Genomic DNA, 57,671 nt, shown 5'->3' with positions numbered 1-57,671 from the left:
CCGTATTTTGAGCGGTACGGAATTCGCTGTGAAATTCAGTCTCACCCCTATGATTTTTGTGAATTGAATAATGAAACGTGCGATATAGTGAAATCCTATCGTTCGGCGCATCTGAAATATGTTTATTCTGCTCCGCACGGATTTTTCTATGACAAGGGAAAAGGGGATGTGCGAGCGATGTTGGAATATGCGGGCGAAGACCTTTCACACGTGTTATTTGCTGATACTTACAATCAAAGTTTGGATTGCCGCTATATTGTTAATCCGCCGCAGACCGATGCGGTTGTTCACCAACATTTGCCGATGGGTGAAGGGGATGTGGATTTTGATGGTATTTTCGAAAGTCTTAGAAAAATGAAATTTTCAGACCGCACTTATTCGGTTGGCGGTGAATCTATTGCCTGTGTCTCAATGTTCGGATTTGCCGAGAAAATGGCAATAGAAGCGCCGAAAGCCAGAGAGCGGATCGAAAAGGAATTATCAGCCAGATAATTTTTTGTCCGTATTCAATCATTAATATAATGATCTGCCTTGGAAAAGTCGGAAATAAACCGACTTTTTAGGGCAAATTGAGTGTAATTTATATCAGTTTTTATATTATTTGCTGCCCTATCATTTAACTGTTAACCGGATCACAAAACGCTTAAATTCTTCTTTTTCTCATTGACAACAGAGAATCATCAAAATATATTTTTTTTGAAACAAAAATATCATAAAATTTAATATATAAAATATATTTTCCGAATACTGTTTTCTTAAAATTAACTACATCGATATATTTGGAGGATAACATGACTTTTACGGCATTCAGTATTCCTAATAAAGTGGTACATGGCGCGGATGCACTTAACTATTTGTCCACTCTACAAGGGAAGCGGGCAACTTTAGTGACTGGCGGTAGTTCAATGAAACGTTTCGGTTTTCTGGATGAAGCGCGTTCATTGCTTGAAACAGCCGGTTTTGAGGTACAGATTATTGATGGCGTAGAACCGGATCCGTCCATTGCAACCTGTATTCGGGGCGGACATAAAATGGCCGAATTTAATCCTGATTGGATTATTGCCATCGGCGGCGGTTCACCCATGGATGCAGCTAAGATCATGTGGGTATATTATGAATATCCCGATTATGATTTTAATGAATTAATCAAGTTTAATTTTCCTAAATTACGCCGCAAAGCTAAACTGATTTGTATTCCTTCAACCAGCGGTACCGCATCAGAAATTACCGCTTTCAGCGTAATTACAGACACTCAAAATGCCGTGAAGTATCCACTTGTCAGTCCAGATATTGTGCCTGATATTGCAATTTTGGATACCCGGCTCCCGGCTAAAATGCCGCCGCTAATTACTGCGCAAACCGGGATGGATGTGTTGACGCATGCAATTGAAGCTTATGTATCCACCGCTTCGGATGATTTTACGGACCCTTATGCGCTGGCAGCGATCCGCTTGGTGTTCAATTATCTGGAACGTGCAGTATGCGAGCCAGATAATATGCAGGCAAGAGAAAAAATGCATACCGCCTCAACTATTGCTGGTATGGCATTTAGTAACTGCTCGCTTGGTATTGTGCACAGCATGGCACATAAAATAGGCGGTCAATTCCATTTAACGCACGGTGAAGCGAATGCATTAATTTTGCCTTATGTCATACACTTCAATCGCAAAGCAACAGATAAATATGCGCGTTTGGAAACATGGTTGCAGATTGATAATCTTGAACAGGCAATCCTGCAATTAAACCGGCGAGTCGGTCTTTCCGCTTCAATCAGAGAAGGAAAAAATACAATGATTACTGAAACGGATTTTCTTGCGGCACTCGATCGCATGAGCCGGCTTGCGGTTGATGACGCCTGTACTTTAACTAACCCGCGCAAGCCGACAGTTGAGGAAATCAAAGCAATTTATAAATCGGCTTATTATGGCTATGAACTAACTGTATAACCCAGGTTTTGCCTGTTTTGATCAATATCCTGACAGGTTGTCATTATGATCAAGTCAAACGAAAGTACGGTGTTTCACCGTACTTTTTGTCTTAACAGAGTGTAACCCGTTTTTTAAACAATATATTTTGCAACAGATATTGATTGAAAATTTGATCCTTGCCACAAAAATGAAATTTATTTTTCATTTATATTTTATTCGGAATAAAAATGTGATTATATAGTTTAAAAATTAAATTGTCCGTTATCAGGAGATGAATATGAAAACGATCAGACTTACAGTCGCACAGGCACTGGTTAAATTTCTGGATAATCAATATGTAGAATTTGATGGCAAAATAACTAAATTTGTTGCTGGTGTGTTCGGCATCTTCGGCCACGGTAATGTATTGGGATTAGGTCAGGCGCTGGAACAGGATAGCGGTGATCTTATCGTTCGTCAGGGTCGCAATGAGCAGGGAATGGCACATGTTGCAACCGGTTTTGCCAAACAAAAACTGCGTAAGCAGATTTATGCCTGTACTTCTTCCGTTGGTCCCGGGGCTGCTAATATGATCACCGCAGCGGCAACGGCATCGGCAAACCGAATTCCGCTGCTTTTGCTGCCGGGCGATGTATTTGCAACACGTCAGCCGGATCCCGTATTGCAGCAAATTGAGCAGTCTTATGATCTGAGTATCAGTACTAATGACGCCTTTCGTGCGGTAAGCAAATATTGGGATCGTGTCAGCCGTCCTGAACAATTAATGACAGCTTGTATTAATGCCATGCGGGTGTTGACCGATCCGGCTGAAACCGGTGCCGTAACGATCGCATTACCGCAGGATGTTCAAGCGGAAGCTTATGATTTTCCAGTTCATTTCCTGCAAAAACGCATTCATCGAATTGAGCGAACTCCGCCTACAGAACCGATGTTGCTTGATGCACTGACATTGCTTCAAAGCAAGAAAAAACCATTAATTATATGCGGCGGAGGTGTGCGTTATTCACAAGCGGCTGAACAATTAAAGGCGTTTGCCGAAACTTACAATATTCCGTTTGCTGAAACGCAGGCCGGCAAAAGTGCGGTCGTTTCTGAGCATTATTTAAATGTCGGCGGGGTCGGTGAAACGGGCTGTTTAGCGGCGAACTTGCTGGCGAAAGAAGCGGATTTGGTTATCGGCATAGGTACCCGATATACCGATTTTACTACATCATCGAAATGGATCTTCCAGAACCCGGAAGTCAGTTATTTAAATATTAATATTGCACGTTTTGATGTCTATAAGCTTGATGGTGTGCAGGTCACAGCCGATGCGAAAGAAACGCTAGAAAAACTGACCGCACTTTTAGCGCCGAGCGGTTATCAGGCACAATGGGGTGATCGGATTGCCGATGTTAAACAACAATTTGCTGCGGAATTGGAACGGGTGTACAACTTGACTTATACCGGTGCCGATTTTATTCCGGAAGTCGCGGATCGCCTCAATACCGATGCGGTATTTGCCGAATTTATCGAAATAACCAAATCGGCACTGACTCAAAGCCGGGTGCTGGGCATTTTAAATGAAAGCCTGCAAGAAAATGATGTTATCGTCGGGGCCGCAGGTAGTTTACCGGGTGATGTACAGCGCTGTTGGCAATCCAAAGGCGAAAATACCTATCATCTGGAATACGGTTATTCCTGTATGGGCTATGAAATAAACGCCGCACTTGGAGTAAAACTCGCACAACCCGACAGTGAAGTTTATGCCTTAGTCGGTGATGGTTCTTACATGATGCTGCATTCGGAGCTAGTCACGTCTATTCAGGAACACAAGAAAATTAATGTGGTGCTTTTTGACAACATGACCAATGGTTGTATTAATAATTTGCAGCTAGGGCATGGTATGGATAGTTTCGGTACCGAATTCCGTTTCAGAAACGAGCAAACTGCGCAGTTGGATGGTGGTTTTGTACCGGTCGATTTTGCAATGAACGCAGCTTCTTATGGTTGTAAAACGTATAAAGTAACCACTGAGGAGCAATTACGCGCGGCGTTAGCGGATGCACAAAAACAAACGGTTTCGACGTTAATTGATATTAAAGTATTACCGAAAACAATGGTTCACGGTTATGGCAGCTGGTGGCATGTGGGGGTTCCGGCCGTATCGGATAAAGCCACCGTACATGAAGCTTATGAACATTCACTACAGCGTATTAGTGAGGCCAGACGCTATTAAGCCGGGTTTCTTGTTTGAGGACGAAGACAATCAGGCAACGGAATAATTCAATCATTCTTTGTAGAAGGAAAAATTATGAAAGCTGAAAATGTTAAATTAGGTATCGCGCCTATCGGTTGGACAAATGACGATATGCCGGATCTCGGCAAAGAAAATACATTTGAACAATGTATCAGTGAAATGGCATTGGCGGGATTTACCGGCAGCGAAGTGGGAAATAAATACCCGCGGGATGTCGAAATACTAAAACATAAATTAGCAGTACGCGGTATTCAAATTTGTAACGCTTGGTTCAGTACGTTTTTTGTGGACGGAAAACGGGAACAAACCCTGAAAGATTTTATTCAACACCGCGACTTTTTACATGCGATGGGGGCAAAGGTTATTGGTTGTTCCGAGCAAAGCCGCAGTATTCAGGGGACAACTAAAGCCGTATTCAAAGAAAAAACCGTATTTACCGACAGTGAATGGAAATTATTAGCCGAAGGTTATAACGAATTGGCGAAACTGGCGGCGGAAAAAGGAATGCGCGTATGCTTACATCATCACATGGGAACCGGTATTCAGACACCGGCAGAAATTGATCGCTACATGGCGGAAGTTAATGATGATGTCTATTTGTTATTCGATTCAGGTCATATTTACTATTCTGAAGGCTCACAGCAAGCTATGCTGCAAGTGTTGGAAAAATATATTGATCGTATCATTCACGTACATTTAAAAGATGTTCGTGATGAGGTAGTGGCTGAAGTAAAAGCGCATGATCTGAGTTTTCTAGAGGGCGTGCGTAAAGGCACTTTTACGGTTCCGGGAGATGGTGTTATCGATTTCAAACCGATCTTCGACATTTTGGAAAAACATGATTACAAAGGCTGGATGGTTGTGGAAGCCGAACAGGATCCGGCAATTGCAAATCCGTTTGAGTATGCAGTAAAAGGACGTAAATATATTAAAGAAGTTGCGGGGATTTAATGATGATTAAAGTAGGTATTATTGGTGCTGGCCGTATTGGTCGCGTACATTCAGAAAGTATTACGAAATACGTAAAAGGGGCGGAAATTAAAGCAATTTCGGATGTTCGAGTAACGGAAGAATTGCACAACTGGGCAAAAGAAATGGGCATCGCTCATGTCTATGCGGATTACAGACAAATTCTACAAGATCCGGAAATTGATGCTGTATTGGTTTGTTCTTCCACTAATACTCATGCCTCCATTTCCATTGAAGCAGCTCGAGCAGGCAAACATATTTTCTGTGAAAAACCGATTGATGCGGATATTTCCCGCATTCGAGAGGTATTGGCAGAAGTCGAGAAAGCCGGGGTAAAATTTCAGGTAGGTTTTAACCGTCGGTTTGATCATAACTTTAAAGCTATCAAACAACACATCATTGCCGGCAATATCGGAGAGCCGCATATTATTCGCGTTACTTCTCGGGATCCGGATGCGCCGCCGATTGAATATGTCAAAGTCTCCGGCGGTATGTTTTTTGATATGACGATTCATGATTTTGATATGATACGTTACTTATCCGGCAGTGAGGTCACAGAAGTTTATGCTGCCGGCGGTGTGCTAGTGAATCCGGATATTGGTAAAGCCGGTGATATTGATACAGCGGTGATTACCTTAAAACTGGCTAACGGTGCGATCGGCGTGATCGATAACAGTCGCAAAGCCGTATATGGCTATGATCAGCGCGCGGAAGTATTCGGTTCTAAAGGTGCAGTACAGACCGGCAACGACGCGGACTCCACCGCAGTTTATTCCTGTGAGGCGGGTGTTATTGCTGAAAAACCGAAATATTTCTTTTTACAACGCTACATGCAGTCCTTTGCCGACGAAATGATGTGTTTTGTCGATTCGGTGGTTCACGATAAACCGACGTTAGTTAACGGTAACGACGGTTTACAGCCGGTGCTAATTGCGATTGCCGCAAAAAAATCACTGGACGAGGGGCGTCCGGTAAAACTGAGTGAAATCAACTAACGGCTACCGGTTTAGCCTGACACCTCCAACCTAAAGGCGAATACCAACAACAGCGGTATTCGTCTTTTGTCGTTAAATAGCCTGTCTGATTACCCTCTACACCAAAATCAACTCAACGTTCATTTCATGGATGGCGTCTTGTATATGTGTTAAGAGATCTTTATCGCAAATGATGCAGTCGAAGATATTTAACGGGCAGATGTGGAAGGTTGCGCGTTTGCCGTATTTGGAAGAGTCCGAAACCAATACATTTTTTTGGCTGGATTGGATTATCGCGCGTTTGACTGGTAATTTGCTTTCGTCTGGGGTCGTTAGACCCTTCAGGTTCCAAGAAGAGGTGGAAACAAAGGCAATATCAATGGAAATTTGGCGCAGCAGCTGGGCTGCTAGCTCTCCTACTGAGGAGTAGTTCGCTTTGTTTATCGTACCGCCGGTGTGCAGCAGTTCGCATTTTCCGTTCATCATCAGGAAATTTGCGATCATAAAATCATTAGTGACCACCAACAGATCATCGCGATCCAAAATACGGTGTGCAATTTCAAGGGTGGTGGTTCCCGCATCCAGATATATCGTGGTATTTTGTGGGATCATCTGGGCTGCCTGCATACCGATATTTTCTTTCTGTAAGGTGGACAGCAAGGACTTATCCTGATGCGTCGGCTCCATAAATAAATGTTCCAGCAGCTTTACTCCGCCGGACACCGATACTACTTTTCCTTCCTGTTCCAGTTTTTGTATGTCGCGGCGCACTGTCATATGGGAGACACCGAGGATGTCAACCAAACTGGCGATGCTGATAATATTATTCTGACTGATTAAATTGAGTAATTGCTTTTGTCGTTCTGCGGGGATCATGGGCGATATCCGAATAGCTTTTTTCCTGATTATAACCATTTCTGATAAAAAATCATTGTTTTTTATTTCACAAAAATTAACATTGAAAGTTAAATTTTGTGATCTGCATCGCGGTTTTTACAGTAAAAAAGTGCCACAATCATTGTCGACATAGTATTTCACATTATTTTATTTTCAGGAGAAACATATTATGGCTAATCAATATTCAGTTGCGGTCATTGGTCTTGGCGCCATGGGTATGGGGGCGGCAAAATCCTGTATTAATGCGGGGTTAACCACTTACGGGGTTGATCTTAACCCGGTTGCATTGGAATCCTTAAAAGCCTTTGGGGCAAAAGATGTCAGTAAAAGTGCGGTCGATTTTGCGCAAGAATTGGACGCTGTCATGCTACTGGTAGTGAATGCACAACAAGTCAACGCGGTATTGTTCGGCGCAAACGGGTTGGCAAAACAATTACGCGCCGGCACCGCCGTTATGGTTTCCTCAACGATCTCTGCGCAAGATGCTGAAGGGATTTCACAAAAATTAACAGAATTAGGCTTGATGATGCTGGATGCCCCGGTTTCCGGTGGCGCGGCGAAAGCGGCGGCAGGTGAGATGACCGTAATGGCTTCCGGGTCGGCGCAGGCGTTTGCCAAATTACAGCCGGTTTTAGATGCGGTGGCGGGCAAAGTTTACCGCATCGGGGAAAAAATCGGTCTGGGTGCTACGGTAAAAATCATTCATCAATTGCTTGCTGGCGTACATATTGCCGCCGCTGCGGAAGCCATGGCATTGGCAGCAAAAGCGGGGATTCCGCTGAATTTAATGTATGACGTGGTGACCAACGCGGCGGGTAATTCGTGGATGTTTGAAAACCGCATGAAACATGTGGTGGACGGCGACTATAGCCCGCTTTCCATGGTGGATATTTTTGTTAAAGACTTAGGTCTGGTAAACGATACCGCCAAATCTCTTCATTTCCCGCTGCATTTAGCCAACACCGCCTATTCTATGTTCACTGAAGCCAGTAATGCGGGTTACGGTAAGGAAGATGACAGTGCCGTGATTAAAATTTTCAGCGGCATCGAACTGCCGAAAAAAGGAGGACATTAAGATGTTGGGCGTTATTGCAGACGATTTCACCGGCGCAAGTGATATTGCCAGCTTTTTGGTCGAAAACGGCTTAAGTGCGGTGCAAATGAACGGTGTTCCGCGCGAACCGCTAGCAGAGCAGGTGGATGCTATTGTCATTAGTTTGAAATCCCGCTCCAATCCAGCGGATGAAGCCGTCGCACAGTCGTTACAGGCGCTGCGCTGGTTGCAGCAAAACGGTTGCGATCAGTTCTATTTTAAATATTGCTCCACCTTTGACAGCACTGCGAAAGGTAATATCGGACCGGTCACCGATGCGTTGTTGGATGCGTTGCACGCCGATTTTACCGTGGTAACACCGGCGTTGCCGATTAATGGACGCACAATTTTTAATGGCTATTTGTTCGTCGGCGATGTGTTATTAAACGAGTCCGGTATGCGTAATCACCCGCTCACTCCAATGACAGACGCCAGTCTATTGCGCCTTATGGATGTGCAATCACGCGGCAAAACCGGTCTGGTCGCTTATGCTGATGTAATCTTGGGCGCACAACGGGTGAAAGAACGCTTTGCCGAGCTAAAAGCGCAAGGCTGTCGCTATGCGGTGGTGGATGCCGTAGATAATGCCCAACTGGCAGTGCTGGCGGAAGCGGTTGCCGATTTCAAATTAGTGACCGGCGGCTCAGGGTTGGGCGCCTATATGGCGGCGCGGTTGAGCGGCGGACAAAAAGGCAGCGATGCGTTCACGCTGACACAAGGTAAAACGGTGATATTGTCCGGTTCCTGCTCGGTGATGACCAACTGTCAAGTTAATGCGTACAAAGCCAAAGCGCCAAGTCGCTGGCTGGAGGCGGAACAGGCATTAAACAATCCGCATTATGCCGATGAACTGTATCAATGGGTCTTGCAGAATGCGGCACAACCGCTGGCACCAATGGTTTATGCCACCGTTTCGTCGGAACAATTGAAAGAGATTCAGGCAAAATTCGGCGCGAAAAAGGCAAGCGCCGCCATTGAAAAAATTTTTGCCAAATTGGCCGCACTTTTAAAAGCGGCGGGCTTTACCAATTTCATTATCGCCGGCGGCGAGACTTCCAGCATTGTGGTACAGCAACTGGGCTTTTGCGGTTTTTATATCGGCAAGCAAATCGCACCGGGCGTGCCTTGGCTTAAAGCGGTGGAAGAACCGGTTTATCTCGCCTTGAAATCAGGCAATTTCGGCAAAGAGGATTTTTTTGAATTCGCACAAGGAATGTTTGTATGACGGAATCAAGACAAAAACAACAAATGGTATGTCTTGCCAAATCCCTGTTTGAACGCGGTTACAGCGTGGGTGGCGCGGGCAATTTATCCGTACGCTTGGATGAAAACCGGATTTTAGTGACGCCGACGGGTTCTTCGTTAGGTCGTTTGGAAGCGGAGCGTCTTTCTGTGCTGGATATGCAGGGCAATCTGCTGTCCGGTGACAAACCATCCAAAGAATCGGTGTTTCATCTGGCAATGTACCAAAAAAATCCGGATTGCCGGGCGATTGTACACCTGCATTCTACTTATCTGACCGCACTTTCCTGCCTTGAAGGCATTGATATGCAAAACGCAATGAAAGCTTTTACACCTTACTATGTTATGCGAGTCGGAAAGTTGCAGGTTATTCCCTATTATCGCCCGGGCGATCGCAACATTGCGCGTGAATTAAGCGAACGTGCGCTCAGCGGCAAGGCTTTCCTGCTTGCCAATCACGGCGTTGTGGTTACCGGTTCCGACTTATTGGATGCGGTGGATAATACGGAAGAACTGGAAGAAACCGCCAAGCTGTATTTTATCCTACAGGGGCACAACATCCGCTATCTCACCGATAGCGAAGTCAACGATCTTGCACACAGAGGAAAATAACTATGCCTAAATTTGCAGCCAATCTCACTATGATGTTTAACGAAGTCCCGTTTTTAGACCGTTTTGAAGCGGCGGCGAAGGCCGGTTTTAAGTATGTGGAATTTCTCTGGCCTTATGATTATCCGCCAGCGGAATTAAACGCCAAACTGGATCAATATGGGCTAAAACTGGTTCTGTTCAATACCCCGGCAGGCAATGTGGCGCAAGGCGAATGGGGGGTATCCGCCATTCCGGGACGGGAGCGGGAAAGTCATCAGCATATTGATATTGCGCTGGAATACGCGCTTGCGCTTGGCTGCCCGAATGTGCATGTTATGGCCGCGGTCGTTCCGGAAGACGCAGATCGCACCACCTACCGACAAACCTTTATCCAAAACGTACGCGATGCGGCGGATAAGTTCAAACCGCATGGCATTAACGTATTACTTGAAGCGTTAAGCCCAGCGGTAAAACCGCATTATCTGCTGAAAAGCCAACAGGATGCGCTGGAAATCGTAGAAGCGGTGCAACGTGATAATGTGTTTGTGCAGCTGGATTATTTTCATGCACAAAATGTGGACGGCAACCTATCACGCTTAACGGACAAACTGAACGGCAAATTCGCCCATGTTCAGATTGCCTCCGTACCGGAACGCCATGAACCAGACGAAGGCGAAATCAACTATCAATATATTTTCGACAAACTCGATCAACTCGGCTACGACGGCTATGTCGGCTGTGAATATAAACCGCGCGCACAAACCGTTGCAGGTCTGGATTGGTTTGAGAAATATAAATAAAACTGACCGCACTTTTATAAGTTAAGCACACGATTAACGAACAAAAACCTTATATAAAGGAGAATCCAATGAAGATTATCATCACAGGTGGACAAGGGTTTCTCGGACAACGCTTGGCAAAGACCTTATTAGCACAAACCGCGGTTACAATTGATGAATTGACTTTAATTGATGTTATTAGACCTGCCGCACCTAACAATGACCTTAGAGTGCGCTGTATTGAAATGGATTTACGCAATCCAAACGGACTTGCTGAAATTATCACAAAAGATACAAGTGCAATTTTTCACTTAGCTGCGATTGTCAGTAGCCACGCTGAGCAAGATCCTGATTTAGGCTATGAAATTAATTTTTTGGCGACAAGAAATTTATTGGAAATCTGCCGTGAAAAGAATCCCACCATTCGTTTTATCTTCTCTAGTTCTCTTGCCGTTTTTGGCGGTAAATTGCCGGATGTCATTAATGATGATACTGCGGTTACACCCCAATCTACTTATGGTACGCAAAAAGCGATGTGTGAGCTGTTAATCAATGACTACACCAGAAAAGGTTTTGTAGATGGTATAGCTGTTCGTTTGCCCACCATTTGCATCAGACCGGGTAAGCCGAACAAAGCAGCTTCATCATTTGTCAGCGGTATCATTCGCGAACCGCTACATGCTGAAAATGCAATTTGTCCTGTCTCGGAAGATCTGACGTTATGGCTGTCTAGCCCGAATACTGTCATAAATAATTTTATTCACGCTTTACAGTTGCCACCATTACCGTTACGTAGCTGGCATGTAATCAACTTACCCGGTTTCAGTGTTAGCGTGAAACAAATGTTAGCCGATCTGGCTCAGGTAAAAGGAGAACAAATTCTAGAATATATCAAATTTGAATTCGATGAAAATATAAACGATATAGTCGCAAGTTGGCCAGCTGAAATTAACAATACTAATGCTCTAACATTAGGATTTAAAGCTGATAAAAATTTCAAAGATGTTATTCAACAATTCATTCAAGATGATATGTAGAGGTGAATACTATGTTTGGATTACCTGTTCCTATAATCGGTTTGTTAATTGCTGTCTTTGTTCTCGTTTATCTTGTGCTTAAAACTCGAGTTCATGCCTTTATCGCTATGTTAATTGCGTCTGCAATAGCTGGTTTGATCGGTGGAATGTCAGTTAATGACACCTTAGCGGCAATCACGAAAGGATTCGGCGGTACTTTAGGTGGCATCGGTGTTGTAATAGGTCTCGGTGTGATGATGGGAAGTATTCTTGAAGTATCGGGCGCGGCTGAAAAAATGGCATATAGCTTTATAAAGATGCTTGGCAGAAAAAAAGAAGAATGGGCACTGGCAATCACGGGTTATATTGTTAGCATTCCTATTTTTGTTGATTCTGCTTTTGTTATTTTATATCCGGTCGCTAAGGCATTAGCAAAAAATGGCAAACGATCTTTATTAACCCTTGGCGTAGCGTTAGCTGGTGGATTGGTAGTTACACATCATACCGTACCGCCAACACCGGGTCCACTTGGTGTCGCCGGACTGTTTAATGTAGATATCGGCGCCATGTTACTGGCCGGTATGGCAATGGCAGTATTACCTGTAATAGGAATCGTATTTTATGCGAAGTGGTTAGATAAGAAATATCCGGAATTTAATCAAGAAGCCTTTACGCAGGACGAAATTAAACAAAAATACGATGATTATGTGCAAAGTCGTGAAAAAAAAGATTTGCCTAGTTTAAGTCTTTCATTGTTGCCGATTGTATTACCGATTGTGCTTATCTTCATTAAAGCAATTTTAGATTTAGTCGCAAAAAGTAATAGTGGGTTATCAGAAAGCCTTATTTACCAAGCTGCTGCATTCTTAGGACATCCGATCATTGCTTTAGCAATCAGTGTATTAATTTCTGTCTATGCTTTGTTACCGGGAGCAGATAAAAATACCACAGCACTCTATCTTGAAGAAGGTGTTAAAACGGCAGGTATCATCTTATTAGTAACCGGTGCAGGTGGTGCGTTAGGTGCAGTATTACGCGAGAGTGGGGCTGGCGCGCAACTTGCCGAACAAGTAGCTAATCTGCCGATTTCACCAATCTTAATTCCATTTATAGTATCAACCTTAGTCCGTTTCATTCAAGGTTCAGGTACGGTTGCGATGATTACTGCGGCATCTATTTCAGCTCCGATACTTGCTCAGATTCCGGGAGTAAATATGTTATTGGCCGCTTTAGCTGCAACTATGGGATCATTATTCTTCGGCTATTTCAATGACAGCTTATTCTGGGTTGTCAATCGAATGATGGGCATCAGCGATGTAAGAAAACAAATGATAGTCTGGTCTGTGCCTACGACAATAGCCTGGGCCATTGGCGGTATGACAGTTATTTTAGCCAACTTGATCTGGGGGAATGATGGTTCAGTATTTGATTTGCTACTTCCGTTGGGAATATTGGTCGCAATTTTGGTATATGTAACTATACAAAATAAAAGCATTAAATAGATATTAACATTGTAGGCTGTGCGAATCGTATGGCCTATTTTTCTGTAATGAAAGAGGACTAAAAATGAAAAAATATTTATTTATATTATGTGTTTTTTTACTCCCTTTTAGTCATATAGCTGGTGCAGGAGACCAACCACAGTCACCAAAATCACTTCCTAATGTTACTCTATTAGCCGAAATTACCGCTAAAGGACAAAAAATTAATGCTGTTGCTCTAGAATATGAAGATAATATTTTTTCAGGCAGTGATCTGACTTTACTCTATCAAGTAGAAACGCAGCTGGATCAGCAAACGCCGGAAAAACGTACCATCCAACGGGCCTATGTGAATGATAGCCCGCAGCTCAGTCATCAATCAAAGCCCGGAAAATTCGTCATCATTGAATTGGATATTCGAGACAAAAATGCTGCGCTTTACAGCCTACGTAAAGAAAATACCCAACCGATGATTTTTCGTAGCAAGAAGAATGGCAAAGTGACAACGGTTGAAAAAATTCAAGCCAATTCCGTTCCAGACTATTATAATGCGCGTCTGATTTACCACATCAGTCAGCAGGGTAATCTTAAACTGACTAACGGCAAAACCTTGAGCCGCATGGATATTAAACAAAGTGCGGTGCAAAATCAGATAAAAACTGCATATCTGGATCAGTTTGAATCTGATCAAATCAGCTTGCATACTCCAGCCAACCACTTGTACTACCGCTTATATCGCCCACATTCTGTCAACGGAAAAAAATACCCGTTAACGATTTTCTTACATGGCTCAGGTCAGGTGGGGAAAGACAATCTTGCTCACTTGCTTTCTAGCAAAGGTGCAATTTCTACATTACAGTACGAAGATGGCTTTGTATTGGCACCACAATACGACAGCGTGTTTGATCCTTTCGATGATGTGAATAAAGGGCAGCGTGGTGGTATTCACTGGCAAACGGAAAATCGTCAGCAGTTGTTATTGCGATTAATTGATAGCACCTTAGCGCAATATCCGACAATCGATCCAGCCCGGATTTATCTGGTCGGCCTATCACGCGGTGCGGAAGGTGCGTTAAATCTCTTATTAAAACGACCGCACTTTTTTGCCGCGGCGCTGCTTATGAGTGGACGGGAGGCTTATTCTATAGAATGGATAGATGGCAATGCGACGAAAGAGAATTTGGCACCTTTAGCAAATACACCGATTTGGTTTTTTCACAGTAAGGAGGATTCGGTTTCTCCGGTAAAAGGTTCACGTATTAATTACGATATTTTGCATAGCCAATTGAATGCGCCATTTGTGCGTTATACAGAGTTCAGTACTGAAAAGGTCGGTGATAACGGCATTATTAATGACAATCCACATAATACTTGGGATGCGGTATTTAACAGCCCGGAAGCTATTTACTGGCTGTTACGGCAAAAACGTCATATAAATTAAGGAGTTAATATGGGTTATCAATATTTATCTTATCCTCTTGATATTAATGATCCCGGCTTTCCCGGGGAGCCGACGCTTAGTCTAGAAACCTGTACCAGCATTGCACGTGGTGATATTTATAACAGTAGTAAAATTCATTTATTCAACCATTTCGGTACACATTTTGACGCTCCTTGGCATTTTAATCCGAATGGATTAACTATTACCGAATTACCATTGGATCAATTTATTTACAATCATCCTTTATTACTGGACATTGCCAAATGTCAGGGTGAAATAATTGAACTGTCTGATTTACAACCGCACTTAATGCAAATTTTGCAGGCGGATTTACTTCTTATCCGTACTGGTCTGGAAAAAGTGCGGTCGGAAAATCCACAGGAATATGCGGCTAACGGATGTGCAGTTAGTATTCAGGCGGCACAATATCTGATTGATTATGCACCAAATCTCAAAGCTGTCGGTTTTGATTTTATTTCTCTCGCCTCACCAGCACATCCGGAGCACGGTGTAAAGGCACATCAGATTATGTTGGGCACGTTCAGCGCCAACTTTATCTGCATTATTGAAGATATGCAACTTGCCGGACTAAGTAGTACCGGATTAAAACGTATTTTTGCTCTGCCATTGCGTATTAATGGAATTGATAGCGCTCAGGTTACGGTCCTTGCGGAGATTGAATCATGAAAACACGTAATATCAATGGGTTATATTCAATTATTTTTCTTATTCTTTGTCTAGCTAGCGCCTATTTGGCCGCTTTGTTTGAACAGGATTTCGGGCGTATTGAGGTTACTACTGTGAGTTTTATGACGGCAGAACAGCAACCCATGATCGCTAAATTATATCGCCCCATCAGTGCTACTGCTGACAACCCAAAACCGGCATTATTGGCGTTACACGGTTATCAGAGCGACAAAGAGGCTACTAGTACCTTCGGTGCACTGGAACTGGCTAAACGCGGTTTTGTAGTACTGGCTATTGATCATTTTGGACATGGCTATTCTACCAAATTGCCAGCTGCCAATAGCAATATGAGTGGTGCCAATAATGGTTACCAATATTTAAAGGAATTACCATTTGTCGATCGAACTCGCCTTGGCATTTTCGGTCATTCTACCGGCGCATTAAACGCAATTCGGGTTGCTAAATTGAATCCGGATCACAAAGCGGTTAACGGACAAAGCAGTAACGGCGGTGAACCGAAATTACATAACTATCTGTTAACGCAGGGATTATTTGAAGAAATTGGTGGTTATCGGGAAAAATCTTTCCCCGTGAAAGCACTGATTAGAAATAAAGCCCGTCTTAATGCTTTTTCTTTACCGGAAAACAACATTTTACAATGGGATCACACTTATGGCACTTTTACCGACGGCACTGCTCGCCGCGCCGCCTTAGTAAAGGGGACGCACCTAGGGGTGATGATCGCATCGCAAACTAATAAAGAAGCTATTTTATGGTTCAATCAGGCTCTACAAAATGGCGAACAGGATGATGACTGGATTGATCCGGATGATCAAACTTATTGGTACAAAGAATTTGCTGGGCTTTTCGCACTATTCAGTGCCATACTATCTGCGCTTTTTCTTGCTAATGGATTACTTAAACAGCCTTACTTTTTAAGAATGACTCAGGCGGTACCAGCAGAAACGGCAATATCCAACAAACAATGGCAATTATTTGCAATAGTCAATATTATACTGACAATATTTTTATATCCTATGTTTACACAATGGGGTGGAGCGAATGAACCTATTGCAGCGAAACTGAGTTTTATGCCGTTGGAAATGGGTAATGGCATCATTACTTGGTTAGTTGTAAGTGCGGTAATAAATTTCATATTTTTTGTATTATGGAAACGCTCCACATCTATTTCATTAGCTAGATTCGGTGTTATAAGTAATATTTCTGAATTGACTACCAGTAAACTTATTTTACGTGCATTATGCTTGAGTACCATTTTGGTGGGCTATTTATATGTTCTGGCAACACTTATACATCATGTATGGGGTGTAGAACTTCGCTTTTTATGGCCTTTGCTGAAGCCTCTCACGATTGAACGTTTCGAATTATTTTTTATTTACTGGTTACCTATTTTTATTTTTTTCTTTTCATTTAACGGATTACTTGTATCTGTACAAATGAAGCAGAAATTAAGCGGCTCCTTTACAAGAACATTAATCATCTGGTCGATAAAAACTGTTTTATTTGCCGTCGGTGGGTTGGTTATCTTGTGGTTATTCCACTTTATTCCTGATTTTATGCAGATAGGACCGGGATTTGATCTTATCGGATTACCACAATTTGGTGGACGCTGGATGATGATGCTTGCCGTTATTATTCCACAATTTATTGTATTGACTATATTGAATCATTGGTGTTATTTAAAAACCGGCTATATCTGGTTTGGGGTATTTTTTACTTCTATGCTAATGACTTGGATTATGGTCGGTGGACAGGTAATTGGACGATTTCTCGCTTGATTGTAATATAAAACGGCGTTGTGCCCATAAATTTGGATAGTTTAAATATTGAGCCTCGTATTGTGCAGGGCTCAAATTTTTTTAAGTAACCTGTTGATTTAATAGCTCTCTTTCAGGGGAACAGAGCAAAGTGCGGTTAAAATTACCGCACTTTAGGTTAGAAAATAAATATCTGCTACATATTCCCCACAATATCCCGGGCGAATTCGGAGGTGGTGCGTAATTTGGCACCGTTGAGCATTTCTGCGAAGTCAAAGGTGACGGTTTTATCGGCGATGGTTTTTGATACGGCTTTTACCACCAAATCCGCAGCTTCCTGCCAGCCTAAATGGCGCAGCATCATTTCGCCGCTGAGAATCAATGAACCTGGGTTGCCTTTGTTCTGACCGGCTATTTTCGGCGCGGTGCCATGTGTTGCTTCAAAGATAGCCGCTTGCGCGCCGATGTTGGCGCCCGGAGAAATACCGATACCGCCGACCTGTGCGGCTAAGGCGTCGGAAATGTAGTCGCCGTTTAAATTCAAGGTGGCGATGACATCATATTCCGTCGGATGCAGCAGCACTTCTTGTAAAAATGCGTCGGCAATGCTGTCTTTAATGATGATTTGTCGGCCGGATTTCGGGTTGGTTAATTGCATCCAAGGACCGCCGTCGATAAGTTGGGCGCCGAACTCTTGCGCGACTTCATACCCCCATTCTTTAAACGCGCCTTCGGTAAATTTCATGATATTGCCTTTATGCACCAGCGTGAGAGAACGGCGGTCGTTGTCAATCACATATTGCAGTGCGGCGCGCACCAGACGTTGCGTACCTTGCTTGGACACTGGTTTAATGCCGATGCCGCAATCTTGCGTAAAGCGGATTTTGGTCACGCCCATTTCTTGTTGCAGGAATGTAATCACCTTGTCCGCTTCCGGCGAGCCGGCTTTCCATTCCACACCGGCATAAATATCTTCGGAGTTTTCACGGAATATCACCATATTCACCAATTCTGGGTGTTTTACTGGGCTTGGTGTTCCCTCGTAGTAACGAATCGGACGTAAGCAGTTATATAAATCCAATCCTTGCCGCATCGCGACATTCAGAGAGCGGATACCGCCGCCGACCGGAGTCATCAGCGGACCTTTAATCGCTACATGATAATCGCGAATAAACGCCAGCGTTTCCTCCGGCAACCAAGTATTTGCGCCGTAGAGCTGATTGGCTTTACCACCGGCATAGATTTCCATCCAAGCGATTTTACGCCGACCGTCATAGGCTTTCTGCACGGCGGCATCGATCACTGTGCGCATTGCCGGCGTCACATCAACACCGATACCGTCGCCCTCGATAAACGGAATAATCGGATTATCGGGAACAAGCAAGGCGCCGTTATCGTCTAAGCGGATTTTTTCGCCCGCGGGAATAATCACTTTTGATTGTGTTGTTTGCATAGCTGCTTTCTTCCTCATTTTGCCGTATGTGAGTATAATTACTGGTCTTAATTCCGAATACACGGTAATCACTAACATATATGAAGCCTAAAATTGTTTCAAGCGGCAATAAATCAAAATCGGTCAATTCACGCAAAAAAAGTGCGGTGCAAACTTTAAGCAAAAAACCGACCGCACCGAATTTTGTCCGAACCGACGTCGTTTTATTTAATAAACCCTTTGATGTACTGACGCAGTTTACCGATGCGCAAGGGCGGCGCAGTCTGAAAGATTTTATTCCGATTGCCGGTGTTTATCCCGCCGGGCGGCTGGATCGCGACAGTGAAGGGCTGGTGTTGTTAACCAATAACGGACGCCTTCAGCACCGATTGGCGGATCCGCAATATAAAACGGAGAAAACCTATTGGGTGCAGGTGGAAGGCATTCCGCCAGAACAGGCGCTTGCCAGCCTGCGCCGGGGAGTGATGTTGAAAGATGGGATGACCTTACCGGCTAAAGTGCGGTTGATTTCTGAGCCGAAAAATTTGTGGATGCGTCATCCGCCGATTCGGGAACGCAAGCATATTCCGACCAGCTGGCTAGAGATTAAAATCTGTGAGGGCAGAAACCGTCAGGTGCGCAGAATGACCGCGCATATCGGCTTTCCGACGCTGCGTTTGATCCGTTGCGGGCTGTCACAGTTTACGCTGCACGATTTGCCGAGCGGAAGCTACCGTCGATTAACGCGCACAGAACTTATTCAACTCTATGATGCATTAAAATTAAGGAAGTCAATATGCACAAACCGAACGTAACCATGGCCTGTGTTGTACATTGCCGGGGTAAATTTCTTTTTGTGGAGGAATTTGAATACGGCAACATGACGCTTAACCAACCGGCCGGGCATTTGGAAGAAGGCGAAACCATTCTGGCCGGGGCGAAACGCGAATTATTCGAAGAAACTGGTATTCAGGCCGATATGCAGAAGCTAATCAGAATCTATCAATGGCATGCCCCGCGCAGCAACACCGATTATTTACGTTTTGTGTTTGCCGTTGAATTGAAAGAACAGGCGGCGATCAATCCTTCCGATCCGGATATTTGCGGCGGGCGCTGGTTGAGCGTTGAGCAATTCGAACATTATATCCGCCAGCCGGGACAGGCGGAACGCAATCCGTTAGTCACCCAAGCGATTCATGATTATCTCAGCGGCATGCAATTTCCGTTAGACATATTAGCCCATTTCAACTGAGACGCGGTATGGCATGAAGATACATCGGTTGTTTTAAATGGATATGGAGAAAACAGTCCGTTTGGGGTTATACGAAAAAGCGCGATGCTAGGGGTACCGAGGCAATGGTTTTAATAACAGAACAACTATTGATTATTCAGATGAAAATTAATCGGTGCGGTTTTAATCGGTGGTACGATAAAAAACTGCACCTTAAATCGGTTAGTCCGATTTAAGGTGCGGCTTATGCTCATTGGTCTGTTGGGAAACCGCGTAGAATTATTTGCGTGCTAACGGCGGAACGAAGCAAATGCCCATATCCCAAGGCTGTTCAATCCATGTATTCTGCGGGATATCCACCACATAGTCGTCCACCAGCGCTGCGCCGGCTGGTTTGGCAAAAACCGTCACGAAACGTGCGTTCGGATATAGTTCGCGAATGGCGCGAGCCGTATTGCCGGTATCAACTAAGTCGTCCACCACAATAAAACCTTCGCCGCCGTTTTCGACTTCGGCAGCATGCAATACGTTCAATTCGCCCTGTTTATTGTGATCGTAACTTGAAATGCAGACGGTTTCCACATGCCGAATATTAAGTTCGCGGGCAATAACCGCAGCCGGAAACAGCCCGCCGCGACTGACGGCGATAACACCTTTCCACTGTGCCGCCGGTAGCAAACGTTCTGATAATTTGCGCGCGTGCATTTGGAACATATCCCAAGTCACAACATATTTTTCGCTCATAATTCACCTTGACTTATCGTGTAGGGCAACATCTTACCCAAGAAATAAAATTGCGTTAGGATAACCCGAAAAGCGTTTTTATGCTATTATTTTGAATAAATTTTTTCGATTTGGAGGAAAATCAGATATGTCAGAAATTCAACAATTACAACCTCAATCGCTATGGCAATGGTTCGATCGAATTTGCGCCGTTCCGCATCCTTCTTATCATGAAGAGCAATTAGCCACAATGATTCTGGACTGGGCGAAACGCAAAGGTTTGTTTGCCGAACGGGATGATGTCGGCAATGTGTTAATTCGCAAACCGGCAAGCGCGGGAATGGAAAAGCGTAAACCGGTGGCGCTACAGGCGCATTTGGATATGGTGCCGCAGGCAAATGAAGGCACCCAGCATGATTTTACCGTCGATCCGATCAAACCTTATATCGACGGCGATTGGGTAACCGCGCAAGGTACGACATTAGGCGCGGATAACGGCATTGGCATGGCGTCGGCATTAGCGGTGCTGGACAGCGATGATATAGCCCATCCACCGCTGGAAGTGCTGCTGACCATGACCGAAGAACGGGGCATGGAAGGCGCGCTCGGATTACGCGCAAACTGGCTACAGTCCGACATTTTAATTAATACCGATACCGAAGAAAACGGCGAAATTTATATCGGCTGTGCTGGCGGTGAAAATGCCAATCTGGAATTGCCGATAGAATGGGAAACCGACCGCTACGCTCAACATTATCAAATCGCGTTAAAAGGGCTACGTGGCGGGCATTCCGGCTGCGATATTCATACCGGGCGGGCAAATGCGATTAAACTGTTGGCTCGCTTTTTGGCACAATTTAGCCAAAACCAACCGCACTTTGCCTTTACTCTCGCTGGCATTCGCGGCGGTTCCATTCGCAATGCCATTCCGCGCGAGGCTTTTGCCACCTTGGCATTTAACGGCGATGCGGAAATACTGAAAAGTGCGGTGGAAAATTTCGCCGTTTTAATAAAAAGCGAGCTGGCACTGGCGGAACCGAATCTGACTTTCACACTCGCGCCGACGGAGAACCCGCAACAAGTGTTTTCGCCGGCGTTTTCGCAGCGCGTGATTAATCTGCTCAACCTGTTGCCGAACGGCGTGATTCGCAACAGCGATGTGATTGCCGGCGTAGTGGAAACCTCGCTTAGTGCCGGTGTATTGGCAGCGGATGCGGAAAAGGTGAAGGTGACGATTTTGACGCGTTCGCTGATTGAAAGCGGGAAAACCTATGTGGCGGCATTGTTGCGTTCGCTGGCGGCATTGAGCGGGGCGACAGTCGTTTTTTCTGGTGATTATCCGGGTTGGGAACCGCAAAGCCAGAGTGAAATTTTGAATCTGACCCGCCGCCATTATGCCGAGATTTTGGGGCATGAACCTGAAGTTAAGGTGATTCATGCCGGCTTAGAGTGCGGGCTATTAAAGAAAATTTATCCGCATATGGATATGGTGTCTATCGGTCCGACCATTAAAAACGCCCATTCGCCGGATGAAAAGGTGCATATTCCGGCGGTGCAAACCTATTGGCGCCTGCTCACCGATGTGCTTGCCAATATTGCCACAAAATAATTGAAACGGGAGCGTTAACGCTCCCGTTTTTGAGCACATTTATTGATTATCGCCACTCTGATATTGTCATAGCACCAGTTGAACAGGAAGGTGTAAACCACAATCAGCAAGGTTAATCCGATATCCATGGTGAAAGCAGCGAGCCAGTCTATTTTCAACACATAAGCCACCATAGGAATGGTAACAATCAGCAATCCGCCCTCAAACAGCAAAGTATGTACAACACGAATCAGCATGCCGCGTTTTTCCCGTGCGCCGGTAACGAATAAATCAAATACCCAGTTGAATATGACATTCCACACCACGGCGATCAGCGAAATCAGCACCACCACTAGGGTTAAGCCGGCGGTTTGGTGAGCGGTGACCAGTTTGAGTGCCAGAATAGACAACAAAATCGCCAGACATTCAAATAAAACGGCATGAAATAAACGTTCTTTTGCAGTCATTGCAATTAATTCCAATAAAGTGCGGTGAAATTTTTAATTGTTTTTGTCCGTTATGCCGCCATAATGCGGCATTTTATCCTGACGGCGGGAGGTGTTTTAGGGAATATCATGCCCTTGTGACGCCACATATACTTTGATCCATTCTTCTTGGCTGAACGGAATAGCCAGTGCATCCACCGCGTTTTTAATCCGTTCGATTTTTCCGGAGCCGATAATCGGCATGATTTTCGCTGGATGCGCCAACAGCCAAGCATAGGTTAAGGTGTCTAAACGCATTTCGCCTTTTGTTTCGCCGATTTCCTGCAAGGCGTTGGTTACGCGCTGACTTACCGCATCGTTATGCATGAATAATTTACCGCCAGCAAGCGGTGACCACGCCATCGGTTTAATGCGTTTTTCCAGTAAAAAATCCAGCATACCATTATCGAAAGGCGCCAGTTGTAGCGGCGATATTTCAATTTGATTGGTGATTAAGGGCTGACGGACATAAGATTGCAGCATGGAGAATTTGGCAGCGGTGTAATTGGACACACCGAAATGGCGCACTTTGCCCGCCTGATGTAGTGCCTCGAAAGCGCGCGCGATCTGTTCCGGATCGGCACAAGGCGATAAACGGTGAATCAGCAAAACATCAAGATATTCGCATTGCAGCTTTGCAATGGAACGTTCCGCCGACCAAATAATATGCCGGTAGCTGTTATCATAATAATGACTGCGAATATCCGGTAGTTCGCTATTCGGATATAAAATACCGCACTTGGTCACTAACGTCAGTTTGTGGCGCAGGCTTTTATCCAAGGCTAATGCGCGACCGAATTCAGCTTCAGTTTTAAAGCCGTCATAGCAAGCGGCGTGATCGAGGGTATCGATCCCCAGTTCCAGCCCTTGTTTTAGTAAGGTCAACAGTTGCTGCGGCGTTTTCTGCCAGTGTTTAAGCCGCCAGTATCCTTGAATCATACGGCTGAAAGATAAATCATGCTGAAGTTGAATATGCTGCATACCTTCTCCCATAAAAATACCCTGTTATGAAGTTTTCATAACAAGGTATCCGTTTTTATCGATTACATGATTACTGAAACGTATTTCAGCATTACCCCGGCTGCAATCGCAGAACCGATGACGCCTGCCACATTCGGTCCCATGGCGTGCATCAGCAAGAAGTTCTGATGATCGGCTTCCAGCCCGACTTTATTGGCAACTCGCGCCGCCATCGGTACGGCCGACACACCTGCGGCGCCAATTAGCGGGTTGATTTTGTTTTTGCTGAAGCGGTTCATTAATTTTGCCATTAATACGCCACCGGCGGTACCGATACCAAAGGCGATCACGCCGAGTACGAGAATACCCAAGGTCTGCGGCTGCAAAAATTTGTCCGCCACCAGTTTTGCACCGACGGATAAACCGAGGAAGATGGTCACGATATTAATCAGCGCGTTTTGTGCGGTATCATTTAACCGCTCAACCACGCCGCTGACGCGCATTAGATTGCCGAAACAAAACATCCCCAACAGTGGCGCCGCATCCGGCAACAACAGTGCAACCAGCACAAGCAATACGATCGGGAACAGAATTTTTTCATGTTTACCCACATTGCGTAATTGAACCATGCGGATTTTGCGCTCCTGCTGCGTAGTGAGGGCTTTCATAATCGGCGGCTGGATCAACGGCACCAGTGCCATGTAGGAATACGCCGCAACCGCAATAGCGCCAAGCAGTTCGGGCGCTAGTTTACTTGCCAGATAGATGGCGGTCGGACCGTCGGCACCGCCGATAATGCCGATTGCCGCCGCTTGCGGTAAGGTAAAGTCGATAACACCCAGCCAATTTAGCCCCAGCGCACCTAATACGGTGGCAAAAATACCGAACTGTGCCGCTGCGCCGAGCAACAGCGTACGCGGATTGGCAAGCAGCGGACCGAAATCAGTCATTGCGCCGACGCCCATAAAGATCACCAACGGCGCGACGCCATAGCCGATTGCCACTTTATAAAATAGTGCCAAAACGCCCGCACTGTAGCCCATATCGCCCGCCATTACTTCCAGTTCGTTGACCACTGACGGCAGTGCGCTGTTAAGTGCGGTCTTAATTGCGGCGGGATCGGCCGCCGCATTGAGTTTGGCGGCGATGATTGCAAGCTGTTCCGCGGTGCCGCTGTGCAGCAGGTTATCCAACGCGGTCATCGCCATACCGGCTTCGGGAATATTGGACAATAATCCACCGAACCCGATGGGCAGTAGCAGCAACGGTTCGAATTTACGTGCGATAGCAAGCCATAGCAACAATAGACTGACGACAATCATGATCGCTTGTCCCCACTCCATGTGCATAATGCCCATACCGCGTATTAATGCTAAAATACTTTCCATGAGTTACCGCCTATGCCAAGGTCATCAGGGTATCGCCTACCGCAACGGCATCACCGGCTTTTACTGTAATGCCGCGCACTGTACCGGCTTGTGAGGCGCGGATTTCGGTTTCCATTTTCATCGCTTCCAGAATCAACAGCACATCCCCTTCAGCCACTTGCTGCCCTTCGGCGGCAACCACTTTCCAGATATTGCCTGCCATCGGCGCAGTCACCGCTGTACCATTGCCGGACGGCGCGGCTGCTGCGGTTGGGGTCGGCGCTGCTTGTGTTGGCGCTACCGGTGCAACATGGCTGATGTCGCCGCCTTCGCTGACTTTTACCACAAACGCTTTGCCTTCCAACTCAACGGTATATACGGCCGAACCGCTTGCCGGCGCGGCTTTGGCGGCAGGTGCGGTCGTTTTTTCCGCTGTTTTTTCTGCGCTCGGCGCCGGTTCGAATGCTGCTGGATTGCCACGATTTTGCAGGAATTTCAGACCGACTTGCGGGAACAGCGCCACGATCAACACATCGTCCACTTTGTTTTCCGCCAGTTTAATGCCTTTTTCCTGCGCCAATTGTTCCACTTCCGCGGTCAGTTTATCCATTTCCGGGGTGAGATGATCGGCCGGACGATCAGTAATCGGCTGCGCGCCGTCTAGCACTTTCGCCTGTAATTCGGCATTAACCGGTGCCGGCGTGCGTCCGTATTCGCCTTTTAGAATACCAGCGGTTTCCTTGGCGATGGTTTTATAGCGTTCACCCATTAATACGTTGATGACCGATTGCGTCCCGACGATTTGTGAGGTCGGCGTTACCAACGGAATATAGCCCAGATCCTGACGTACGCGAGGAATTTCCTGTAAGACCAGATCCAGTTTATCGGATGCGTTTTGTTGTTTTAACTGGCTTTCCAGATTGGTCAGCATACCGCCCGGCACCTGCGCCACTAAAATACGGCTGTCAACGCCTTTTAACTGCCCTTCGAATTTATGGTATTTTTTGCGCACATCGCGGAAATAAGCGGCGATTTTTTCAAGCTGCGCAATATCCAGGCCGCTGTCATATTGAGTATCTTTTAAGGTCGCTACAAGCGCTTCGGTTGCCGGATGACCGTATGTTCCGCTCATGGAGGAAATGGCTGTATCAATTCCGTCAATACCGGCTTCCACGGCTTTCAGCAATGCCATTTCCGCCATGCCAGTGGTAGCGTGGCAATGTAAATGCAACTGCACGTCAAAACGTTTTTTAATTTCGCTGACCAGCTTATAGGCTTCCACTGGCGTTAGAATGCCGGACATATCTTTAATCACTAAAGAATCAATACCGATTTCAAGCAATTGCTCGGTGGTATCCAGCCAAGTTTGCAGAGTATGTACTGGGCTTGTGGTATAACTTAACGTACCTTGCGCATGGGCGCCGTTTTTGCGCACAGCGTTGAGCGCCTGTTGCATGTTGCGCGGGTCGTTCATCGCATCAAATACACGGAATACGCTCATGCCGTTGGTGACGGCGCGCTCCACAAAGCGATCGACCACATCATCGGCATAATGACGGTAGCCCAACAGATTCTGACCGCGTAGCAGCATTTGTAGCGGCGTGTTGGGAATCGCTTTTTTCAGTTCACGCAGACGAACCCACGGGTCTTCGCCCAAAAACCGAATGCAGGCGTCAAAAGTGGCGCCGCCCCAAGCTTCTAATGACCAATAACCTACTTTATCCAGTTCCGCGGCAATCGGTAACATGTCATCCAGACGTAAACGTGTTGCGAAAAGTGATTGGTGCGCATCGCGTAAAACAACGTCGGTAATTGCAATTTTTTTTGTTTGTGCAGTAGTCATTATTTTCTCCAACTAAATTATTTAAGCCCTTGTTGACGGCGGTGGTGTGCAACGGCAGCAACAATAACCGGACGTAAACGTTCTAAATCACTGATTGCTGCACTTTGAATCGGGGTGGCTGGCGAGGAAGCCGGGACGGGTTCGGGAAAGAATCGGTTAACCAGTTTTGACATCAGCCCGATTGCGAGAATTAAAATCCACAAAAAGACCAACACAAACCCCATTCCCGAAATCATAAGGTTTACACCTTCCTGCATTAGTTCTGCATTTGTCATTGTTATACCTCTTGATGAAAAACAACGTTGCTATCATACCTTCTTTAACCAAGAAAGTATTTGAACCCGATCACATTGTTAACGCGTTAGGGGTATCGCTTGACGCCGGATTTCACAGTGCGGTCGAAAAATTGATCGAATTTGCACCGCACTTTTACGCTGCGATTAACCCACCACAGTAAAGAAATCGCGAATCCCGACCAGCATATTATTAATGGCCACCGCGGCGAGAATAAGCCCCATCACTCGGCTGATGATTGCCGCGCCGGTGTTACCAATTAAGCGCTGAATATTATTAGCGGCCAAAAACAGCAGATAAGTAATAAACAGTATTGCTAGCATAATAAAAGTGGTCAGAACTTGATCAAAGAAACTGAAACGATGGTTATCTGTTAACAGTACGATTGCCATCATGGCGCCGGGCGAGGCGATTGACGGCACCGCCAGCGGATAAACGGCAATTTCGCTGATGCTGGAGGAGATTTTCATTTCTTGTTCCGGTTTGCCTTCGCCGAAAATCATGGTAAGCGCGAACAGCAGCAGTACCAGACCGCCTGCGATCTGAAAGGCGGTGAGCGGAATCTGCATCGCTTCCAACAATGCCTGACCGATAATCAGAAAAAACATCAGAATGCCAGCGGAAATAACAATCGCTTTTAATGCGATTTTGCGTCGATCTTCAAGGGATAAGCCGACCGTTTTGGTTAAATAAACCGGAATGGAACCGATAGGATCAATCACCGCCCATAACACCACAAATTGAACAATAAGAGAATCAAACATTTGCAACCCCGGTAAAAAAGTGGAAAATAACAAAAAAAATTTAACAATGAATATCTTATAACAAATTCTCAGCAAAATAATGATTTTTTTTACAAATCTTACCTTAAAACGCGGCCAGTCAGTGTTGCTGGAAAATGCCGATGCGACGGTTAATCCCGGGCAAAAAGTCGGCTTGGTGGGCAAAAACGGTTGCGGTAAATCGTCTCTGTTCGCCTTATTAAAACACCAAATGAGCGCCGAAGGCGGTTCGGTGAGTTATCCTTCCGACTGGCGCGTGGCTTGGGTCAATCAGGAAACGCCCGCTTTAGACATTTCTGCGCTGGATTATGTAATTGAAGGTGACCGCGAATATTGCCGCTTACAGCGCCAATTGCGTGACGCCAATGCGTGTAATGACGGCAATGCTATCGCGACGATTCACGCTCAGCTTGAGATTATCGACGCGTGGACGATTCATGCCCGCGCCGGCGCATTGCTGCACGGTCTGGGGTTTGAACAGCAAGCGCTGCAACAACCGGTCAAATCCTTTTCCGGTGGCTGGCGCATGCGGTTGAATCTGGCACAGGCATTATTGTGTCGGTCCGATTTATTGTTGCTGGACGAACCTACCAACCATTTGGATTTAGACGCCGTTATCTGGCTGGAACGCTGGCTGGTGCAATATCAGGGAACCTTAATTTTGATTTCCCACGATCGCGATTTTCTTGATCCGATCGTCAATAAAATCCTGCATATAGAAAATTATCGGCTGAACGAATATAGCGGCGATTATTCGTCCTTTGAACTTCAGCGCGCGGAAAAACTAGCGCAACAGACCGCACTTTTCCGTCAACAGCAGCAGAAAATCCATCATTTACAGCAATATATCGACCGCTTCAAAGCGAAAGCGACCAAAGCCAAACAAGCACAAAGCCGCGTGAAAGCGCTGGAACGAATGGAGCGCATTGCGCCGGCTTATGTGGATAACCCTTTTCGATTCCACTTTCGTGAACCGCTGTCCTTGCCGAATCCGCTGGTTACGATGGAAAACGCCGCGGCCGGTTACGGTGCAGGAGAAAATGCGCATACCGTGTTACGGCAAATCAAACTCAATCTGGTACCGGGCTCGCGCATTGGTTTGTTAGGTAAAAACGGCGCCGGAAAATCTACCCTGATTAAATTATTGGCGGGCGAATTGACCGCACTTTCCGGGCATGTGCAGCTGGCTAAGGGCGTACAGCTCGGCTATTTCGCCCAGCATCAGCTGGACACTCTGCGCGCGGAAGAAAGCGCCTTGTGGCATTTGCAGCAAATCGCGCCGCAGCAGACGGAACAACAGCTGCGCGATTATCTGGGCAGTTTTGCCTTTCACGGTGAGAAAGTCAATCAGGCGGTGGTCTCTTTTTCCGGCGGTGAGAAAGCCCGTCTGGTGCTGGCGCTGATTGTTTGGCAGCGACCGAATTTATTATTGCTGGATGAACCGACTAACCATTTGGATCTGGACATGCGTCAGGCGTTAACCGAAGCGCTGGTGGATTATCAGGGCTCGCTGGTGGTAGTGTCTCATGACCGGCACTTGCTGCGTAACACGGTAGAAGAATTTTATCTGGTGCACGACAAGCAAGTGGAAGAATTTAAAGGTGATCTGACTGATTACCAGCAATGGCTGAATGACAGCAACGCCGTCTCATCAAGCACCAAGGTGCCCCCCCATTCTGAGAGCTCAAGCGTAAACCGTAAAGAACAAAAACGTCGGCAAGCGGAGTTGCGCCAGAAAAGCGCACCGTTACGCAAAAAATTGCAGCAGTTCGAGGAAAAGGTCGAACAGCTTTCAGCGCGCTTAGCCGACATTGAAATGCAGCTGGCGGACGGCGCATTATATCAGGCGGAAAATAAAGAAAAACTGACCGCACTTTTGACTGAACAGGCGAGCTGTAAAAAATCGCTGGAGGAGGCGGAAAGTCAGTGGTTTGCGTTGCAGGACGAGCTGGAACGCATGTTAACCCCGGCAGATTAAGCGGGCGGCGTGTTAGGGCGGCTATTGCGGATAAAATGCAAAAAAGAAATAGAAATTTTTGCAGATCCCGCTATTATTCATCAGGAATAACTTATTAACAGGAAGAATGATATGAAAAAACTGATTTCGATTTGCCTTTTGGGCTCGCTTGTTTTTTTAACGACCGGTTGCGGCGTGAAAGGACCGCTTTATTTCCCGGAAAAAGCACAAGCGCAGACACAGAAACAATAACGGTAGGTAAGGTATGGATTTTTTTCAATATCAACACGGTCAGCTAATGGCGGAGCAGTTGCCGGTGCAGCAAATCGTCGAACAATTTGGCACGCCGGCGTATATTTATTCGCGTGCCACATTGGAGCGCCATTGGCATGCCTTTGATGATGCGCTGGGCGAACATCCTCATTTAATCTGTTTTGCGGTGAAATCAAATCCTAATATCGCAGTTTTAAATATTATGGCGCGCCTCGGGTCGGGTTTTGATATTGTTTCTCAAGGCGAGTTGGAACGCGTGCTAGCGGCGGGCGGTGAACCCGGCAAAGTGGTATTTTCCGGCGTCGCGAAATCAGAGGCGGAAATTCGCCGCGCCCTACAAGTAGGCATTCGCTGCTTTAATGTGGAAAGTCGCGCAGAATTGCAGCGCATCAACGATATTGCCGGACAGCTCGGTAAAATCGCGCCGATTTCGTTACGTGTTAATCCGGACGTGGATGCTCATACCCATCCTTATATTTCCACCGGATTGAAAGAAAATAAATTCGGCATCAGCGTACATGAAGCGCGCGAGGTGTATCGCATGGCGAGTCGCCTAGCGCATATTCACATCAGCGGCATGGATTGCCATATCGGCTCGCAGCTGACCGAATTACAACCGTTTCTTGATGCCACAGATCGCCTGATTGTGCTGATGAGCCAGTTAAAACAAGACGGCATCGTGTTGCAACATCTGGATTTGGGCGGCGGTTTGGGCGTCACCTACCGTGATGAAAACGCACCACATCCGACGGCATATGCCGGCGCGCTGCTGAATAAATTAAAAGATTATCCAAATCTTGAAATTATCCTCGAACCGGGACGTGCTATTACCGCCAATGCCGGCATTCTGGTGAGCAAAGTGGAATACCTGAAAAGCAATGAAGACCGCCATTTTGCCATTGTGGATACTGGCATGAATGACATGATCCGCCCGGCGCTGTATCAGGCTTATATGGACATCATTGAAGTTGACCGCACATTAGAGCGCGAACGCCGGGTTTACGACGTCGTCGGTCCGATTTGCGAAACCGCCGATTTTCTCGGCAAACAGCGCGAACTGGCAATCGCCCAAGGCGATCTGATTGCCCAACGCTCCGCCGGCGCATACGGCGCTAGCATGGCATCCACCTATAATTCCCGCCCGCGCGCCGTTGAAATCATGGTGGACGGCGAGCAAGCGCATTTAATCAAACGTCGCGAACGTTTTGCAGAATTATGGCAGCTAGAATCTCTGTTGCCGTAATTGTCGGCATCGATATTCACATAAAAAAGTCGGGTTTAAACCGACCTATTTTTTAATCCGATGTTAATTTAAAACCCCGCCTGTTTTTCCAATTGTTCGACCAGTGCGTCGTCTAGGTTTAGCGCTTCAGCAAGGTTTGACAGGAAGACGATTTCTTTACGATCTAAATCGGCGCAGGCTACGCGGGCGGCGAGATAAACCTGGGCTGCCAGTGCCGGGTCGTTGCCGGTTTGTGCAGCGATGTCTGCAATGGAAATCGGGTGGTCGATTTGCTGTTGCAGCCATTGAGATAATTCCGGATTATTGCCCGCTTCGGCGATAATCGCCTGTTTTTCTGCGTCGGTGATTGTGCCGTCGGCTGCCGCGGCGGCAATCATCACTTGCAGGATAAGTTTACTGCTGTCGGCGTTTTGTTCCGCGTCGGTAAACGCTTCTTGCGCAACCGGTGCGCTGCTTTGGCTCTGGCTTTGCTGGTATTGTTGATATGCCTGATAAGCAAGGCTGCCCAATGCCGCCAGTGATCCCAGTTTGGTTAAACCGGCACCGCCGTTGCGTCCGAGAATCATTGACAGAATACCGATTGCAGCAGCACCGCCACCGGCTTTGGTGATTTTGTCTACGGTAGAATCACTTTCCATGGTTTTGCCGACCTGTTCTTTGGCGGCGGTGAGTACTTGATTTAAAATGCTGTTAAAATCCATCGTTAGTTCCTTATGTTATTGTCTTGATTGACTGTTACTTTGTCGCTTTTTTTCGCGATTAGTTCAGCCTCGGCGGCAAAAAGAATCAGTACAAAAGTGCGGTGAAAAATTAGAAAATTTCCACCGCATTTTTACGTTACATAAGAAATCGGCTTAGAAACTCACGCCGAGTCGGGCGGTAATATCGGTTCCGCTGCCGTGTCGGAATACCCGTTGTTTGATTTCTGTGCCGAAAAACCAGCTGCCGTAGGTGAACCGTATGCCGGTGCCGACGTCCAAACCGTCGCGCCCAAATGCGGTAGCCTTGCTGTTTAGCGCAATTGTGTCAAAGCGACTGTGCACTGTGGTTGTTGCGCCGTTAAGGCGATAGCCGTAGTCAACGACGAAATGCGGACTAATTTGCCAGTCAGATAATATAAAGCGGGTGTTTAGTCGCACGCTGGCAACCAGATTTACGTCAGTATAGCGCAAACGCGGTGTCGTCAGGGCAAATTCGCCGTTTTCGCGCAAGGCTTTCATGCTTACATGTATCAATTGTAAACCGATGCTTGGTTCGGTCTGCCAGCGACCGACCTGTAACCCGTAACCGCCACGCAGTTCGCCGCCGCTCAGATGCCCTTTAGTTTTTCCCGATGCCAGCGTTGTGCCGTTAAAGGTACGTTGTTGATGATAATGAAGATGCGCCAGATGGGCGGCGGCATCGGTAAACCAACCGCGCGATGCCGGCATGTAACGTATTGCTGCACTTGCGCTGCGTTGTTTCAGCGTTGAATTTGCCTGTCCTTTATGGATATTGGTTTTCAGTGCATTAAGACGGGCGCTAAGTAGGATGTTATGGTCTGCTTTGTATGCCAGTCCCAGTTCGCTGCCACGGGTGGTGAACTGGGCTTTTTCCACTGCGGGCATGTTGTCGCTGCGGTATTGCTCGCCCTGTGCCTGTGTCCATACCGTTACTTGCTGTGCCGCCAAATTGCGGTAGTGATACAGCTGATTTGCGCTTTGGCTCAGCTGGGCGCTGGCGCTATGTCGCAGAAATTCCATGCTGTCGGCATAAATACCGTTACCGACGGCGTAATGAAAATGCTGTAGATTATGCTTTTCCACCGCCTGTTGCAGCCAGTCGTTATAACGCCCTTGTCGCCATGCGAGTTGAGTATCGCGCAGCGCATTGAGCAGGTGCAAGCCGCTTTGTCCGTTGGCGCTGGCGTTTGGATCGGTGATCGCCTGATTTTTATTGGCTTTTAAGGTGATGCCGTCAGCGTTGAAATATAAATCCTGACGCAATCCTTGCTGAGAAAGCACCGCACTTTTTTCAACTTCCAGAAATCCGCCGCGATACGTCGCGCCGTCTTTCAGGGTGAGAATATGGCTGATTGTATCACCGGCTCGGCGATGATGTTTTAGCGATTCTGCAACGCTCAGCGTACCGCCCAGCGTAACGTGGACGTGTTTGCCCTGTGCGCTGATGCCTTGCGACGATAAGATTTCCAGCCGACTGTCCGCGGCGGAATGGTAGGTCTGACGTATATTTAGCGAAGTCAGACCTAAGGTGGCGCGGTTATCGACCGTATCGGCAGAGGTGGTGCCGTTTAACACCAGTTTCCCCGCGTTGATATGCAGCGTGCGAATGCGGTTGTTGTTACCGTTTAGGGTTAATACGGCGTTGCCCGCTTTGCTCAGAGCGAATTCTGTGGTCAATGGGTTTGACCAAAAATCGTTTTGGCTTACCTGATAAGTTTCATCACGTAACAGTGCCGTAGGACCGCCAATTGCCTTGGAAATGTTCACCAGCCCCCAACCATATTGCTCGTCCACGCCTTTTTTCCCCAAATCCGTGGCGGTAGTCAGCAAGGTATCGCGCACCTGAGTCGGGGTGAAATAGGAAAAGCGCTGTTTGAGTATGGCAAGTGAGGCGGTAACGGTCGGTGCGGCAAATGAGGTACCTGATTGATTCTGTAAGTTCGGTATTTTCTTCCCTTGTTCCGCACCGTCGGTGGACAGTACGGTTAAATCGCCGGGCGCGGCGATACACCAGTTTTTACTGACACCGCAGTGATTGGAATAGCTAGCCAGAGTTTTATTTTTGTCTACTGCGACCACGGATAAATAATGGGATTCCAGCGCCGGCAGATAACGCGGCAAGGCGGCGAGAATTCCCGGCTGTTGTTTGCTTTCATTGCCGGCGGCAAAAACCAGCAAAACGTTTTTTTCAATGGTTTGTTTGATGCCTTGCAGCAGACGGTTGTCATTGCTATGGCGGGTAATGTACTGTTGATAGCGGTTATCCAGCGCCTGCGCGCTGTTGCCGATGGCATCTTCGTTCCAGCTGTTGTTAATGGCAAGTACGTTATTTTCCGCCACTTTTTTCAGTGCCGCCGCCAGCAGTACACGCTGTCCTTCGGCATCTTTGCCTTGTAACAGCGAATCGTCCTGTGCGCTGGCTCGGCGTGCGTTGTTGCGGCGTTGTGCATTATTATCGTCATTTTCTTCATTATCGCGATCGCCGTTCGGTTCGTATTGAGCGAGATAAAGGTTGCTGCCTTTCGCCACCCCGCCGTGATAACCGACTTGCGGTAGTGATTGGGCGCCGATAATCCCGCTGACTTGCCCGCCGTGCATGGCGTAAACCTTGTGTTTTTTGCCTTGCTCGTCTGTTTCCATGTCGGTATCGTATTTACGCGGATCAATAACAATTTTCTCGCCTTTTTCTTCCACCTCCAGAACCAATGGATGTATTGTATGTTGGTTAAATTGCGGATGTTCCAGCATAAACCCGCTGTCCACTACGCCGAGATTGACCCCTTGCCCTGAATATTGTGCAGCGATTTGCGCGGTTAAGCCGATAAGCTCGTGTGGGTTTTGGATAGGCTCGTTTTCTCCTTCGTCAGCATTTGCCGCAACGCCTAAGCAACAACCAACGGAAAGACAAATGAATGTGTTGCGAAATCCGTGAGTTTTCATCAGATTGCCCCTTAAAAGTATGTCAATAACGTTTTTTATAATGTGTAATGATAAAAGCGCGTTATTTTTTAATAAAAAATAAGAGAACACAAATGAAAAATGGTCTGACCAGTTTTGGGCGGGAAAACACTTCGTTCAATTAACGAAAAAAAGCCGGCTAACCGGCTTTGCTTGAAAAACATCGGCAATTCCGACCGCACTTTATTGTGGCGGCATTACCGGCTTGGTTGTTGCCAGACAAGGATATTGCGCGTTCATGTCGTCTGCCCATTGCGTCAGTTGCGGCAGCGCACGGTAGTTGTCGGCGCCGGTCACGCTATGGCGAAAGCGCAGAAAGTCGAGCAGGCAGACGGTATAAAGCGTGCCGATGTTCAGTTGCGTTCCGAACGGTTTCAGTTGCTGTTCAATCAACGTTAAAGTGCGGTCGTTTCTGTGCAGAATTTGCTGATGGCGTTCAAGCCACCATTCCTGCTGCGGACGGAACATACGTTCCGGCAGCATTAAGCCGGTCAGATTTTCCAGTACGCCTTCCGCGAGGGCATAGAGTTCCATTACTTTCCAGCGCTCGGCATGTTTCGGAAACAGGCTTTGTGCCGTGCCGATAGAATCCAGATATTCGGCGATAACACTGCTGTTCAGTAGCCAGTCGCCGTTATCCAACTGTAATGCTGGCACGCGCCCTAAAGGGTTGTCTCGGTTATGCGGAGATTGTGCTAGAAACGGGCGGGTAACCAGCAGTAATTCGATGCGATCTTGTAGATGATGATAATGCGCCACTGCACGGACTTTGCGCACAAACGGGCTAGTGGTGGAATACCAGAGTTTCATTTTTCGCTCCTTGTGTGCCTGAAAAACGAAAAGCCAGTCCGCAGACTGGCTTGTAGATTGGCTTAACCTTGTGAGGAAAGGCGTTTCATGTCGGTCATATAACCGCGCAGCTCCTGACCGATGAGCTCAACCGGGTGGTTGCGAATCGCATCGTTAACATCGCGTAATGTGATGTTGTCGATATCGCCCGCCGGTGTTGGCTCACCTAAATCACCGCGTTGTAACTGTGGAATGATGTCTTTTGCCAGAATCGGCGCCGCCACATTGGCAAACAGATAGTTACCGTATTCCGCAGTATCGGAGATCACCACATTCATTTCGTACAGACGTTTACGTGCGATGGTGTTGGCGATTAACGGCAATTCATGCAGCGATTCATAATAGGCGGATTCTTCATAGATTCCGGTGGAAACCATGGTATCGAACGCCAGCTCGACGCCGGCTTTCACCATTGCGATCATTAATACGCCGTTGTCGAAATATTCCTGTTCGCTGATCTTAATACCGTCCGCTTTCGGGGCGTTTTCGAATGCGGTTTTACCGGTTTCTTCACGCCATTTTAGTAAGTTGACATCGCCGTTTGCCCAGTCTTCCATCATCACTCGGGAGAATTCGCCACTGATAATATCATCCATATGTTTTTTGAACAGGAAATCCAGTTTTTCTTTAATCTGTTCAGCAAGTGCAAAGGCGCGTAATTTTGCGCTGTTGGACAAGCGATCCATCATCAGGGTGATACCGCCCTGTTTTAAAGCCTCGGTAATGGTTTCCCAGCCGTATTGGATCAGTTTGCCTGCGTATGCCGGGTCTTTGCCGTCCGCCACCAGTTTGTCGTAACACACCAGAGAACCCGCTTGTAGCATACCGCACAAGATGGTTTGTTCGCCCATTAAATCGGATTTTACTTCTGCCACGAAAGACGATTCCAACACGCCGGCACGATGAGCACCGGTTGCCGCCGCCCATGCTTTAGCAATGGCCAAGCCTTCGCCCTGCGGATCATTTTCCGGATGTACGGCGATCAGCGTCGGCACGCCGAATCCGCGTTTGTATTCTTCGCGCACTTCAGTACCCGGACATTTCGGCGCCACCATCACGACGGTAATGTCTTTGCGGATCTGTTCGCCCACTTCAACGATATTCAAACCGTGGGAATAGCCCAGTGCCGCGCCTTGTTTGATTAACGGCTGCACATCTGCTACAACTTTACTGTGCTGTTTGTCCGGGGTGAGATTAATCACCAAATCGGCAGTGGGAATCAGTTCTTCATAGCTGCCCACGTTAAACCCGTTTTCGGTTGCCCGTTGGAAGGAGGCGCGTTTTTCCGCAATCGCCTGCGGGCGCAGAGCATAGCTGATATCCAAGCCGGAATCGCGCATATTGAGTCCTTGATTTAATCCTTGCGCGCCGCAGCCGATAATCACAATTTTTTTGCCTTTCAGAAAATTCGCCTCGTCGGCAAATTCTTCACGCGCCATAAAACGGCAGCGACCTAATTGATCTAATTGCTGACGTAAGTTTAATGTATTGAAATAGTTAGCCATTTTTCATCCTCTGTATAAATAGTGGTGCTGATGCGGGGTTTGCTACGAATGATTATACGCTTTTTGATTGTTGCGTAAATTGATATTATCGGGATTTAATATTGCATTTTTCGCAATCTCAAATTATGCTGGGGCAAAGTGCGGTCGGTTTTTGTTGCGTTTTTAAATTCATATAATATTCACCGCACGTTTAACCATAAAGATAACTTTCATTCAGTGTGATGACGATGGACTTTGACGATCTCAATATTTTTTTACATCTTGCCGACAGCCGCAATTTCAGCAAAACCGCGGCGCAAAAGCATACCTCGCCTTCCACTTTATCCCGTCGGATTCAGCGCATGGAAGAGGAATTGGGGCAGACGTTATTGTTGCGCGATAATCGTCAGGTGTCGCTTACTCCGGCGGGTGAAATCTTTCTCCAATTCGCGCGTCAGAATCGGCAGCAATGGTCGCAACTGCAACAGCAGCTACGCGTCAATCAGGAGGAATTGAGCGGCGAATTAAAGCTGTTTTGCTCGGTGACCGCGGCTTACAGCCATTTACCGCAAGTGCTGGAAAAATTCCGTTCCCGCTATCCGAAAGTGGAAATTCAGCTCACCACCGGCGATCCGGCACTGGCACTGCAATTGGTACAACAGCAGCAGGTCGATCTGGCACTGGCGGGCAGACCGGCGACGCTGCCGCAGAATATGATGTTTCATTATATTGATGATATTACGCTATCTTTAGTGGCGCCGCGCATTGCTTGTACGGCAACGCAACTGTTGCAGCACAATCCGCCCGATTGGCAGAAGATTCCTTTTATTCTGCCGGTGGAAGGACCGGCGCGTCAGCGTATTGACCAATGGTTTCGGCAAAAGAAAATCAAACATCCGACAATTTATGCCACTGTTGCCGGGCATGAGGGCATTGTGTCTATGGTTGCGTTGGGCTGCGGTCTGGCAATGTTGCCTGATGTGGTGATCAAAAACAGCCCGTTGAACAGCCAAATCTCGACGCTTGCCGTCGATACGCCGATTGCCCCCTTTGATTTGGGTTTGTGCGTACAAAAGAAATCGCTGGAATTACCGTTAATCCGTGCATTTTGGCAAATGTTAGGGTAAAGTGCGGTATGGTTTTGCAACGTTTTGGTGAACTATGGTAAAAGGTGTCGCTTTCTCGCTTTTCGCGTCGGTGTTATTCGGTTATATCTATTATTTTTCCACCTTGCTGCTGCCGTTAAACGGTGAAGATATTTTCGGCTACCGCGTGGTGTTTACCGTGCCTTTTATTATTGCGGCGATTTTTGTTTTCAAACAGAAATATGTACTGGTTTCTCACTTAAGACGCATTAAACGGCAACCTTGGTTGTTGCTGGTGTTCTGCTTTAACAGCGCGATGATGGGCTTTCAGATGTGGCTTTTCCTGTGGGCGCCGAACAACGGCAGCGCACTCAGCGTTTCGTTTGGTTATTTATTGTTGCCGTTGGTGTTGGTTGCCTGTGGACGTGTATTTTTCAAAGAAAATATTTCCACTTTGCGCGCATGGGCGATTGGCATCGCCGCCGCCGGTGTGCTGTTCAATATTGCGATAAAAGGCGGCTTATCATGGGAAAGCACGGCGGTATTCGGTTATGCGCTGTATTTTATGCTGAGAAAATGGCTGAATATGGCGGATATTGCCAGTTTTGCCATTGAAATCATTTTGTTGTTGCCGGTATGTATTTACTTTGCCTGGCAGGTGGATATCGCTCAAATCAGCGCCATCAACCCGCATATTATGTGGCTGCTGTTTGCGCTTGGGCTACTCAGCGGTATTGCTTTTAATTCCTATATCGCCGCCAGTAATATCCTGCCGATTAATTTGCTTGGGCTGCTCGGTTATGTTGAACCGGTCATGATGCTGACTATTTCGCTGCTTATCGGCGAAACAATCAGCCCTGAAACCTATCCGCTGTTTATTTGTTTGATCCTCGCCATGGCGCTGATTGTAGGCGATGGTGTTCGTAAGATGCGAAGAGAACAGCGTCAATAACTGTTGCTTTGTATATCGTTGCCACAGTCTGCTTGCCGTTTAATTATGCGGATTTGACAGACAATGGGTTCAGAGAAATCAGATAAGAATTGATCAAAGACAATAAATACGCCATGTTTTTATGCTTAACGACAATAGATTGCCGCCTTGTTTTTATACTAAAGCGAGATTAAAACCGCCACTTTCCAGCTCTTTTTTATCCTTAGTGGGCAAGCCCTTGTCGGTAATAATATCGGTAAACTGATTTAATGGTGCAGCACAATATAGCGAATATTTTCCGTATTTACTGCTGTCTGCGACCAACACTCGCTTGCCGGCATTTTGCTGTAAGTATCTTTTTAAACAGGCTTTTTCTTCCGTTGGCGCTGTTACGCCTTTGGCTTTACTCCACGAATTACAGCTGATGAACGCAATATCCGGATTGAGATTTTGCAGAAAAGTTAACCCATGATTGCCGATACAGGATTGGCTACTGTTATCCACACGACCGCCGGTAATAATCAGTTCGATTTGTTTATAGTCGGAAAGTAACAGGGATATATGTAAATCCGTCGTAATTACCCGCAACGGTATATGGGCAATTTTTTTGGCAATACATAAGGTTGTGGTTCCCGCATCTAAAACAACAGAATCTCCCGGCGAGATTAACGAAACCGCATATTCGGCGATATGCTCTTTTTCGACGATTTGCTGAAATTGCTTTTCATTAGTGGTTGGTTGAAACGGAATAAACTGATTCAGACTGACTCCACCATGGGTACGGATAACCGCGCCTTCTTCATTCAGCTTAATCAAATCGCGACGAATTGTGGCAGGCGATGAATTTGTGACTTTAACGAGCTGTTCTACCGTAGCAATATTATGGCTTTTTAAGAACAGCATTATTTGTTCTAGACGGTTTTGGGACATGGCGTATTGTTTATTATTTTGAACGGTTACTTATTCTAACAATGAGTGATTGTTTTTTCTACACTAAATTAATTGTATTTTTTATTCAATATCTTGCCACACAGATAAACATAAGTGCAGCCGAAAAAAGAAAAATTTTGACCGCACTTTGCTTGATTTAATCAAAAATTAAATCGCTGTTTTAAATAGGTAAAAATTGTAACTAATATATGCCAGCAAGAAAATTAAGCCTTTAACACGATTAATTTGCCCTTTCTTGCTAAAGCCAAAGATCAACAATAACACTGTTAGTACTGACATCACGAGCATATCGCGTGTAAATATTTCTTGCCCTGCCTGCATTGGCGAGATCGCGCCTGCAATACCTACCACAGCAAGTGTGTTAAATAAGTTTGAACCGATAATATTGCCTACTGCTAGGTCTACTTCATTTTTATGAGCCGCAACAATAGATGATGCAAGTTCAGGTAATGATGTACCGATTGCCACAATGGTTAAGCCAACCACTAAATCGCTCACTCCAAAGTAATGAGCAACTTCTACCGCTCCCCACACAAGTAACTGTGAACTACCCATTAATAGGGCTAAACCAATTGCGACCCACATTAACGCTTTACCAAATGGCATATATGCTTGCTCTTGTAATTCTTCTTTTACGTCATTTGCTAAACTGTCATTTCTATTATGTAAACCGTTCCAAATCGACCAAGTCATATAAAGAAAAAACACGCCAAGTAAAATCCATGCTTCTAAACGAGATACTTTACCATCTATAACCAAAAAGGCAGAAAGTATAGTTACAAAAATCAGTATCGGTAATTCTTGCTTTAATACTTGTGAATTTACCACTAACGGTAATATTAATGAAGTTAAACCTAGGATCAGCCCAATGTTTGTGATATTTGAGCCGTAGGCGTTACCAAGTGCAATACCAGGATTACCGTTAATGGCAGAAAAAGCTGATACTATCATTTCCGGTGCTGATGTACCAAAGCCGATAATTACGATACCGATTAACAACTGCGGCATACCAAAATGGCGTGCCGTTGCTGCTGCACCATCTACAAAACGATCTGCTGACCAAATCAAAAGTAATAAACCGCCAACAATGGCAAAACTAGGTAATAACATAAGAACTCCTAATAAAATACTTAAAGCTAATATATTGACGTATTGGTGTTTTTATTTCATTGAATTTAATAAAAAACGTCAGCACTTACTGACGTCTGAAGAGTATTAAATCATTTCTTTCGGCACTTTAAAAACGGCCTTTCGCACTGTAGCGGGTTCTTTTACCATACAGAGTGCCTGGTGTGGTTCGCCAGGATAAAACGTAACAAAGTCACCGGTACATAACAAGATGCTATTAGTTAGAATGGGTTTATCTAAAATATACAAATCCGGTTTCTTTTCGACCGCACTTTGTCCGATAGCATTTGTTAGGCTGTAATGAATAATTTCCTTACCTTTCAAAATTAATTGAATATCAAGGTAATTTTTGTGAAATTCCGTATGGCGAATTTCTGCGGGCGAAGTTTGAGAATCACCAACGTTACAAAACCACGTGGTACCTTCTGGTTGATATTTTCCGTCAGGTAAAGATTGTAATTTTTCCAGGGTAAATTCAGGATGCGATAAAATAGCATAAAGTGATTTAGGTAAGGTTGCTAAATTTAAAATTTTCGTATTTCCGGCAATCATAATATTCTCCTATTAAAGGGATGTCATTCTTTCGAATGACATCGTTAGAGTTAAACGTTTTTAACCCAAGATACATCAACGCAAACATATTTAATTGCTAGGCGATAAAATGTGTAAGCAATATGTAATTTGCCGTCGAGCCCTTGTTTAATACTTGGGTAAGAAAGTTCACGGTTTAATTGTTCTCTTGAGTTATTGGACATGCAGTAACCATCGCCTTCATCTAAATTGCGGATATAAGGCCAAGTTAGCCCATTATCAGTTGAAATAGCTAACGACATTGGAGCGCGAGGCGCCCCCCAAAAGGCATTGCGCTGTCCCTCTATCAATTCCGCTTCCTTTTTCTGTTCTTCACTTTCATCTTCAATTTCATCATAGAGTGAGAGACGGCGTTCTTTGGCATCTTTTGCATTTGAGTTATTAAACACTAAAGCAATATCACCATTATCAAGCACATCCGCTTGAATTGATGCGTTGTTATTTGGCAGCGGGAGAGTTTTAGGCTCTGACCATGTTTCGCCGTTATCAGTGGAACGGCTTTCATAAATATAGTCTGCCCAACGGCTACGATAAAGTGCGTATAAACTGCCGTCTTTGAGTTTTAACACATTCATATGAACGCAACCTGTACTGTTTGGTACATCAACAGAACGCCATGTTTTTCCTTTATCGCTGGAAATCATTACCGCACTTGTATCATAGCTGCCGACCCATTTTTCACCTGGTCTCGCAATGCAATAGAACACGGGTAATAACCAATTACCATTATCTAGGACTACGATTGGTTGGCGAATAAAAATACCTTTATTTGGATCTTCAAGTAAGACTTCAATATTTCCCCAAGTTTCACCAAAGTCTGTTGATTTGCGACAGCGAACAATGGCGGTATCTTGATTGCCTGAAATTTGAGCGGTATATAAAATCCATAAAATATTGTCAGGATCTAAGAAAAACACAGGGTTTTGCTCAGAACGAGTTGGATCATTGGAAAGTTTTACTGCCGGAGACCATGTGTCAGTTCCTTTTTTTAAACGAGAGAAATAAGCTGAAATATCAGAGATTCCCTCTTGTGTTCCACCAAACCAAGTACAGAGCAAATCACTGTTTGGTAATGGGAATAAATTAGCTGCGTGGTTTTGTACACATTCTGTCGGTAAATAAGCATCTTTGCGTGCCGTATCATTCGGATTTACAACAACTTTACCGGATAAATCTAATTTAATCATTCTTTCAGTCATTTTATTTCTCCTATTAAACTGGAAATAGAATCAGGGAACCAGCTGTAAGAGCAAGTAAGCGAATAAAGTATTGCGGAATAGTAAATTTCCAAAATTCAATCATTGTATACTTACCCGTTCCCATAATTAATGCAGGCATGCCGTCTACCGGGAGGAAATGTCCGCACCAACCTGAGATAACAATAGCTGTTGCTGCAGCAGTTGGATTGAACCCAAGTTGTAAACATGTTGCAATAGCTAATGGTGCAAATACATATACCGTACCAAGCGTCGAACCAGTTAAGGTTGCTAATAGGCTTGTTAAAATACAGAAAGTGAAAATTAATAAGAATGGGTTAATATCAGAACCTAGTAAATCTGCAACAGACTTACCAACCATTTCTGTAAGTCCCGTACTGCCTAAGGCATCAGCAACCCCTATAACCCCGGCTGACATAAGAATAATTGGCGCACTAATAGCATTTCTTATTTCTGTAAAGTCCAATACGCCGGCTAAGAAGATTGGCATAACGGCAAGACCTGTCAGTGCATAACCGGCATCGCCAACGTAACTTTGTACAATCATACCGATAACAGCGAGCACGAAAGAGAAGTAGGTTACTAATTCTTGTTTTTTGGTAAGCTGAGTTCTATTTCTTTCCGTTAAATTATCGTTATACTCGCCAGTAGATGTAGAAATCGGATGTTCTGGCAAGATTTTATAGGCTAATAATGACCAAGCCAGGAAACTGAGTGAAAGAACTAAGTTTACGAGTGAGAATTGAATTAAGTTAACATTAGTAACTGCTCCGGCCGCTTCCAATACAGCAACGGTAACGCCATATTGTAAAGCGGTATTAAATGGCGCTAGAGGGTGATTCGCTGCAAAACCGGCAGGCATCAAGACTTTAGAGGGGGCAAGCGCTTTGTTTTCTGGTAGTGCTGACAAAAGTCCTATCACCAGCACATAATAAGCTGTAGAGCCTGTACCAAAAAGACTTGTTCCTAGCATAACAACTAAAATCAGAAGAGTGTAGGCTTTGAAACCACCCTTTTTAGCCATGTTAAATATGGTTGATTTAAACGTAGTGATAAAACTGGTTTTTTGTAAAGCGGCGATGATAGCCATAAATGCTGCAAGCATCATAATGGTTGAATTTGCAAAACCGCCAAAAGCAGTTTTAATATCCACTACTCCTGTTATGACTAATAAGAGGCAGGCAATAAGTGGAGGTGCTCCGAAAGGAAGTTTGTCTCTCATGATTAAAATAATCATGAAAATCGTAATTGCTAATGCAATGATCATTTGAGTTGTCATAAATAGCCTCCTTGATGATGCTATTGAATTAATATAAAAATGATCAGGGTTGATAGATAAGCTCAAAACAATACATTCATTATCAGCTGCATTTAGCTTCAATAAAGATAAGTTTAGAGCTGGAGTTAGATAATTTTTTTATAGATCTCAATAATATCCGTTTTGGTCATCTCTTTCGGATTGTTATCAAGCAAGCGTTTTACCGTTAACGCGGCATCGGCAAGTTCACTTAATGTGTCTTTTGTAATACCCACAGCCTTTAGATCGCATTTGATATTTAGATCACGAATTAGTGCATAGAATTCTTCAATCAGTTTTTCTGCCGCTTGGCGTTGAGTACAACCTTGTATGTCTAAATTCATTGCATTTGCGAGCTTGGCAAATTTCTCTTCGCAAACATCAAGATTAAATTTCATGACATCAGGTAATAAGATCGCATTGGATAGTCCGTGTGGGATGTGATATTTGCCTCCCAATGGATAAGATAACGCATGAATTGCTACTGTACTTGATGTCGCGATTGATGCGCCACCGAAGTAAGAACCTAGTAACATATCTTCACGGGCTTGTAAGTTCTTCCCGTTTCGATAAGCAGTACGAATACTACGACCAATCAATTCAACGGCTTTTAATGCAAAAGTGTCACTAAATGGACTTGCCTTTTTAGAGATATAACATTCTACGGCATGGCAAAGTGCATCGATACCTGTGTTTGCAGTAATGTGTGGTGGTAAACCAACAGTCATTGTCGGATCTAAAATGACACAATTCGGTAGCATTTTTTCATCAACAACACCGACTTTTAACTCACGTTCAGGAATAAGAACGATTGAGTTCGGTGTTGCTTCTGAACCTGTGCCGGATGTAGTTGGAACCATTAATGTTGGAATGCCACGGTTTATAAATCTTGTTTTGCCATCCACAATATCTTGTAATTCAACATCATTATTTAGCAAAATCGCCACTAATTTAGCAGTATCCATTGCACTACCGCCGCCTATTCCAATTAGCATTTCAGCATTGAATTGTTTCGCTGTTTGGTAAATTTGGTTCACTTTTTTTAGCGGTGGTTCTGGCGGGGTATCATTAATAATATGTACGGTAATATTTGCTTGTTCCAATAGCATTTTCGGTTTATTTACCAATCCAGCATTAAATACACCAGGATCAGTGATAATAATGACATTACTAGCATTATATCCTTTTACTACTTCGGTAATCTGTTCGATGCTATTAACACCGCCGATAACTTTGTTAGTATGAAAAAGTGAGTAGATTTGATTAGCCATAAATATAAGCTCCGTTACATAAGTCAATCATACAATTTAAAAACATCCCGCAATGCGTTATCGATTACCGCATTGGCGCAGTTGGAAGGTTCTCTTGCTGGGCCGACGTTGTGACCGCGTAAAAGTGCGGCGCGTTTTACCACAGAATTTGGGTTGCCCATTTGCATGACGTTGCGGAAATGGCGGATTTTTTTCTGCGCTTCGTTGGCTTTTTCAATATCCCCTTGCTGCCAATAGTCATAGATTGAAACCATCAGTTCTGGGAATACGTTGGAACAGCCACTGATAGCGCCTGTGCCGCCGGCTAATAATGTCCACAAAATCAGGGAATCGCTACCTGCCATAACACTTAATCTTGGGTTGGTGTTTTCAATATATTTCAATGAATTATCAAAATTTCCGCTGCTGTCTTTAATGCCGATGATGTTGTCGAATTCAGCCAGTCTTTTTAGGGTTTTATAATCAATATTGTTGCCGGTGCGTGCCGGGATGTTGTACATCAAAATCGGCGCGTTGACGTTTTTGGCGATTGTGCTGAAATGACGGTAAAGATCATCCTGACTGACGGCAACGAAATACGGTGAGATTACCGATAACACGTCCACACCGAGATCCAAGACTTGTTTTGAAAATTCAACGGTTTCTTTGGTCGTAATGCAACCGACGCCGGCATAAACGGGGACGCGACCGTTCACCGCGTCAACCGCTGTTTTAATGATGTCCAGTTTTTCCTGTTGGTTAAAGGCATAGAATTCGCCGTTTGTACCCAGCGGGAAAATGCCGTGCACACCTGCCTCAATCAAATAATCGATAAATGCTTTATAGGCTTGCGGATTGAATTGTTCATTTTCGTCAAGTGCGGTTAAAACCGGCGTGACAATACCTTGGGGTTTAAACATGGTTTTTTCCTTACTTATTTGCATATTTCACATTTGCCATTTTGGCGCCGAGGTATAGGGCTTCAGTCATGCTGCGGCTGTCGGCGATGCCTTTGCCGGCGATAGGGAATGCGGTACCGTGATCGACAGAGGTGCGGATAAACGGTAGTCCAACGGTGACATTAACGCCGCTATCAAAACCGAGCACTTTAATCGGGATATGACCTTGGTCGTGATACATCACCACCACAATATCGAATTCGTCTAAATTTGCCGCACGGTGAAAGACCGTATCCGGCGCAATCGGTCCGCTTACGTTCAGGCCATTTTGGCGTGCCTGTTGTACCGCCGGTAGGATTTCGACAGCGTCTTCGTCGCCGAACATACCGTTTTCGCCAGCGTGCGGATTTAGCCCAGCAACGGCGATACGCGGTTCGGTAATGCCGAGCATTTTGGTATATTCATCTGCCAGTTCAATCACTTTCAGCACTCGTTTTTTCTTGACCAGATCACAGGCTTTGCGCAGCTGAACGTGGGTGGTGACGTGAATAACGTTTAATTTTTCGCTGGTCAGCATCATGGAATAGTCGGAGGTATGACTTAAATGCGCCAAAATTTCGGTGTGTCCCGGAAAGTGTTTACCGCCGGCGTGTAAGGCTTCTTTGTTTAACGGTGCGGTGACAATGGCGTGAATTTTGTTATCCAGCGTTAAATTCACCGCTTTTTCAATATACTCGTAAGCGGCTCTGCCCGCGCGCGGATCGACGTTGGCAAAAGGCAAATCCGCCGGTAGATTATCCAAATCCAGCATGTCGATATAGCCGAACTGTGCGTTAAAATGCTCGACGTCTGCCACCGTTCTTAACACCAAGCTCGAATGAACGATAGCCAGCGCGCGCTGCATGATTTTCTTATCGCCAATCACAATGGGATGCGCCAATTCATAAATTCGTTTATCTTCCAGTGCCTTAATGATGACTTCCGGACCGATGCCCGCCGCGTCGCCCATTGTAATGCCTAATATTGGTTTCATTTTCTACTCCTTGTTTAGATCCCGAATAAAATCTAGGGTATTTTGCAAAACGGAAACTGAGCCCAGCCCGCCCGCTTTCGTGATGACGGGAATATGTGCCAGTGAACTTGCCGGAAAATAACCGTACGGCACGCCGTTTTCGATTTCGCCGAGAATACGATAATGTTTCAGCCCTAACGCCTTTGCCGCCCCGACCGCAATATCACCGCCGGTTAAAAACAGGGCGGAGAGTTGGAAGTTGAGCTGGGTTAAAATCTGCTTAACCAGTGTCGATAGTTGCCGACAAATCCGCTCGCCTAACTGAGCGCGGTCAAGATGAAACCGACGGCATAAATCCTCAATATGATGACGGCGGTCTGCCGAATTTTCGGTTTTTAAAATAACGTGTTGTTTTCGCTTTAAAAGATCCGTCGCTTGTTGTGCCGCAAATGCAATATAATCCTGTTCTTCTAACAGCCGCTCGATCGCAATATCGACGCTGGCAATGTCATGATGCGACTTGACATAATCGATCTGGCGGCGGGTGATTTCGCTCATTGAACCCGCCACAAACAGCATCGGTAAGGCGCTTGGAGGTAAAAAGTGCGGTCGTTTTTTCGGCAGAATATACTTAGCAAGCCCCGCTGAACCGGCAATGACGGCTAAGGCGTGGTACGGGCGGATTAACGCCGCAATCCGTGCCAAATCCGATTCCCGTTCCGCATCAAAAGCAATAATGCAGGGAGAATGCCCCGCCATACTTGATGCAATAATTGGTTGGCAATCGGTATTTCTCAGTTGATGCAACTTGATTTCCACAATCGGAATACGGGTTTGCGCCGCAATAATTGATTTTACTGTTGAGGAAATGACCGGCGTTTTTGGGTCGGTGGCGAATTCTGTTTCCAGCAACGGCTGCTCGCCAACATAACATATACCGTTATTGATGTGTCGGTGTGCCGACGGCAACGCTGTGCAAACAAAAGCCGCCTTGCGCTGACTTGCGCGCAAGCAGCTTTCCAGTTCGGCACCGATGTTGCCTCGCAGCGTGGAATCCATTTTTTTATAAATGGTATTTACATTGGCATGATGTTGAATAGCTTGTGTTATCGCTTTTTGAGCGTTTTCAATCGTCATCGCGCGACTGTCGGTATTGATGATCGCAACATCCGCTTCGCCGTAATAAACGTTTTCCGGATTCAGTATGACATCGGCCGAAAAGCCTTGATGAGTAAACTGTACCCCGGTATCATTGGCGCCGGTAAAATCGTCTGCAATCACTAATATTTCCATAAAGACACTTTGCCACTCGGTTTAAACTGGAAAAAAGTATATAGAAATTTTTTATAGTAAACAGTGATGCGGATCACAATAATGACTAAAAATAATCTATTTGATTTTTTATAATCAATTGGCAAGGGTTTTATTTCAGCAATAATTTAATCTGGTCGAAAGGAAGAAACGGAATAGGCGGGCGAAATTAAGCCAAGTTCATTGATATGTTAAAAATGGCGCCGCTGGCATGCGGTGCGATATACGTCGTATGCTATGGATGTGATGAACGGGCGAATAGACGCCGTAGCGTTTGGGAGCAACTGTTACTACGGCGTTATTATCACAGGAGAATAAAAGTGCGGTGAAAAATCGTTGGTTTTTGTCGTTTTTCGCCGTGGCGGTATCAGCGATATTTATCTAAAAATCGATAATAATTGGTGCCGATAAATAACGCCGCTTTTTTGCTTAAACGTCCGCCGCGTACGGTTGGCACTTTGAGTACCTCAAAGGTGCGTAGGCGTTCGTCGTTGCCGGCGATTGCTTCTGCGATAATTCTGCCCGCCAGACCGGTCAGGGCGACACCGTGACCGGAATAGCCTTGCGCGAAGTAAATATTCGGTGCGATGCGCCCGAAATGCGGATTGGCGTTAATCGTCATATCGATAGGTCCGCCCCAGCCGTAATCAATTTTGACATTTTCCAGCTGTGGAAAAACCTTCAGCATATTTTGCCGCATAATGTCGATCATATGATGTTCGGAACTGGAATCGCTGCCGAACAACAGGCGGTTGTCCGCGCTTAAACGGTAATAATCCAGCAAATAATTATTGTCACAGACGGACATGCCGTTATTGATTACGCTGTCTGCGGTTTTCTGATCCAGCGGTTCGGTGGCGATAATAAAGCTTTCTACCGGCAGAATTTTTTTTGCAATACCGTGATGGATCCCTTTCGGCAACGCGGTGATATAGGCGTTGGTGGCTAATACCACGTCTTTGGCGATCACCGAGGTGGTTTCGGTTTTCACTTTCACTTTGGTTTTACCGATGCGCAGGTCGATAACCGGCGATTGCTCATAAATCTGCACGCCTAAATCCAGACAGGCTCGGGCTAAGCCAAGACAATAATTCAGCGGATGCAGATGACCGGAATTGCTGTCGAATAGCGCACCTTGATAAATGTGGCTGCCTAGATGCTGTTCTAGTTTCGCTTTATCCCAAAGCTGCATATTGGCATACCCGAACAATTCCCGGCTGGTTTGTTCCACGGCGATCAGATCATCCAGCCGGCGGTGATTTAACGCCAGTGTGGCATAGCCTTTGCGCCAGTCGCATTGAATGTGGTATTTTTTAATACGCTCATCAATAATATCAATGGCTTCCAGCGACATTTTCCAGAGTTTTTCGGCGGTTTCAAAGCCGACTTGTCTGACGTATTCGTCAATGCCGTCTTCAAAGCCGTTAATCGCCTGACCGCCGCTACGACCGGAGGCGCCGAATCCCACTCTGGCACCTTCCAACACAATCACGCTTTTGCCTTGCTCGGCAAGCTCAAGGGCGGCAGATAAGCCGAAAAAACCGGCGCCGACAATGCACACATCGGCGGATTGTCGGTGAACCAACGGCGCAAGTTGGAGATGCAGATTGCGGGTTTCGGAATAATAAGAGCGGACATGATCTTGATGTGAATAGGTAAGCAGCATAAAACCTTGATAAATATTGGGGACTATTGATTATGACATTATTGATGTTTTCGCTTGACCGCCACAGACCAGCTTTAAAACACACAGCATGCGACAGGTCAGGCGAATCTTACTCCGATTGCAAGAGATGTCAAATCTTTCACTATAAAATCGGTTAATATTTGTTATACTTAGCGCCGAATTGTGATTCGATCGGCGTTTGTCAAAACCGCCTTATTTTTAACCGCACTTTGCCTTGCCAAAGGCTTTGGAGGACTATAAATTGAAAAAAATCTTTGCAACCTTATCTAAATCTCTTTTCCTGATGACTCTCGCCCTTTTTTCTACGCTGAGCTTTGCCAAAGAAAAACTGTATGTATATAACTGGACTGACTATATTCCGTCCACGCTGATCGCGGAATTTACTCAAGAAACCGGCATTGAAGTGATTTATTCCACCTTTGAAAGCAACGAGGAAATGTATGCCAAACTGAAACTGATTTCCCAGAACTCAGGCTATGATTTGGTTTTTCCGTCCAGCTATTATGTGGGCAAAATGGCGAAAGAAGGCATGCTACAGCCGCTGGATCAGCATAAACTGAGCAATTTCAAGCAGATCCCAGCGCATTTATTAAACAAGGAATTTGATCCCGGCAATCAGTATTCGCTGCCTTATGTTTACGGGTTAACCGGCATTGGTGTGAATGCGGAAGATATCAATCCGCAGCAGGTGACGAGCTGGGCGGATTTGTGGAAACCGGAATATAAGGGCAAAGTACTGCTGACTAGCGACGCGCGCGAAGTGTTTCATATTGCGCTGCTGCTGGACGGCAAATCACCGAATAGCACCAACGAAAGTGAGATCAAATCTGCCTATGAACGGTTGCTAAAATTAATGCCGAACGTGCAAGTGTTTAATTCCGATTCGCCGGAAGTGCCTTATGTGCAGGGCGAAGTGGCATTGGGTATGATCTGGAACGGTTCGGCTTATTTGGGAAATAAAGAAAATCCGAATATTCGTTTTATTTATCCGCAGGAAGGGGCGATTTTTTGGATGGACAATTACGCCATTCCGCAAAGTGCCAAGAATGTGGAAAATGCCTATAAATTTATTGATTTCTTACTGCGTCCGGAAAGCGCCAAAGTGGTGATTGAACGTATGGGCTTTTCTATGCCGAACGAAGGCGTGAAAGCATTGCTTGATCCAGCATTAGTTAACAATCCGGTATTATTCCCGCCGGCGGCGGAGGTCGAAAAAGGCGTTCTGCAAAGCGATGTGGGCGAGGCGGTGGATATTTATGAAAAATATTGGAATAAACTGAAAACCCATTAATCGCTATCGAGTGTTGGTAAAAGTGCGGTGAACATTTTCATTATTTTGCGGCAAATACTGAAAATGCCGCAATTTTGCACCGCACTTTTAAGTCGACAGAGCTTATCTTGCCTAAGGCAATCCGAAGTTGCCGCTCGGTTAAATAAACACCTCGCGCACATAAAAAGATTGCCTTTTTAAGAAAGCGATTTTACGTTTAGGCATTAAGCTGTGTGTGAATAAAATCAACTGATTGATCTTTGTTGATCATCTGTTTTTCGCCACTACGGCGGTTTTTATATTCGATCTCGCCGTTCGCCAGATTTTTTTCACCAATCACCAGCATGTGAGGCACGCCGATGAGTTCCATATCCGCAAACATAACGCCCGGGCGTTCTTTGCGATCATCAAAGATCACATCGATTCCTTGTTCAATTAAAGTGCGGTATAACGTTTCGCAGTATTGACGCACACTTTCCGATTTATGCATATTCATCGGCACAATCGCGACGGTAAACGGTGCGATAGCATCTGTCGGCCAGATAATCCCGCGTTCATCGTGGCTTTGCTCAATAGCGGCGGCAACCACACGGCTGACCCCGATGCCGTAGCATCCCATCATCATTGCTTGCAGGCGACCGTCTTCGCCCTGTACTGCGGCATTCATTGCTTCGGAATATTTTGTGCCCAGCTGGAAAATATGACCCACTTCAATGCCACGTTTAATCAATAATGTTCCTTTGCCGTCTGGGCTGATGTCGCCTTCCACCACATTGCGCAAGTCTGCGATTTGCGGCAGGGCGACGTCACGTTCCCAGTTGATATTGAAATAATGTTTGCCGTCGATATTCGCGCCGGCACCGAAATCGCTCATTATGGCGACGCTACGGTCGATAATCGCCGGAATTGGCAGATTTACCGGTCCCAGAGAACCGACACCGGCGCCGATTTTGCGTTTGATGTCCGCCTCGTCGGCAAATTCCAACGGTTCGGCGACTAATGTGAGTTTTTGTGCTTTAACTTCATTTAATTCGTGATCGCCACGGATAATCAGTGCAACCAATGGGTGTTCTTCCGTTGCGCCTTTGACAATCAGGGTTTTGACCGTTTTTTCAATCGGCAGATTGAATTGTTCCACTAGGGCGGCGATGGTTTTTGCATTCGGTGTGTCCACTAATTCCATGGTTGCCGTTGCCGCTTGGCGTTCACCGCTTGCAATGGCTTCCGCCAGTTCGATATTGGCGGCGAAATCAGATTGGGTCGAGAAGACGATATCGTCTTCGCCACTTTGTGCCAAAACCTGAAATTCGTGCGATGCGCTGCCACCGATAGAACCAGTATCTGCCTGAACCGCGCGAAAATCCAGCCCCAGCCGGCTGAAAATATTACTGTAAGTTTGATACATCACCGCATAGGTTTGCTGTAGGCTTTCACGACTGGTGTGGAAAGAATAGGCATCTTTCATTAGAAACTCGCGGCTGCGCATTACGCCGAAACGCGGGCGTACTTCATCACGGAATTTGGTTTGGAACTGGTATAAATTCAACGGCAATTGTTTATAAGAACTTACTTCGCGGCGAACCAAATCGGTAATCACTTCTTCATGTGTTGGTCCTAACACGAAATCACGGTTTCCGCGATCGGAAAAACGCAATAGCTCCGGTCCGTATTGCTCCCAGCGCCCCGATTCCTGCCACAGCTCGCCCGGCTGTACTACTGGCATTTCCACTTCAATGGCTCCGCTCTTGTTCATTTCCTCACGGATAATATTTTCCACTTTTTTCAACACCCGTAATCCGGTCGGCAGCCAATTATACAGCCCTGATGCCAAAGGCCGCACCATACCAGCTCGCAGCATCAATTGATGACTGACTACTTGGGCGTCGTTCGGGGTTTCTTTTAAAGTCGAAAACAAATAGTTACTCGCGCGCATTCTTATTCCTGTTTCATCTGATTTGAGTTAAAAAAATTGGCGATAGTGTATCACCGCGTGAGGTTTGTACAAAGTAGAATAGCGGAATTTGGGCGGAATATTTCTCGGTTTAAGGTTAAGTGCGGTGCTATTTTAACGTAGAAATAAAGGCGATGGCTTTACCTGTGCCGCGCGCGTGGTAAGCGCGCGGAAAATGTCTTGCGGCGCGGTTTGCCAGTGACTAAATTTGTTCACGTTAATGACATTAATCTCCGGATATAACCAATAAATGATGTATGTTGACAAGCGTGATCTATAACAGCGACATCATGGTAAAACCGGCAGTTTGAGCGAGTTCATCAAATCATGCGGATTGATGTTCCGCAAGACTGTTTGATTACCCAAAGACCGCTTAGCACGGATCTTCTTCATAGTGTCCAACCAGCGGGGTAAATTGCTCTGCGCTAAATCCGTGCGATAACATATAGCGCCAGATTTTTTGTTTGGATTTATAATCCTGTGCGGTGGCGTAGTCGGGAAATTTTTTGCGTAATACTGATAGCGCTAGCGCCTGCCAGTCGATTTCGCTTTCTGACAATACCTCATTGATCGTATCGTTTTGAATACCTTTAAGCTGGCACAATTCCTGCTTGATTCGATTTATGCCATAGCCACGTTGCGAACGGATATGTACATAGTTTTCACAGAAGCGTTTATCGTTCTGCCAGCGTTTTTGCTGACAATAAGCTAATGTTTGCGTAATTTCCTGCTCGGAAAAGCCTTTTTCCTGCATTTTGCCGCGCAGTTCGAATTCGCTGTATTCACGTCGCGCAAGTAAGCCGACTACATAACCGAGTGCTAAAGAGGACACCTTATTTTCCTGTGTGATTAATCATATCAAGCAAAAGTGCGGTCAAAATAACCGCACTTTTCAGTTTGCATTAGAAATCGCTGTCGGTATCGGCGATGGTTTCCTGTTCTGCCTGTTCAATATCTGCCATTAAGGTTTTATCCGGATTTGCCAATAATTCGGCGCGCAGTTTGGTTTCCAGCGCTGCGGTTTGTTCCGGATGTTCGTTTAACCATTTCATCGCATTGGCTTTTCCTTGACCAATTTTTTCACCGTTATAGGAATACCATGCTCCTGATTTCTCAACCAGTTTGTGTTTAACGCCGAGTTCAATCAGCTCGCCGTTCTTTGAAATGCCTTCGCCGTACAGAATCTGGAAATCCGCCTGACGGAATGGCGGCGCCACTTTGTTTTTTACCACTTTTACCCGCGTTTCGTTACCGATAACTTGATCACCGTCTTTAATTGAACCGGTACGGCGAATATCCAGACGTACGGAGGCATAGAATTTCAGTGCGTTACCGCCGGTCGTGGTTTCCGGATTACCGAACATGACACCGATTTTCATGCGGATTTGGTTAATAAAGACAACCAGACAGTTTGAGGTTTTAATCTGCGCGGTTAATTTACGTAATGCCTGTGACATTAAACGCGCCTGTAAGCCCATGTGGGAGTCGCCCATATCGCCCTCAATTTCTGCTTTTGGCGTTAATGCCGCCACCGAGTCCACAATGACCACATCAACCGCACCGGAACGGACTAATGCATCGCAGATTTCTAGCGCCTGCTCACCGTTATCAGGCTGTGAAACCAACAATTCCTTGACATCCACACCGAGTTTTGCGGCATAAATCGGATCCAGCGCATGTTCCGCATCAATAAATGCGCAGGTTTTTCCTTCTTTCTGCGCTTGTGCAATAATTGAAAGGGTCAGCGTGGTTTTACCGGAAGATTCCGGCCCGAAAATCTCCACAATCCGCCCCATCGGCAAACCACCGATGCCTAATGCGACATCTAGACTGAGAGAACCGGTAGATACGGCTTCTACATCCAAGGTTTGAGTTTCGCCCAGTTTCATAATTGAGCCTTTACCGAATTGTTTTTCAATCTGACCTAATGCCGCCGCCAGTGCTTTGGCTTTTTCTTCTTCCGTAGTCATTGCCATTATCATACCTCTGCCAAAATCGTTTGTCCTAAGTTGTGCATAATGTTAACTGTATTGATATACAGTATCAAGCAAAATTTTGATCTTTTTAGCTTGTTATTCAATAATTCGTGTATTGTGTAATACATCTGCTCAATGGGAGGCTCATTATTCCGTTGCGCATCCATTCGCTGCATATTGTTTAGCATTACCGAGCATATTAGCAAGCCGCTATGACGAGTTTACTGCGGTTTTGCAGTCAAAAAATACTATTTTCACGATCCGTATCACAAATTCATAATTTGTTTGTTAATAAGTGCCCTGTGAAAAATAATTATATGCTATAAGAGATTATTTCGTCGCTTTTTTAATCAAGGAGGAATGTGCCATGACGATGACTGTTACACAAGCAAACACACTGGAAATCAGACAGATGCTGAGCGAGCTTATCGGTAATGTCACCGCCAGAAATTTATTTACCGGTTACGGATTATTTAAGGACGACCTGATGTTCGGCATATATCAAAACGGCAATTTTTATTTACGTGCCGAAGCCGAACTGGCTGTTCATTTGGAAAGTCAAGGCGCGGTATCTTATTCTTCTTTAATTAAGAATATCGGTTTGAATATTGGTAATTATTATCGCTTGCCGAAAGCGATTATGCAGAATAAAGACTATTGTCGCGAGTTGCTTTTGCTTTCTATCGAACAAATTAAAGCACAGCGTTTGGCTGAGGCGTTAGCTAAGAAAAATCGCATTAAAGAATTGCCTAATTTGTCCATTAAACATGAAAGATTGCTTGCGAAAATCGGGATTGGCAGTATTGCTGCGTTTAAGGCGGTCGGCGCGGCTAACTGTTATGTTCGTTTAAAACAGGACGGGTTTTCGGTGAATATGATTTTGTTTTGGAATCTGGCCGCGGCGTTGCTGAATAAACATGTCAATTTATTGACTGCCGCGGAAAAAGAGCGGGCATTATTTGATTTAAATAACAAGTTAAGTCGTGCAGGGCTGAGTCCGGTGAAGTCCGACGTCGGCGCTATCCGGTAACGCTGTAAGCAGACGACCGGTGGAATGCCTATTTTCTTAATAACAGATAAGTGCGGATTAATAGTTTGATAAAACATGCTGTACTTTATGTTCACCTTATTTTTATTAGAGTTTATTTCTGCCGGCATGATCAAAGAAATCATAGTTTTTTATTTGATCGGGATCACGGATTTCAAAAAATATATTTGACGTGAATTCTCTACGAATTAAACTTTGCGCTAATTAAGCAAACGTTTGCTTTGGTTTTTGCTTAATTAGCTGAAACGATTTTTCAGATATTTCAATCTATCTAAATGGAGGTTATTAATGACCCATATTATCGTTGCGACACATGGTAAATTTTCACAGGAATTAGTTAATTCCGCTGCGATGGTGTACGGCGAGGATGAACATACTCATATAGTGACTTTCCTGCCCGGCGAGGGTGGGGAGCATTTAGTGGAAAAATATAATGCGATTATTGCAACACTGCCGGAAAATGAACCGGTGTTATTTTTAGTGGATTTATTTGGCGGCAGCCCTTATAACGCGGCGAGTCGAGTAGCGACAGTACGAGGTGAGAATACGGATATTGTAACCGGTGTCAGTTTGCCGATGTTGCTGGAGGTGCTGGATGCAAAAGCGGATATGACGCTGCCTGCCTTGGTTGAAACAGCTAAAGAGGTTGGTGTTGCGGCGGTGGAGTCTTTTTGTCAGCCGAAAGGGGGAGGTTAATATGTAGCGTCCCCCCCCCGAAACGCAGAAAATTTGGAAAAAACCACCCCCCCTTGGGGCTGGCT

Annotated in this window: 51 protein-coding genes and 1 pseudogene (1 of these 52 running past the window's edge); 26 read left to right on the top strand and 26 right to left on the bottom strand. The window is 45.6% G+C overall.

What is annotated here, in order from left to right:
- The 5 genes from BN3349_RS07345 to iolG form a co-directional block, all read left to right on the top strand.
- On the top strand, positions 1-492 hold the 3' portion of the coding sequence (locus BN3349_RS07345) for a sugar phosphate isomerase/epimerase family protein (RefSeq protein ID WP_040976692.1). 396 nt of this gene lie to the left of the window's left edge; the window shows 492 of its 888 coding nt (coding positions 397-888); its start codon lies beyond the left edge, outside the window; the stop codon is at positions 490-492.
- 299 nt (positions 493-791) lie between these two features.
- Positions 792-1,946 carry an iron-containing alcohol dehydrogenase gene (locus BN3349_RS07340; RefSeq protein ID WP_040976691.1) on the top strand — a complete coding sequence of 385 codons (1,155 nt, stop codon included), beginning with the start codon at positions 792-794 and terminating at the stop codon, positions 1,944-1,946.
- Between the two features lie 259 nt (positions 1,947-2,205).
- The gene (gene iolD / locus BN3349_RS07335; RefSeq protein ID WP_040976690.1) at positions 2,206-4,146 is read left to right on the top strand and encodes a 3D-(3,5/4)-trihydroxycyclohexane-1,2-dione acylhydrolase (decyclizing); all 1,941 of its coding nucleotides are present in this window, start codon (positions 2,206-2,208) and stop codon (positions 4,144-4,146) included.
- A 75-nt stretch (positions 4,147-4,221) separates the two neighbouring features.
- Positions 4,222-5,118, top strand: a complete 897-nt coding sequence (gene iolE, locus BN3349_RS07330; protein ID WP_040976689.1) for a myo-inosose-2 dehydratase — start codon at positions 4,222-4,224, stop codon at positions 5,116-5,118.
- Between the two features lie 2 nt (positions 5,119-5,120).
- Complete coding sequence (iolG, locus tag BN3349_RS07325; RefSeq protein ID WP_040976732.1) at positions 5,121-6,131, top strand: inositol 2-dehydrogenase; 1,011 nt, start codon at positions 5,121-5,123, stop codon at positions 6,129-6,131.
- Positions 6,132-6,227: 96 nt separating this feature from the next.
- Here iolG and BN3349_RS07320 read toward each other — a convergent pair whose 3' ends face one another.
- Positions 6,228-6,986: a DeoR/GlpR family DNA-binding transcription regulator gene (locus BN3349_RS07320; RefSeq protein ID WP_040976688.1), complete on the bottom strand. Its 759-nt coding sequence runs from the start codon at positions 6,984-6,986 to the stop codon at positions 6,228-6,230.
- A gap of 190 nt (positions 6,987-7,176) precedes the next feature.
- Between BN3349_RS07320 and ltnD the strand changes: the two genes are divergently transcribed.
- The 9 genes from ltnD to BN3349_RS07275 all read left to right on the top strand — a co-directional run bounded on the left by ltnD (position 7,177) and on the right by BN3349_RS07275 (position 17,136).
- A complete protein-coding gene (gene ltnD / locus BN3349_RS07315; protein ID WP_040976687.1) occupies positions 7,177-8,082 on the top strand; it encodes an L-threonate dehydrogenase in 906 nt (301 codons plus the stop codon).
- A gap of 1 nt (position 8,083) precedes the next feature.
- Positions 8,084-9,325 carry a 3-oxo-tetronate kinase gene (otnK, locus tag BN3349_RS07310; protein WP_040976686.1) on the top strand — a complete coding sequence of 414 codons (1,242 nt, stop codon included), beginning with the start codon at positions 8,084-8,086 and terminating at the stop codon, positions 9,323-9,325.
- The gene (gene otnC, locus BN3349_RS07305; protein ID WP_040976685.1) at positions 9,322-9,954 is read left to right on the top strand and encodes a 3-oxo-tetronate 4-phosphate decarboxylase; all 633 of its coding nucleotides are present in this window, start codon (positions 9,322-9,324) and stop codon (positions 9,952-9,954) included. Before otnK ends, otnC begins: the two co-directional genes overlap by 4 nt.
- 2 nt (positions 9,955-9,956) lie before the next feature.
- Positions 9,957-10,733, top strand: a complete 777-nt coding sequence (gene otnI / locus BN3349_RS07300) for a 2-oxo-tetronate isomerase (protein ID WP_040976684.1) — start codon at positions 9,957-9,959, stop codon at positions 10,731-10,733.
- A 68-nt stretch (positions 10,734-10,801) separates the two neighbouring features.
- Positions 10,802-11,749 carry a D-erythronate dehydrogenase gene (denD, locus tag BN3349_RS07295; protein WP_040976683.1) on the top strand — a complete coding sequence of 316 codons (948 nt, stop codon included), beginning with the start codon at positions 10,802-10,804 and terminating at the stop codon, positions 11,747-11,749.
- A gap of 11 nt (positions 11,750-11,760) precedes the next feature.
- The gene (locus tag BN3349_RS07290) at positions 11,761-13,230 is read left to right on the top strand and encodes a GntT/GntP/DsdX family permease (protein ID WP_040976682.1); all 1,470 of its coding nucleotides are present in this window, start codon (positions 11,761-11,763) and stop codon (positions 13,228-13,230) included.
- Between the two features lie 64 nt (positions 13,231-13,294).
- Positions 13,295-14,650 (top strand): alpha/beta hydrolase-fold protein, encoded by a 1,356-nt coding sequence (locus tag BN3349_RS07285; protein ID WP_040976681.1) that lies wholly within the window; start codon positions 13,295-13,297, stop codon positions 14,648-14,650.
- 9 nt (positions 14,651-14,659) lie between these two features.
- A complete protein-coding gene (locus BN3349_RS07280; RefSeq protein WP_040976680.1) occupies positions 14,660-15,337 on the top strand; it encodes a cyclase family protein in 678 nt (225 codons plus the stop codon).
- Entirely contained in the window at positions 15,334-17,136 is a 1,803-nt protein-coding gene (locus BN3349_RS07275) for an alpha/beta hydrolase (protein ID WP_048736222.1), read from the top strand. Before BN3349_RS07280 ends, BN3349_RS07275 begins: the two co-directional genes overlap by 4 nt.
- Positions 17,137-17,311: 175 nt before the next feature.
- On the opposite strand, the gene icd is transcribed toward BN3349_RS07275, so the two are convergent.
- On the bottom strand, positions 17,312-18,568 hold the full coding sequence (gene icd, locus BN3349_RS07270) for an NADP-dependent isocitrate dehydrogenase (protein WP_040976679.1): 1,257 nt from the start codon (positions 18,566-18,568) through the stop codon (positions 17,312-17,314).
- Between the two features lie 80 nt (positions 18,569-18,648).
- Between icd and BN3349_RS07265 the strand changes: the two genes are divergently transcribed.
- On the top strand, positions 18,649-19,362 hold the full coding sequence (locus BN3349_RS07265; protein WP_040976678.1) for a pseudouridine synthase: 714 nt from the start codon (positions 18,649-18,651) through the stop codon (positions 19,360-19,362).
- A complete protein-coding gene (locus BN3349_RS07260) occupies positions 19,344-19,799 on the top strand; it encodes an NUDIX domain-containing protein (RefSeq protein ID WP_040976677.1) in 456 nt (151 codons plus the stop codon). The genes BN3349_RS07265 and BN3349_RS07260 overlap by 19 nt, the downstream gene beginning before the upstream one ends.
- 258 nt (positions 19,800-20,057) lie before the next feature.
- Here BN3349_RS07260 and gpt read toward each other — a convergent pair whose 3' ends face one another.
- Positions 20,058-20,522, bottom strand: a complete 465-nt coding sequence (gene gpt / locus BN3349_RS07255; RefSeq protein ID WP_032107804.1) for a xanthine phosphoribosyltransferase — start codon at positions 20,520-20,522, stop codon at positions 20,058-20,060.
- A 127-nt stretch (positions 20,523-20,649) separates the two neighbouring features.
- Between gpt and BN3349_RS07250 the strand changes: the two genes are divergently transcribed.
- The gene (locus tag BN3349_RS07250; protein WP_040976676.1) at positions 20,650-22,110 is read left to right on the top strand and encodes an aminoacyl-histidine dipeptidase; all 1,461 of its coding nucleotides are present in this window, start codon (positions 20,650-20,652) and stop codon (positions 22,108-22,110) included.
- Between the two features lie 14 nt (positions 22,111-22,124).
- On the opposite strand, the gene BN3349_RS07245 is transcribed toward BN3349_RS07250, so the two are convergent.
- The 5 genes from BN3349_RS07245 to BN3349_RS07225 form a co-directional block, all read right to left on the bottom strand.
- Positions 22,125-22,562 (bottom strand): PACE efflux transporter, encoded by a 438-nt coding sequence (locus BN3349_RS07245; RefSeq protein ID WP_218971812.1) that lies wholly within the window; start codon positions 22,560-22,562, stop codon positions 22,125-22,127.
- A 90-nt stretch (positions 22,563-22,652) separates the two neighbouring features.
- A complete protein-coding gene (locus BN3349_RS07240; RefSeq protein ID WP_040976730.1) occupies positions 22,653-23,555 on the bottom strand; it encodes an aldo/keto reductase in 903 nt (300 codons plus the stop codon).
- A 62-nt stretch (positions 23,556-23,617) separates the two neighbouring features.
- Entirely contained in the window at positions 23,618-24,922 is a 1,305-nt protein-coding gene (locus BN3349_RS07235; RefSeq protein WP_040976674.1) for a sodium ion-translocating decarboxylase subunit beta, read from the bottom strand.
- Between the two features lie 10 nt (positions 24,923-24,932).
- Positions 24,933-26,744, bottom strand: a complete 1,812-nt coding sequence (gene oadA / locus BN3349_RS07230) for a sodium-extruding oxaloacetate decarboxylase subunit alpha (protein WP_040976673.1) — start codon at positions 26,742-26,744, stop codon at positions 24,933-24,935.
- 17 nt (positions 26,745-26,761) lie between these two features.
- The gene (locus BN3349_RS07225; RefSeq protein WP_040976672.1) at positions 26,762-27,019 is read right to left on the bottom strand and encodes an oxaloacetate decarboxylase subunit gamma; all 258 of its coding nucleotides are present in this window, start codon (positions 27,017-27,019) and stop codon (positions 26,762-26,764) included.
- Between the two features lie 14 nt (positions 27,020-27,033).
- Here BN3349_RS07225 and BN3349_RS12150 point away from each other — a divergent pair, with 14 nt between their 5' ends.
- Positions 27,034-27,201: a hypothetical protein gene (locus tag BN3349_RS12150; RefSeq protein WP_218971810.1), complete on the top strand. Its 168-nt coding sequence runs from the start codon at positions 27,034-27,036 to the stop codon at positions 27,199-27,201.
- Here BN3349_RS12150 and BN3349_RS07220 read toward each other — a convergent pair.
- Entirely contained in the window at positions 27,185-27,802 is a 618-nt protein-coding gene (locus BN3349_RS07220; RefSeq protein WP_032107798.1) for a MarC family protein, read from the bottom strand. The genes BN3349_RS12150 and BN3349_RS07220 overlap by 17 nt on opposite strands.
- 79 nt (positions 27,803-27,881) lie before the next feature.
- Between BN3349_RS07220 and BN3349_RS07215 the strand changes: the two genes are divergently transcribed.
- The 3 genes from BN3349_RS07215 to lysA all read left to right on the top strand — a co-directional run bounded on the left by BN3349_RS07215 (position 27,882) and on the right by lysA (position 31,293).
- Positions 27,882-29,798 carry an ABC transporter ATP-binding protein gene (locus tag BN3349_RS07215; RefSeq protein WP_040976671.1) on the top strand — a complete coding sequence of 639 codons (1,917 nt, stop codon included), beginning with the start codon at positions 27,882-27,884 and terminating at the stop codon, positions 29,796-29,798.
- Positions 29,799-29,909: 111 nt separating this feature from the next.
- Positions 29,910-30,029: an LPS translocon maturation chaperone LptM gene (gene lptM, locus BN3349_RS07210; RefSeq protein ID WP_082024891.1), complete on the top strand. Its 120-nt coding sequence runs from the start codon at positions 29,910-29,912 to the stop codon at positions 30,027-30,029.
- Between the two features lie 13 nt (positions 30,030-30,042).
- A complete protein-coding gene (lysA, locus tag BN3349_RS07205; protein WP_040976670.1) occupies positions 30,043-31,293 on the top strand; it encodes a diaminopimelate decarboxylase in 1,251 nt (416 codons plus the stop codon).
- Positions 31,294-31,361: 68 nt separating this feature from the next.
- Here the strand turns inward: lysA and BN3349_RS07200 are convergent, their stop codons facing one another.
- The 4 genes from BN3349_RS07200 to ilvC form a co-directional block, all read right to left on the bottom strand.
- Positions 31,362-31,994, bottom strand: a complete 633-nt coding sequence (locus BN3349_RS07200) for a tellurite resistance TerB family protein (protein WP_040976669.1) — start codon at positions 31,992-31,994, stop codon at positions 31,362-31,364.
- 153 nt (positions 31,995-32,147) lie between these two features.
- Positions 32,148-34,955, bottom strand: a complete 2,808-nt coding sequence (locus BN3349_RS07195; RefSeq protein WP_048736213.1) for a S8 family peptidase — start codon at positions 34,953-34,955, stop codon at positions 32,148-32,150.
- A gap of 201 nt (positions 34,956-35,156) precedes the next feature.
- The gene (locus BN3349_RS07190) at positions 35,157-35,783 is read right to left on the bottom strand and encodes a glutathione S-transferase N-terminal domain-containing protein (RefSeq protein WP_040976668.1); all 627 of its coding nucleotides are present in this window, start codon (positions 35,781-35,783) and stop codon (positions 35,157-35,159) included.
- Positions 35,784-35,845: 62 nt separating this feature from the next.
- Complete coding sequence (gene ilvC / locus BN3349_RS07185) at positions 35,846-37,327, bottom strand: ketol-acid reductoisomerase (RefSeq protein WP_040976667.1); 1,482 nt, start codon at positions 37,325-37,327, stop codon at positions 35,846-35,848.
- 227 nt (positions 37,328-37,554) lie between these two features.
- On the opposite strand from ilvC, the gene ilvY reads away from it, so the two are divergent.
- Both ilvY and rarD read left to right on the top strand, forming a co-directional pair.
- On the top strand, positions 37,555-38,433 hold the full coding sequence (gene ilvY, locus BN3349_RS07180) for an HTH-type transcriptional activator IlvY (protein ID WP_040976728.1): 879 nt from the start codon (positions 37,555-37,557) through the stop codon (positions 38,431-38,433).
- A 34-nt stretch (positions 38,434-38,467) separates the two neighbouring features.
- The gene (gene rarD, locus BN3349_RS07175; protein WP_040976666.1) at positions 38,468-39,343 is read left to right on the top strand and encodes an EamA family transporter RarD; all 876 of its coding nucleotides are present in this window, start codon (positions 38,468-38,470) and stop codon (positions 39,341-39,343) included.
- A 153-nt stretch (positions 39,344-39,496) separates the two neighbouring features.
- Here the strand turns inward: rarD and BN3349_RS07170 are convergent, their stop codons facing one another.
- The 10 genes from BN3349_RS07170 to BN3349_RS07125 all read right to left on the bottom strand — a co-directional run bounded on the left by BN3349_RS07170 (position 39,497) and on the right by BN3349_RS07125 (position 50,641).
- Positions 39,497-40,252 carry a DeoR/GlpR family DNA-binding transcription regulator gene (locus BN3349_RS07170; protein WP_040976665.1) on the bottom strand — a complete coding sequence of 252 codons (756 nt, stop codon included), beginning with the start codon at positions 40,250-40,252 and terminating at the stop codon, positions 39,497-39,499.
- A gap of 168 nt (positions 40,253-40,420) precedes the next feature.
- Positions 40,421-41,383: a calcium/sodium antiporter gene (locus tag BN3349_RS07165; protein WP_040976664.1), complete on the bottom strand. Its 963-nt coding sequence runs from the start codon at positions 41,381-41,383 to the stop codon at positions 40,421-40,423.
- Between the two features lie 105 nt (positions 41,384-41,488).
- Positions 41,489-41,953, bottom strand: coding sequence for a NanQ anomerase/TabA/YiaL family protein (locus tag BN3349_RS07160; RefSeq protein WP_040976663.1), 465 nt, complete (start codon positions 41,951-41,953; stop codon positions 41,489-41,491).
- Positions 41,954-42,003: 50 nt separating this feature from the next.
- Positions 42,004-43,191 (bottom strand): sialidase family protein, encoded by a 1,188-nt coding sequence (locus tag BN3349_RS07155; protein ID WP_040976662.1) that lies wholly within the window; start codon positions 43,189-43,191, stop codon positions 42,004-42,006.
- A gap of 13 nt (positions 43,192-43,204) precedes the next feature.
- Entirely contained in the window at positions 43,205-44,488 is a 1,284-nt protein-coding gene (locus tag BN3349_RS07150; RefSeq protein ID WP_040976661.1) for an SLC13 family permease, read from the bottom strand.
- A 125-nt stretch (positions 44,489-44,613) separates the two neighbouring features.
- The gene (locus BN3349_RS07145) at positions 44,614-45,777 is read right to left on the bottom strand and encodes an iron-containing alcohol dehydrogenase (RefSeq protein WP_040976660.1); all 1,164 of its coding nucleotides are present in this window, start codon (positions 45,775-45,777) and stop codon (positions 44,614-44,616) included.
- A 23-nt stretch (positions 45,778-45,800) separates the two neighbouring features.
- Positions 45,801-46,676 carry a dihydrodipicolinate synthase family protein gene (locus BN3349_RS07140; RefSeq protein ID WP_040976659.1) on the bottom strand — a complete coding sequence of 292 codons (876 nt, stop codon included), beginning with the start codon at positions 46,674-46,676 and terminating at the stop codon, positions 45,801-45,803.
- A gap of 10 nt (positions 46,677-46,686) precedes the next feature.
- Positions 46,687-47,688 (bottom strand): 4-hydroxythreonine-4-phosphate dehydrogenase PdxA, encoded by a 1,002-nt coding sequence (gene pdxA, locus BN3349_RS07135; protein ID WP_040976658.1) that lies wholly within the window; start codon positions 47,686-47,688, stop codon positions 46,687-46,689.
- Positions 47,689-47,691: 3 nt separating this feature from the next.
- The gene (dtnK, locus tag BN3349_RS07130) at positions 47,692-48,960 is read right to left on the bottom strand and encodes a D-threonate kinase (protein ID WP_040976657.1); all 1,269 of its coding nucleotides are present in this window, start codon (positions 48,958-48,960) and stop codon (positions 47,692-47,694) included.
- Between the two features lie 385 nt (positions 48,961-49,345).
- The gene (locus tag BN3349_RS07125) at positions 49,346-50,641 is read right to left on the bottom strand and encodes an NAD(P)/FAD-dependent oxidoreductase (protein ID WP_040976727.1); all 1,296 of its coding nucleotides are present in this window, start codon (positions 50,639-50,641) and stop codon (positions 49,346-49,348) included.
- Positions 50,642-50,906: 265 nt separating this feature from the next.
- On the opposite strand from BN3349_RS07125, the gene BN3349_RS07120 reads away from it, so the two are divergent.
- A complete protein-coding gene (locus tag BN3349_RS07120) occupies positions 50,907-51,956 on the top strand; it encodes an extracellular solute-binding protein (protein WP_040976656.1) in 1,050 nt (349 codons plus the stop codon).
- A gap of 196 nt (positions 51,957-52,152) precedes the next feature.
- On the opposite strand, the gene proS is transcribed toward BN3349_RS07120, so the two are convergent.
- From proS to recA, 3 genes are all read right to left on the bottom strand, one after another.
- Positions 52,153-53,868, bottom strand: coding sequence for a proline--tRNA ligase (proS, locus tag BN3349_RS07115; protein WP_040976655.1), 1,716 nt, complete (start codon positions 53,866-53,868; stop codon positions 52,153-52,155).
- Between the two features lie 391 nt (positions 53,869-54,259).
- Entirely contained in the window at positions 54,260-54,718 is a 459-nt protein-coding gene (gene recX, locus BN3349_RS07110; RefSeq protein WP_040976654.1) for a recombination regulator RecX, read from the bottom strand.
- A gap of 70 nt (positions 54,719-54,788) precedes the next feature.
- Positions 54,789-55,856, bottom strand: a complete 1,068-nt coding sequence (recA, locus tag BN3349_RS07105) for a recombinase RecA (protein ID WP_040976726.1) — start codon at positions 55,854-55,856, stop codon at positions 54,789-54,791.
- A gap of 379 nt (positions 55,857-56,235) precedes the next feature.
- On the opposite strand from recA, the gene BN3349_RS07100 reads away from it, so the two are divergent.
- Both BN3349_RS07100 and BN3349_RS07095 read left to right on the top strand, forming a co-directional pair.
- Positions 56,236-56,892, top strand: coding sequence for a TfoX/Sxy family DNA transformation protein (locus BN3349_RS07100; protein WP_040976725.1), 657 nt, complete (start codon positions 56,236-56,238; stop codon positions 56,890-56,892).
- Positions 56,893-57,198: 306 nt separating this feature from the next.
- A pseudogene (locus tag BN3349_RS07095) lies at positions 57,199-57,594 on the top strand (PTS sugar transporter subunit IIA); the annotation flags it as partial.
- Positions 57,595-57,671: the final 77 nt, after the last annotated feature.

Origin of the sequence: Necropsobacter massiliensis (assembly GCF_000827595.2) — a bacterium.
Classification (GTDB): domain Bacteria; phylum Pseudomonadota; class Gammaproteobacteria; order Enterobacterales; family Pasteurellaceae; genus Necropsobacter; species Necropsobacter massiliensis.
This window is presented reverse-complemented; position numbering and strand designations above follow the sequence as displayed.

What these genes read in the sequence shown, in the direction of transcription:
- BN3349_RS07340 (WP_040976691.1), top strand. Translation starts at nt 792, where the DNA reads ATGACTTTTACGGCATTCAGTATTCCTAATAAAGTGGTACATGGCGCG.
- iolD (WP_040976690.1), top strand. Translation starts at nt 2,206, where the DNA reads ATGAAAACGATCAGACTTACAGTCGCACAGGCACTGGTTAAATTTCTG.
- iolE (WP_040976689.1), top strand. Translation starts at nt 4,222, where the DNA reads ATGAAAGCTGAAAATGTTAAATTAGGTATCGCGCCTATCGGTTGGACA.
- iolG (WP_040976732.1), top strand. Translation starts at nt 5,121, where the DNA reads ATGATTAAAGTAGGTATTATTGGTGCTGGCCGTATTGGTCGCGTACAT.
- BN3349_RS07320 (WP_040976688.1), bottom strand. Translation starts at nt 6,986, where the DNA reads ATGATCCCCGCAGAACGACAAAAGCAATTACTCAATTTAATCAGTCAG.
- ltnD (WP_040976687.1), top strand. Translation starts at nt 7,177, where the DNA reads ATGGCTAATCAATATTCAGTTGCGGTCATTGGTCTTGGCGCCATGGGT.
- otnK (WP_040976686.1), top strand. Translation starts at nt 8,084, where the DNA reads ATGTTGGGCGTTATTGCAGACGATTTCACCGGCGCAAGTGATATTGCC.
- otnC (WP_040976685.1), top strand. Translation starts at nt 9,322, where the DNA reads ATGACGGAATCAAGACAAAAACAACAAATGGTATGTCTTGCCAAATCC.
- otnI (WP_040976684.1), top strand. Translation starts at nt 9,957, where the DNA reads ATGCCTAAATTTGCAGCCAATCTCACTATGATGTTTAACGAAGTCCCG.
- denD (WP_040976683.1), top strand. Translation starts at nt 10,802, where the DNA reads ATGAAGATTATCATCACAGGTGGACAAGGGTTTCTCGGACAACGCTTG.
- BN3349_RS07290 (WP_040976682.1), top strand. Translation starts at nt 11,761, where the DNA reads ATGTTTGGATTACCTGTTCCTATAATCGGTTTGTTAATTGCTGTCTTT.
- BN3349_RS07285 (WP_040976681.1), top strand. Translation starts at nt 13,295, where the DNA reads ATGAAAAAATATTTATTTATATTATGTGTTTTTTTACTCCCTTTTAGT.
- BN3349_RS07280 (WP_040976680.1), top strand. Translation starts at nt 14,660, where the DNA reads ATGGGTTATCAATATTTATCTTATCCTCTTGATATTAATGATCCCGGC.
- BN3349_RS07275 (WP_048736222.1), top strand. Translation starts at nt 15,334, where the DNA reads ATGAAAACACGTAATATCAATGGGTTATATTCAATTATTTTTCTTATT.
- icd (WP_040976679.1), bottom strand. Translation starts at nt 18,568, where the DNA reads ATGCAAACAACACAATCAAAAGTGATTATTCCCGCGGGCGAAAAAATC.
- BN3349_RS07265 (WP_040976678.1), top strand. Translation starts at nt 18,649, where the DNA reads ATGAAGCCTAAAATTGTTTCAAGCGGCAATAAATCAAAATCGGTCAAT.
- BN3349_RS07260 (WP_040976677.1), top strand. Translation starts at nt 19,344, where the DNA reads ATGCACAAACCGAACGTAACCATGGCCTGTGTTGTACATTGCCGGGGT.
- gpt (WP_032107804.1), bottom strand. Translation starts at nt 20,522, where the DNA reads ATGAGCGAAAAATATGTTGTGACTTGGGATATGTTCCAAATGCACGCG.
- BN3349_RS07250 (WP_040976676.1), top strand. Translation starts at nt 20,650, where the DNA reads ATGTCAGAAATTCAACAATTACAACCTCAATCGCTATGGCAATGGTTC.
- BN3349_RS07240 (WP_040976730.1), bottom strand. Translation starts at nt 23,555, where the DNA reads ATGCAGCATATTCAACTTCAGCATGATTTATCTTTCAGCCGTATGATT.
- BN3349_RS07235 (WP_040976674.1), bottom strand. Translation starts at nt 24,922, where the DNA reads ATGGAAAGTATTTTAGCATTAATACGCGGTATGGGCATTATGCACATG.
- oadA (WP_040976673.1), bottom strand. Translation starts at nt 26,744, where the DNA reads ATGACTACTGCACAAACAAAAAAAATTGCAATTACCGACGTTGTTTTA.
- BN3349_RS07225 (WP_040976672.1), bottom strand. Translation starts at nt 27,019, where the DNA reads ATGACAAATGCAGAACTAATGCAGGAAGGTGTAAACCTTATGATTTCG.
- BN3349_RS12150 (WP_218971810.1), top strand. Translation starts at nt 27,034, where the DNA reads ATGAAAAACAACGTTGCTATCATACCTTCTTTAACCAAGAAAGTATTT.
- BN3349_RS07220 (WP_032107798.1), bottom strand. Translation starts at nt 27,802, where the DNA reads ATGTTTGATTCTCTTATTGTTCAATTTGTGGTGTTATGGGCGGTGATT.
- BN3349_RS07215 (WP_040976671.1), top strand. Translation starts at nt 27,882, where the DNA reads ATGATTTTTTTTACAAATCTTACCTTAAAACGCGGCCAGTCAGTGTTG.
- lptM (WP_082024891.1), top strand. Translation starts at nt 29,910, where the DNA reads ATGAAAAAACTGATTTCGATTTGCCTTTTGGGCTCGCTTGTTTTTTTA.
- lysA (WP_040976670.1), top strand. Translation starts at nt 30,043, where the DNA reads ATGGATTTTTTTCAATATCAACACGGTCAGCTAATGGCGGAGCAGTTG.
- BN3349_RS07200 (WP_040976669.1), bottom strand. Translation starts at nt 31,994, where the DNA reads ATGGATTTTAACAGCATTTTAAATCAAGTACTCACCGCCGCCAAAGAA.
- BN3349_RS07195 (WP_048736213.1), bottom strand. Translation starts at nt 34,955, where the DNA reads ATGAAAACTCACGGATTTCGCAACACATTCATTTGTCTTTCCGTTGGT.
- BN3349_RS07190 (WP_040976668.1), bottom strand. Translation starts at nt 35,783, where the DNA reads ATGAAACTCTGGTATTCCACCACTAGCCCGTTTGTGCGCAAAGTCCGT.
- ilvC (WP_040976667.1), bottom strand. Translation starts at nt 37,327, where the DNA reads ATGGCTAACTATTTCAATACATTAAACTTACGTCAGCAATTAGATCAA.
- ilvY (WP_040976728.1), top strand. Translation starts at nt 37,555, where the DNA reads ATGGACTTTGACGATCTCAATATTTTTTTACATCTTGCCGACAGCCGC.
- rarD (WP_040976666.1), top strand. Translation starts at nt 38,468, where the DNA reads ATGGTAAAAGGTGTCGCTTTCTCGCTTTTCGCGTCGGTGTTATTCGGT.
- BN3349_RS07170 (WP_040976665.1), bottom strand. Translation starts at nt 40,252, where the DNA reads ATGTCCCAAAACCGTCTAGAACAAATAATGCTGTTCTTAAAAAGCCAT.
- BN3349_RS07165 (WP_040976664.1), bottom strand. Translation starts at nt 41,383, where the DNA reads ATGTTATTACCTAGTTTTGCCATTGTTGGCGGTTTATTACTTTTGATT.
- BN3349_RS07160 (WP_040976663.1), bottom strand. Translation starts at nt 41,953, where the DNA reads ATGATTGCCGGAAATACGAAAATTTTAAATTTAGCAACCTTACCTAAA.
- BN3349_RS07155 (WP_040976662.1), bottom strand. Translation starts at nt 43,191, where the DNA reads ATGACTGAAAGAATGATTAAATTAGATTTATCCGGTAAAGTTGTTGTA.
- BN3349_RS07150 (WP_040976661.1), bottom strand. Translation starts at nt 44,488, where the DNA reads ATGACAACTCAAATGATCATTGCATTAGCAATTACGATTTTCATGATT.
- BN3349_RS07145 (WP_040976660.1), bottom strand. Translation starts at nt 45,777, where the DNA reads ATGGCTAATCAAATCTACTCACTTTTTCATACTAACAAAGTTATCGGC.
- BN3349_RS07140 (WP_040976659.1), bottom strand. Translation starts at nt 46,676, where the DNA reads ATGTTTAAACCCCAAGGTATTGTCACGCCGGTTTTAACCGCACTTGAC.
- pdxA (WP_040976658.1), bottom strand. Translation starts at nt 47,688, where the DNA reads ATGAAACCAATATTAGGCATTACAATGGGCGACGCGGCGGGCATCGGT.
- dtnK (WP_040976657.1), bottom strand. Translation starts at nt 48,960, where the DNA reads ATGGAAATATTAGTGATTGCAGACGATTTTACCGGCGCCAATGATACC.
- proS (WP_040976655.1), bottom strand. Translation starts at nt 53,868, where the DNA reads ATGCGCGCGAGTAACTATTTGTTTTCGACTTTAAAAGAAACCCCGAAC.
- recA (WP_040976726.1), bottom strand. Translation starts at nt 55,856, where the DNA reads ATGACTACGGAAGAAGAAAAAGCCAAAGCACTGGCGGCGGCATTAGGT.
- BN3349_RS07100 (WP_040976725.1), top strand. Translation starts at nt 56,236, where the DNA reads ATGACTGTTACACAAGCAAACACACTGGAAATCAGACAGATGCTGAGC.